Consider the following 56,328-nt stretch of genomic DNA (forward strand, 5'->3'; position numbering starts at 1 on the left):
CGGCGGCCCTCGTGGCTGCGGCGATCCTGGTGCTCGCGGCCCTCCGAAGCCTCACGGCCTGGGTCCTGGCGATGGCGCCGGTCTGCGCCTTCGTGACACTGACGGCCGCCGCCGCCGCGACCCTCGACATTTCCATGAATGCCGCAATGCTGGCCGGGGCAAGTGCCGCGGCGGCCGTGCTGATATCCTCCTCCATGATCATGGCCGAGCATTTCATCCCGGGCCGTGCCGGTGACAGGAGAGACGGCGCATCGGCTTTGCGCAGCGGGCTCTTGCCACCGCTCGCACTCGCCGGTGCAGTGGCGCCTCTTGCCATTTCCTCGCGGCCTGCCGTGCAGGAACTGGGCGCGATCATGGCGCTTCTTTTGTTGATGGCGGCACTGCTCTGCATTCTCCTGGTACCCGCTCTCGCCCGCTGGTTGAACGCCCTCACGGAACGGCGCCGGGGCTGAACCCGAAGTTTACGTACCGCGGGACAAGGGGAAAGTTGGATGCTAGTCTTTGACCCCAGTTGCCGAGACGCACAACCGACGACGAACACGACAGAAAGGACAGGGAGAACATCATGACACTTCAGATCGGTCTCAAATCATGGCTTGTGGGCTGCAGCATGCTGGCGATGACGGCATCGGGCGCCTTCGCCGAAGTTGTTCTCAACCGGGGCAATTCCGCCGACCCGGAATCGCTTGATCCGCACAAGACCTCGACCGTCTATGAAGCGCATATCCTGCGCGATCTCTTCACCGGACTGACCGCACAGGACGCCAAGGCCAATGTGGTGCCGGGCTCGGCCGAAAGCTGGATGGTCTCGGCCGATGGCAAGGTCTATACCTTCAAGCTCCGCGCCGATGGCAAGTGGTCCGATGGATCGCCAGTGACGGCAGATGATTATGTCTTCGCCTGGCGCCGCCTCGTCGATCCGGCGACCGCCGCCGAATACGCCTACATGCTGGCGCCTGTCGTCAATGCCGAGGACATCACCTCCGGCAAGAAGAAGCCAGAGGAACTCGGCATCAAGGCTGTCGATGCGACGACACTCGAGATCTCACTCAATGCGCCAACACCTTACTTCCTCGAGATGCTGACGCACCAAGCGACCTACGCCGTGAGCAAGGCCAATGTTGAGGCAAAGGGCGCCGAGTTCACCAAGCCGGGCAATCTGGTCTCGAACGGCGCCTACACACTCGCCGAATTCGTTCCGAACGATCATATCAAGCTGGTCAAGAACCCCAACTTCTTCGACGCGGCGAACGTGAAGATCGATGCGGTCAACTATATTCCCACCGAGGACCGCTCCACTGCCGTGAAGCGCTTCGAGGCTGGCGAACTCGACATGAACGACGACATGCCGACCGAGCAATTGGCCGATCTCAAGGCCAAGTTCGGCGACCAGATCAAGATCGGCCCCTATCTCGGCACCTACTACTACGTCTTCAAGCTTCCAAAAGCGCCGTGGGACAATGCGAAGCTCCGCCACGCCATCTCTGAAGCCATCGACCGCGACTATCTCGCCGAGAAGGTCTGGCAGAACACCATGATCCCGGCCTATTCCTTCGTGCCGCCCGGAATCAGCGGCTACGAGACCCGCACGACAGACTACGCCGAGAAATCGCAGCTTGACCGCGAGGACGAAGCCAGGAAAGTGCTGGCCGAACTGGGCTATGGCCCCGACAATCCGCTGAAGATGGAGATCCGCTACAACACCTCCGAGAATCACAAGAACACGGCGGTCGCGATCCAGGAACAGCTGAAGCCGCTGGGCGTCGAAGTCACACTCCTCAACACCGACACCAAGACCCACTATGGTAATCTGGAACAGCACGGCGACTTCGACGTCGCACGCGCCGGCTGGATCGCCGACTACAAGGACCCGGAAAACTTCCTGGCACTTTGCAAGTCCGGCACCGGCAACAACTACGCCGAATACTCCAACACGGAGTATGACGGCCTGATGGCCAAGGCGGCGGCCGCCACCGATCCGAACGAGCGCATGAAGACGCTGTCGGATGCCGAAGCGATCGGCGTGGCGCGCGACCTTTGTGTGCTGCCGCTGCTCTACTACAGCTACCACAATCTGGTCTCGAACAAGATCAAGGGCTGGGAGGAGAACGTCATGGACGTCCATCCCACCCGCTTCATGAGCAAGGAATAATCCGCAAACGGACGATCGCCGCTCCCTCATTCTGCATAGGGGGCGGCATCTCCCAAACCTTCCGAGTGCGGACATGTTGCGTTACGTCTTCCGGCGGTTCCTCACCGCGATCCCGACGCTCTTCGTGATCGTCACGATCTCCTTCTTCCTCATGCGGGTGGCGCCCGGCGGGCCCTTCAACCAGGAGAAGGGCCTCAATCCCGTCATCAAGGCCAACCTCGAGCGCGTCTTCCACCTCGACGAGCCCTTGTGGAAGCAATACCTGTTCTATCTCGGCAATCTGCTGCGCGGCGATTTCGGGCCGAGCTACAATCTGCCGGATTTCACCGTTGCCGAGATCTTTGCGAACGGCCTCAAGGTCTCGATTCCGCTAGGGCTGGCGGCCCTGGTCCTTGCGCTGTTCATCGGCGGCGCGCTGGGCATCCTGGCCGCCCTGCGCCAGAACAGCCTCGTTGATTACCTCGTCATCGCCATCGCCACTGCCGGGTCCACCATCCCGACCTTTGTCATAGCGCCGCTCATCCAGCTCGCCTTCGCCCTGACCTTCACCTGGATCTGGGTGGGCGGTTGGCATGATGGCGCGTTGTCCGCGGTGATCGGCCCGGTACTCACGCTCATGCTGCCGCAACTCGCCGTCGTCGCCCGGCTGATGCGCGGGTCGATGATCGAGTCGCTGAGGTCGCATCACATCCGCACCGCGCGCGCATTGGGCCTGTCCGACTATTCCGTCATCATCCGCCACGCGCTGAGAGGAGCCTTGCTCCCCATCGTCTCCTACGCAGGGCCAGCGGCGGCGGCACTTCTCACAGGCTCCATCATCGTCGAGACCATCTTTTCCATTCCCGGCATCGGGCGCTACTTCGTCGAGGCCGCGCTGAACCGCGACTATACGCTGGTCATGGGAACCGTCGTCGTGGTGGCGCTCTTCACCATCGTGTTCAATCTCATCGTCGACATCCTCTACGCCGTGGTCGACCCGCGGGTGCGCTATGACTGACGCCGCACTCCCCACGCCAAAGGCCGGCCGCTCGCTCTGGGCCGACGCCTGGAACCGCCTCAAGGCCAACAAGGCCGCGATGGTGAGCCTTTACTATCTCGTCTTCATGGCGGTCATCTGCATCGTGGGCCCGTGGTTCACGCCGCACCAGTTCACGACCATCTACCAGGACTATACGCGCGTTCCGCCCAGCCTCGAACCCTATCCGCTGCCCGATGCAGTCGACCTCGCTGTCAAGGACGCGGTGAAGCGCTCGCGCCTCGATCTCGCGGGCTGGGAGGAGAAGGACAGCAAGGTCTTCATCACCATCACCTCCGCCAAGCCCATCGACGAGCGTGTGACACGCTACATCGACAGGTCCGACGTGTTCGAACATGCCGCCATCGCGGAGAAATCTGCGGACGGCCTCAAGATGACCATCAGCGCCGACATTGAGCGCAAATATTTCTTTTTCGGCACCGACAACACTGGCCGCGACCTGCTGACGCGAACACTGATTGCGGGCCGCGTGTCGCTGGCGATCGGTCTTCTGGCGGGCCTCGTCGCGGTCGTCATCGGCGTACTCTATGGCGCGACGGCCGGTTTCGCGGGCGGCAAGACTGACGAGGTGATGATGCGCGTGGTCGATATCCTCTATTCGCTGCCCTTCATCTTCTTCGTCATCATGCTGGTGGTGTTCTTCGGGCGGAATTTCGTGCTGATGTTCCTCGCCGTGGGCGCCGTGCTGTGGCTGGACATGGCGCGCATCGTGCGGGGGCAGGCACTCTCCATCAAGCGGCAGGAATATGTGCAGGCGGCGGAGGCGCTGGGCGTGAGCCAGTCCGGAATTCTGCTCCGCCATGTAGTGCCAAACCTGTTGGGGCCCGTCGTCATCTACATGACGCTGCTGGTTCCGCAGGTCATCATCCTCGAAAGCTTTCTCTCCTTCCTGGGGCTGGGCGTGCAGGAGCCGATGTCGAGCTGGGGCGTCCTCATCTCGCAGGGCGCCAAGAACATTCCCGGCGCCAACTGGCTGCTGATCTTTCCATCGATCTTCCTCACCTCCACGCTCTTCGCGCTGAACTTCATTGGCGACGGCTTGCGTGACGCGCTCGACCCCAAGGATCGCTGACATGGCGGACAGGATTCTCGAACTGAAAGATGTGAAGGTCAGTTTCTCCACCATCGACGGCATGGTCGAAGCCGTAAAGGGCGTGAACCTCCATGTGAATGCCGGCGAAACGGTGGCCATCGTCGGCGAGTCGGGTTCCGGCAAGAGCCAGCTGATGATGGCGGCCATGGGACTTCTGGCCTCCAATGGACAGGCCGAAGGCATCGCCGATTATCGCGGCACCAACTTGCTGGCGATCCCCAGGCGCGAGCTCAATACCATCCGTGGGCGGAAGATCACCATGATCTTCCAGGAGCCGATGACGTCGCTTGATCCGCTCTACACTATCGGCGACCAACTGATGGAGCCGATCATGCACCATCGCAAGCTGGGCCACGCGGAGGCCCGGGAGCGCGCCATCGATATGCTGTGGCTGGTGAAGATCCCCGAGCCCGAGCGGCGCATGGGCTCCTATCCGCACGAGATGTCCGGCGGCCAGCGCCAGCGCGTGATGATCGCCATGGCGCTGGCAAACGACCCCGACCTGCTGATCGCCGACGAGCCGACAACGGCGCTCGACGTCACCATTCAGGCCGAAATCCTGGAACTGATGGCAAGCCTCCAGCAGCGCCTCGGTATGGGCATGATCTTCATCACCCACGACCTGAAGATCGTGAAGCGCATCGCGCACAGGGTCTGCGTGATGCGCCATGGCGAGGTGGTGGAGGAGGGGGAAACGCGCGAGATATTCGCGCATCCGAAGCACCCCTATACGCGGGCGCTCCTCGAGGCCGAACCCTCGGGCCGCAAGGCGCCCGTCGCACCAAGCGCGCCGAAGATGATCGACGCCACCGATGTGCGCGTGAACTTCCAGATCGGCGGCGGCTTCCTGTCGGGCGAGCCCATCGTGCTGTGCGCTGTCGACCGCGTGTCGATGACGCTGCGCCAGGGGCAGACGATCGGAATCGTCGGCGAGTCGGGATCAGGAAAGTCGACCTTCGCGCGGGCGCTCCTGCGGCTTCTCCCCAGCGAGGGCGCCATCAGTTTCGAGGGCCGCCCGATTGCCAATTACACGAAAGAGCAGATGCGGCCGCTCCGGCGCGAATTGCAGATCGTTCTGCAGGATCCTTTCGGTTCATTGAGCCCGCGCATGACGGCGGGCCAGATCGTGACCGAGGGCTTGCTGGTGCACGAACCCTCGATGTCGCGCCAGCAGCGCGACCTGCGGGCCGCGCAGGCATTGGAAGAGGTGCAGCTCGATCCCTCGCTCCGCAACCGCTATCCACATGAGTTCTCCGGCGGCCAGCGCCAGCGCATCGCCATCGCGCGCGCCATCATCCTGAAGCCCAAGGTCGTCGTGCTGGACGAGCCGACGTCCGCACTCGACCGGCAGGTCCAGAAGCAGATCGTGGAGTTGCTGCGTGAGCTGCAACTGGCCAACAACCTGTCCTATCTGTTCATCAGCCACGATCTCGCCGTCGTCCGCGCCATGGCCGATCACATCATGGTGATGAAGGACGGCCGCATGGTGGAGCAGGGCACGCCGGACGATGTGATGGATCGCCCGCGCGAGGATTATACGCGCCGTTTGATGGCGGCGGCATTTGCCGACTAGATGTCGAAGGCCTCGATGTTGGCGAAGGCGGTGCGGAGCGCCTTCGACCATTCACTGGACAGCATCTTGAAATAGGGATCGTCGAGCCCGATGCGCTTCGTATGCTCGATCTTCAACGTGCCCGTTTCATAGGTGAGCATGTCGATCGGCAGGCCGACACTCAGGTTCGAGCGCAGCGTCGAATCGAAGGACAGCAGCACCATTTTTGCGGCGTCGCCGAGCTTCATGTCGTTGCGTGCCACGCGGTCGAGGATGGGCTTGCCATACTTGTGCTCGCCGATCTGGAAGAACGGCGTGTCGGGGGTGGCCTCGATGAAATTGCCGGCCGAATAGATCTGAAACAGGCGGGGCTTTTCCTTGCCGATCTGGCCGGCGAAGATGAAGCTCGCCGCGAAGGCATCGCTGCCTGCGGTCAGTGACTCGCCGTCAATCCGCTTGACCTCGCGGACAGCATTGCCGACGATGCGCGCTGCCTGGAACATGGTCTTGGCGGCGAAGAGGTTCTTGCCCGCGCCCTTGAGCTTCTTGTCCCGCGTCCCCTCGGACAGCATGCTGACCACCGCCTGCGTGACGGCAAGATTGCCGGCGGTCAGCAGCACGAACACGCCATGGTTCGGCTTCGCCCAGGCGTGCAGCTTCTTGAACTTGCCGACGTTGTCGACGCCCGCATTGGTGCGGGTGTCGGCGGCCATGACCAGGCCTTCGTCAAGCAGCATTCCTACGCAATAGGTCATTCCGTATCCCCGGCGGAATCGTGATCGGAAACTACTGTTGGGCGATCTCGACGCGGACTTCAACCCTCATCCGCTCGATGTTTCCGCCACGGCGCGAGCCCCTGATGGGGGCCACGCCCGCGGCATCGATGCCTGCCGCCACGCGCACGTAATTGTCGGTGGGGCATTTGGCGTTGGCGGCATCGAAGCCGACCCAGCCGAGGTCTGGAACGAGTGCTTCGGCCCATGCATGGGCAGCGGTGGAAGACGCACCCTGGCCGGTCACGAGATAGCCCGTCACATAACGCGCGGGAATGCCGGCGGAACGCGCGGCTGCGATCAGGATATGCGCGTGGTCCTGGCACACGCCGCGCCCGTCGGCGAAAGCTTCGGCGGCCGTCGTATGGGCCGTGGTGGCGCCGAGTTCATAAGCGACGCGAGCGTGAATGTCCGCCATCAGCCCATGCAATCCATCGAGCACGCGGCCCGGCGCGAAATGCTTCTCGGCCATGCCGCGGATGGCGGCGTTCGGCGTCGTCGCGCGAGTGAGGCGCAGGAAGATCGCATCGGGTGCGGGCGAATGAACGCCACGCACCAGGCCGGCCGCGTCCGTACAGTCGATGACACCTTCCGCGATGATGCTCACCTCGCCCTCGATGTCGCCGAAGGTGAGGAGATGGACGCGATTGCCAAAACCATCCAGGTAGGCAAGAGCGCGTTCGATGCCCGGCGCCTGGATGTCCCAGCTCACGGTCTTCTGCGTGTCGAAGTCCACCGGCCACAGGTGAAGGCGCTGCGCCGAATAGGCCAGCGGCGTGTCGTAGTCGTAATGCGTTTCGTGGCGGATATGGAGGCGCATGGGCGTCAGGGGAAGTTGTAGTTCTTGGCGATCGACGCTGAGAGCGCCGTATTGCCCGCGATGAATTCCTGCAGGAATTCATGCAGGCCCGATTGGAAGATCTGGTCCATGTTTCCGCCTTTCAGCCGGTCATAGGTGTCGCGCGCCTGCACATGGCAGTCGTAGCTCTGGCCATAGAGGTTGGCCAGACCCGCAAGCGCCCGGTTGACCCAGGTATAGGAGAACACCAGTGAGCGCGGCATCTCGTCCTTCAGGATGAGGAATTCCGAGATGAGCCATGGCCGGTAATTCGAGTCGCGGTAGAACCAGCGATACGAACGGTGGCCCGAGACCGACCGCAGGATCTGCGCCCATTGCTGCATGTCGAGGTCGCTGCCGACATCGGTCGGCTTCGGCAACAGGATGAAATACTTGACGTCAAGTATGCGCGCCGTGTTGTCGGCCCGCTCGATGAAGTTGCCGAGTTGGCTGAAGTAATAGGTATCGTTCCGCAGCATGGTGCCGAGGAGCGCACCACGGAACGACATGACCCGCTGCTTGATCCAGTCGAGGAACACCGGCAGCCGGTCCGCCGTCATGCTGGAAGGCTTCACCTGGGCCAGTTCGTTCCATGTGGTGTTGATGCTCTCCCACACGTCGGGGGTGTGTGCGGTGCGCACCGCGCGGCCGTTGTTGCGGGCCGTCTTGATCGAAGCGCGGATCGAGGAGGGATTGTCCTCGTCGAAGATCAGGAACTGGATGACCTTTGCGCCGATGATCTCGGGGTACTTGCTGTCATAGGTAACATCGCAGGCCGCACTTTGCAGCGTGGAGCGCCATTCGTCGCGATGGCCTTCGACGGCGCCCGGCATCAGCGAGATGCGATATCCGACTTCGAGCAGGCGCGCCATGTTCTCGGCGCGCTCCATGTAGCGCGACATCCAGTAAAGCGAAGAGGCGGTGCGTCCGAGCATCAGTCCTCCAGTACCCAGGTGTCCTTGGTGCCGCCGCCCTGGCTGGAATTGACGACCAGCGAGCCTTTCTTCAGCGCCACGCGGGTGAGGCCGCCGGGCGTGATCCGCACCTTGTCACCGGACAGCACGAAGGGCCTCAGATCGACATGGCGCGGCGCCACGCCGGACCTCGTGAAGGTCGGCACCGCCGAGAGTGCCAACGTCGGCTGGGCAATGTAGTTCTTCGGCCGCGCCTTGAGCCGCAGCCTGAACTCCTCGATCTCCTTCTTCGACGAAGTCGGTCCGACCAGCATGCCATAACCGCCCGAACCATGGACTTCCTTCACCACCAGTTCGGAAAGGTGATCGAGCACATACGACAGTTCCTTGGGGTCGCTGCAGCGCCAGGTGGGCACGTTCTTCAGGAGCGGCTTCTCGCCGGTGTAGAACTCGATCACGTCGGGAATGTAGGTGTAGATCGACTTGTCGTCGGCGATGCCGGTGCCCGGCGCGTTGACAAGTGTCACGCGGCCGGCGCGATAGAGATCGAAGATGCCGGGAACGCCGATGGCCGAATCCGGCCAGAAGGTGAGGGGATCGAGGAAGGCATCGTCGATGCGGCGGTACACGACATCGACGCGCTTCGGTTCCTGGGTCGTGCGCATGTAGAGGTAGCCGTCGGAGACGAAGAGATCATTGCCCTCGCAGAGCTCGACCCCCATCTCGTCGGCGAGGAAGGCGTGTTCGAAGAAGGCCGAGTTGTGGATGCCGGGCGTGAGGATCACGACCGTGGGCTCGCCCTTGCAGGCGGGCGGCGCAACGCTCTCAAGCGTCTGCCGCAGCATGGCGGGATAATTGTCGACCGGCGCAATGCGCTGCTGCGCGAAGAGTTCGGGGAAGAGATACATCATCGCCTCCCGGTCCTCGAGCATGTAGGAGACGCCCGATGGCGTGCGGCAATTGTCTTCGAGGACATAGAACTCGTTCTCGGCCACCCGCACGATGTCGATGCCGATGATGTGGGCATAGATGCCGCGCGATGGCATCACGCCGACCATCTCGGGCACGAAGGCCTCGTTCTGTATGATGAACTCATGCGGAATGCGGCCGGCGCGAAGGATTTCCTGGCGGTGGTAGAGATCATGGATGAAGGCGTTGAGCGCACGCACCCGCTGCTCGATCCCCGCGGACAGGCGGCGCCACTCGGCGGCGGCGAAGATGCGGGGAATGATGTCGAAGGGAATGAGACGCTCGGACGCCTGGTTGTCGCCATAGACCGCAAAGGTTATGCCCTGGCGCCGGAAGATCGCCTCGGCTTCCTTCAGCGCCCTGTCGACATCCCGCCGGCTCAGGGTCTTGAGCCACTCCTCTATCCGCGCATAGGGTTCGCGGACCGCGCCACCCTTGCCTTCCATCTCGTTGAAAATCGGAGCCATCCCCAGTCTTATGTTGCAGCGCAGTTTGATGGCAATCGAGGGGGGCTGGCAAGAAAAACATGCCGGACGAAACTATCCTGCGCAAAATTGCGGCAGTCGCCGGAAATCGCAGCGTTGCGGCCATTTCTTGCAGTTTCAGGGGAAAGGTGGCATAAGCACCCCATGTGCTTTCACGCGACCACAGCCGGGGCGATCCTGCCCACCTGGTCAAGAACCGCATATGACGAAGTCATGCTTCGCTGTGCGCGCATCGGATTCAAGCCGTAAGCACCTCTCCGCTTTCTGACCGTTTCGAGCCTCGCCAAGGGGCTGCCTCATCGTATCCAGTCTGGAGACACACATGACCGTCCATGCCAAGAACATCAATATCGCCGAGGTTGTGAAGAACGACATCGCGCATCATTTCCACCCCTTCACCGACCACAAGGAATTCCATGCCGCCGGCGGTCCGCGCGTGATGACGCAGGCCGATGGCATCTGGATCTGGGATGCCAACGGCAACAAGATGCTCGACGGCATGTCCGGCCTGTGGTGCGTGAATGTCGGCTATGGCCGCAAGGAACTGGCCGAGGCTGCCTACAAGCAGATGCTCGATCTTCCCTACTACAACACCTTCTTCAAGACGACGACCGTGCCGACAACCGAACTGGCGGCCAAGATCTCGTCAGTCATGCCGGAGCGCTTCAAGCACATCTTCTTCACCAACTCTGGCTCGGAATCGAACGACACCATCGTCCGCTTCGTGCGCCACTATTGGAAGCTGAAGGGCAAGCCTTACCGCCAGCATTTCATCGCCCGCACGAGGGGCTATCACGGCTCCACCATGGTAGCGGCCAATCTCGGCGGCTTCCAGGGCATGCACGACCAGGTCGGCACCGAGTTCCCCGGGTTCCACCATGTGCAGCAGCCCTACTGGTATGATTTCGGCGGTGACAAGACGCCGGAGGAATTCGGCCTCGACGCCGCAGCAGCTCTTGAGAAGAAGATCCTCGAAGTCGGACCCGACAATGTCGCCGCTTTCATTGGCGAACCGATCCAGGGTGCGGCGGGCGTTCTCATTCCGCCTTCCACCTATTGGCCGGAAGTCCAGAAGATCTGCCGCAAGTACGGCATCCTGATCATCTCCGACGAAGTGATCTGCGGCTTCGGCCGCACCGGCAACTGGTGGGGCTTCCAGAGCCTTGGCTTCGAGCCGGACATCGTGCCGATGGCCAAGGGCCTGTCGTCCGGTTACCTGCCGATCGGTGCCATCGCCTTCGCCGAGCACCTGATCAAGGACTTCTTTGAGCTTGGCGGCGAGTTCTACCATGGGATGACTTACGCGGGCCATCCGGTGGCCTCCGCCGTGGCGCTCCGCAACATCGAGATCATCGAGCAGGAAAACCTCGTCGGGCGCACCCGTGAGATGGGTCCGTACTTCGCCCAGGCGCTGGCCTCGCTGCGTGACCATCCGATCGTGGGCGAGACGCGCTCGATGGGGCTCATCGGCGCCATCGAACTGTCGAACAACAAGGCCAAGCGCGGCCGTTTCGACAAGCCGGGCCGGGTGGGCACCATGTGCCGCGACCACTCCTTCAAGAGCGGCCTCATCATGCGCGCCTGCTGGGATACGATGGTGCTGGCTCCGCCGCTGGTCATCACGAAGAAGGAAATCGACGAACTGGTCCGCCTCGCGCGGCTGGCGCTCGATGCAACTTATGCGGACGTTAAGTCAGAAGTTGCCTGAATTTTCAGCAAGTTACGCAGTTTTCCATTGAAATCCGGAAGGGTGGGGCATTAGTCTCCTCTTCCGGTAACCACAGCCGCTTTCGCACCGGGCGGCACGTGCCAGCGGTGCATCAACCAAGAGAGGGCCTCTTACAATGTCACTGTTTTCTCCGCGTTTCCGCCCCAACAGGCGATCGCTTCTCAAGGGCACCGGCGCGCTCGCCGTCGGCCTCACCTTCCTGCCGCGTTTCTCGATGGCCGAGGAAGAGAAGAAGCTGAACTTCTACAACTGGGACACCTACATCGGCGAGACGACGCTCGAAGACTTCAACGCGGCGACCGGCATCGAGGTGAAGATGGACCTTTACGCCGACAACGACGAGCTCTTCGCCAAGCTGAAGGGCGGCAATCCCGGCTATGACGTGATCGTGCCGACCAACGATGCGCTGGAGCGCATGATCAAGGCCGAGATGGTGATCCCGCTCGATCACTCGAAGATCCCCAACATGTCCAACATCGACGAGCCCTTCAAGGACGCGACCTTCGATCCGGGCCGCAAGTTCTCGGTGCCCTACATGTGGGGCACGCTCGGCATCGGCTATCGGAAGTCCGCCGTCAACGGCACGCCCGACAGCTGGAAGGTGCTGCTGGATTCCGACGAATATGCGGGCTCCATCGCGCTGCTGGGAGACCAGGCCAACGTCATCGGCGCTGCGCTCAAGTATCTCGGCTATTCGTGGAACTCGACCAGCATGGACGAGCTCAAGAAGGTCGAGGAACTGCTCATCAAGCAGAAGAAGAACGTGAAGGTCTTTGCCGATGACAACGGCCAGGATCTTCTTGCCTCTGGCGAAGTGAAGCTGGCCCAGGAATGGAACGGCGACATCAAGCAGATCATAACCGAGGACGAAGACATCAACTACATCGTTCCGAAGGAAGGTTCGCTCCTCTGGCAGGATACGCTGGCCATTCCGAAGGGCGCGCCGCACCCGGAGAACGCCAACGCCTTCATCAATTACGTTCTTGATGGCGAAGCCGGGAAGAAGATCGTCGAGACCATCCTGTACGCGACCGCGAACAAGGCGGCGAAGGATCTGATGCCCGACGACTACAAGAACAATCCGATCATCTTCCCATCGGCGGAGGTCATCGCCAAGTGCGAGTCGGCGCTCTATCTGGGCGAAGAAGCGACCAAGGTCCGCGACGAGATCTGGACCCGCATCCAGGCCGCCTGATGGCCGTAACGACACAAGGGCGGCGCCATGAGGTGCCGCCCTTTCTGCATCTGGCAAGAAAGCTTTTCCTTCATGCTCAACACGCTTGTGCCGCCCAACCTGCCGGAACAGGTGCTCGCTTTATTTGCGCGCGGTACTTACGGACTTGCTGGGAATTGGAGCAGGCTCGAGGGCGAGCGCGACCAGAACTTCCGCGTGACGGCAACCACTGGAGAAAGCTTCGTCTTCAAGGTCTGCCATCCGGCGGAGGGTGAGGACGTGCTGACCTGCCAGGCTCTGGCGCTGGAGCACATCGCGTTGGCCGATCCTGGATTGCCCGTGCCGAGGTTGATCAGGAGCGTGACCGGCGAACCCCTGCCACGCCTCACGCATGAGGGTGTCACATTTCCGGTGATGGTCTTGTCATGGCTCTCCGGTGACGTGCTGGGAGACGCCGTGTTGCCGCCGGACAGCGTTCGCGACCTCGGCAAGTTGCTCGCGCGCTTGGGGCTAGCCATGCGCGGCTTTGTTCATGGGGCACCCGCGGAGCGCAGTCTGGTGTGGGATACGCGGCAGGTTCTCGGTTTGTGGTCGCAGGTTGCGAAGCTTCCGGTGGACGATCGTGCGCTCGCCGAAGAAATTCTCACGCGCCATCGCGATGTGACCGAGTCGCAGATGCGGCGGATGCGGAGCCAGATCATACACGGCGACGTTCATCCCTATAACTGCCTTGCCGGGGCGGATGGTCAGGTCAACGGCATCATCGATTTCGGCGACATCGTGCACGGGCCGCTCATTCTCGATCTCGCCAATGCGGTTGGTGATTTCCTGAGCCGCGCTGCTGATCCCGATGAGACAATCTTCGACTTTGTCCGCGGCTATGCCAGCGTCACGCCGCTGGAAGAGATAGAGGCCGATGCGCTGCTCGATCTGATCGAGGTGCGGCTTCTGATGACGCCGCTGATCGACGCTCTGAAGGCCGCGAACGGGATTGCCTCGCAAGGTTACTTCCAGTCCTTCAACAGCCGCAGCATGCCGATGATCCGTATGCTGAGGACCGAAGGGCGGGCCAGGCTGGTCGATCTGATCCGCCGGGCTGCCTCTTATCCGCCGAAGCAAACGGATCACGCGGCCACGGCGGAAGAGGCCATCGCGCGCCGCCGCAAGGTGATGGGCGAGAAACTCTATGTCTTCTACGATCCGCCCATTCACATGGTGAAGGGCGAGGGCGTCTGGCTTACGTCCTCGGATGGACGACGCTTTCTCGATTGCTACAACAACGTTCCGCACGTTGGCCATTGCCACCCCTATGTAGTCGAGGCCATAGCCCGGCAGGCGCGGACGCTCAACACCAACACGCGCTACATTACCGACCAGTCCATCGAATATGCCGAGCGGTTGAGCGAACTCTCGTCCGAGGGACTCTCTGCCGTAGTCTTCGTCAACTCGGGCAGCGAGGCCAACGATCTGGCGTGGCGCATGGCGAAGGCTTTCACCGGCCATCAGGGCGGCATGGCGATGGAGTTCGCCTATCACGGCGTGAGCGAGGCGATCGACGCCTTCTCGCCATCGAACGCGCCTGAACACTGGTATGCGCCGCACATCCGGCTGCTGCCCGCGCCAGACACCTATCGCGGTGAATTCGGCCCTGATACGCCGGGCCTTGGTGAGCGCTACGCCGCGCTGGCCGAACCGCTGATTGCCGAACTTGATGCAGAAGGCTATGGCATCGCCGCCGCCATGGTTGACTCGGCCTTCATGAGCAACGGCATCCTCGATGCGCCGGAAGGCTATCTGCAGGGCGTGGTGGCACGCGTGCGGCAGGCGGGCGGATTGTTCATTGCGGACGAAGTGCAATCGGGCTTTGGCCGCATGGGAACGCAGTTCTGGGGGCACCGCCACCATGGCGTGACGCCCGACCTCGTCACCATCGGCAAGCCCGCCGGCAACGGGCACCCCGTGGGCGCCGTCATCACGCGGCCGGATATCCTCTCGCATTTTCTGAAAGCCGGGCCGTTTTTCTCGACCTTCGGTGGCAACAACGTCGCCTGTGCCGCGGGGATCGCAGTGCTCGATGTGATCCGTGACGAAGGGCTCTTGGCCAATGCGCTGGACGCTGGCAACTATCTCCGGCAGGGCCTGCGGGCCCTCATGCAGAAGCACGCAATCATCGGTGACGTGCGCGGCGTGGGGTTGGCAACCGGAGTTGAACTGGTGCGGGATCGTGCAACCAAGGAACCCGCAAATACGGAACTGAACCGCCTGCTCGGCCTGCTCCGCGACGAGGGCGTGCTGATCGGCGGTGAAGGAAAGTTCGGCAACATCCTGAAAATCAGGCCGCCGATCGTCTTCACCAAGCCGCACGCGGATACTGCCATCGCCGGAATCGACCGCGCGCTGGAGCGCCTCTAGGCCGGGGTTGCCGTTCGGGGCAAGGCTGGGCTAGGCTGAACCAAAGAAAGATAAACGGGGGAGTTCGGGCATCTTGGAGAACTGGAAAGAAAACCCGCGGGCCTTCTGGATCCTGGGACTGCCGCCGACGGTGTGGCTTCTCGCCTTCTTCATCATTCCACTCGGTTTCCTGTTCGTCATGTCGTTCAGCGACAAGGCATTGATCGACGGACAGATTTCGATCACAGAATATGACTACTTCACCGGCATCTCCAACTATATCCGCGCGTTTGACACGCTCTATCTTTCCATCATGTGGAAGTCGATCTGGGTCAGCGCGCTGGCGACGGCACTGTGCCTGCTCACAGCCTACCCGATCGCCTTCGGCATCTGCTTTGCGCCCAACAAGTGGAAGCCGCTGCTGCTTCTGCTGGTGATCCTGCCGTTCTGGATCAATCTCCTGATCCGCACCTATGCCCTGATCGCGGTGTTCCGTACGCAAGGTTATGTCAACAAGGTGCTGGACCTGGTTGGGATTGGCCCTTTCGAAATGCTCTACAACAATTTCGCGGTCATCTTCGGCCTCGTCTACGTCTACATGCCGTTCATGGTGCTGCCGCTCTATGCCACCATCGAGCGCCTCGACAAGTCGTTCCTCGAGGCGAGCCTCGATCTTGGCGCCTCGCAGTTCACCACATTCCTGAAGGTCACAGTGCCGCTCACCATGCCGGGCATCGTGTCCGGCATCATCCTCGTCTTCATCCCGTGCCTTGGCTCCTTCCTCACGCCCGACCTGCTGGGCGGCGCCAATGCCATCATGATCGGCAACGTCATCGAACGGCAGTTCAAGGCAGCCAATGACTGGCCCTTCGGCGCAGCACTCTCCTTCCTGCTCATGTATGCAACCTTCGGAGCGCTGGCGCTCCGCTCGTTTCTGGCGAGCCGCAGCAAGGGAGTGGACATCTGATGGCCGCGCAACTGAAACCGGGGCAGGGGCCTCTCGACTATGGCAGCCGCACCTGGCTGAAGATTCTCTTCGGCGCGATTTTCTTCCTGCTCTACGCGCCCATCATCACGCTCGTCGCCTTCTCGTTCAACACCGACAAGCGCGGCATCGTGTGGCGCGGCTTCACGCTCGACAATTACGTGAAGGCCTGGAACAACGCGTCGCTCATCGAGGCGTTGACCAATTCGCTGGTGATTGCCGTGCTGGCGACGGTCTTCGCAACGATCCTCGGCGCCCTGATGGCCCTCCTGATGTGGCGTTTCAGGTTTCCCTTCAAGAACACCTACGACGGCTTCATGGCGCTGCCCATCGTCATCCCCGAAATCTGCATGGGCGTGGCGCTGCTCCTGTTCTTCGTGAACTCTGGCATGATGAATTTCTTCGTCGCCATGCCGTGGCCGCTTAACCTGGGCAACATCGTCATCGCGCATGTCTCGTTCTGTTTTCCCTTCGTGGCGGTCGTCGTGCGCTCGCGCCTTGTGGGCTTCAACCGGCAACTGGAAGAAGCATCGAAGGACCTGGGCGCCAGCGAGTGGCAGACCTTCTGGTCGATCATCGTGCCCTACATGAAGCCAGGCCTGATCGCGGGAGCACTACTCGCCTTCACGCTGTCTCTCGACGACTTCGTCATCACCTTCTTCACGAGCGGCCCGGAGACGGTCACCTTCCCCGTGAAGGTCTATTCGCTGGTGCGGCGCGGCGTCTCGCCGGAAATCAATGCAGCCTCGACCGTGCTGATCGTCATCACCGTCGTCGCAACCGTGATCGCAATGAAACTCCAGGCTCCTCAGAAGCCGGACAAGGGTTGAACCATGACCGAATCCATCGTCTCGATCCGCAACGTCTTCAAGAAGTTTCCGGGCGGCGTCACCGCCGTCGACAATGTCTCGATCGATATCGCGCAGAATGAATTCTTTGCCCTGCTAGGCCCTTCGGGCTGCGGCAAGACCACGCTGCTCCGCATGATTTCGGGGCTCGAAACGCCGACCTCCGGCCAGATCATCATCGGCGGCGAGGACATGGCTTATACGCCGCCCAACAAGCGGCCCACCAACATGGTGTTCCAGTCCTATGCGGTGTTCCCGCACATGACGGTGGCCCAGAATGTCGCTTATGGCCTGAAGGTGACGGGCGTCGAGGCATCCGAAATCAAGCGCCGCGTGGCCGAGGGGCTGGAGATGGTCAAGCTCACGCAGCTGGCCGACCGCAAGCCGGACCAGATGTCGGGCGGACAGCGCCAGCGCGTGGCCTTGGCCCGCGCGCTCGTGAAGCGCCCGAAAGTGCTGCTGCTGGACGAGCCGCTCTCGGCACTCGACGCCAAGCTGCGCGACGACATGCGCATGGAACTGACGAGGCTGCAGGAGACTGTGGGCATCACCTTCATCATCGTGACCCACGACCAGGACGAAGCGCTCTCCATGGCCAGCCGCATCGCGGTGATGGAGAAGGGCGCGGTGCAGCAGATTGCAACACCATCTGAACTCTACGAGCATCCGCGCAACCGCTTTGTCGCCGACTTCATCGGCAAGGTGAACCTGATCGACGCCAAGGTGCTCAGCCAGACCGGACAGGCCATCACCTGTGATGCCAAGGGGCTGGGCAGGCTCGACCTCATCACCGACAAGCAGGTGGGAGGCGGCGTGTCAATTGCTGTTCGCCCCGAGAAGCTCCGTATCACAAAGCACAAACCCGAAGGCCACGCCGCCACCAAGCTCGAAGGAACGGTTCGTGACGTCGCCTACTATGGCGACACCAGCCATGTCGTGATCGAGGGCAAGGACGGCCTCGATCTCGCCGTCAACGTTCAGAACGATACGCGCCTCGGCGGCGCTGGCGTCGAGCGCGGACAAAAAGTATGGGTGCACTGGTCACCCGAAGATTCGATCGTCCTCACGGAGTAGGCCATGTCACTCGAGATGAATTCCAAAGGCCCGCTGCCGGGCGACAATGCCTTTCGCCGCGAGAGCCTGAAGGGCACGCAGTGGGAGCCGACCTATGCTGGCGCGCTCTCCTTCATGCGCCGCAAGTATACCCGCGATCTGGCTGGCGTTGACATTGCGGTGACGGGCATCCCGTTCGATCAGGCCGTGTCGCACCGTTCGGGCACCCGCATGGGGCCTGAAGGTATCCGCAAGGCGTCCGCCGAGAATGCCTGGGGGCCGTTCTGGCCGTGGAACTTCGATCCCTTCGATACGCTCGCGGTCACTGATTATGGTGATTGCTTCTTCGACTGGGGCCGCAAGGAGAATTTCCCGCAGCGGCTCGAAGACCATGCAACCGGGATAATTTCATCGGGCGCGGAGATGGTTTCGCTCGGCGGCGATCACTATGTCACCTATCCGCTTCTCAAGGCCCACGCGAAGAAGCACGGGCCCTTGTCGCTTGTTCATTTCGATGCGCACCGCGACGTGGAACCCGATGACGGCGGCCGCATCGACCATGGCACCATGTTCGGCTACGCGGTGCGCGAGAGTTTGATCGATCCGAAGAAGTCGGTGCAGATCGGCCTTCGCACGGTCTTCACGGGTGAACGGACCTATGGCTTCCGGCTCGTCTACGCTGATGAAGTGCATGACAGCTCATCCGCGCAAATCGCGCAGATCGTGAAAGACGTGGTGGGGGCGAACAAGGCCTATCTCACCTTCGACATCGACTGCCTCGATCCGTCAGTTGCACCCGGCACGGGAACACCGATCCCTGGCGGCCTCACCTATCATCAGGCGGCCTCCATCATGCGCAAGCTGACGGACATCAGTTTCGTCGCCATGGACGTGGTGGAGGTTTCGCCACCCTATGACCACGGCGAGATCACGTCGCTCGCCGCGGCCTCGCTTGTCATGGAATACCTTTGCCTCAAGGCCTGGCAGAAGGGCGCTCGCGCCATTCCGATGACGGAGTAGCGTTCCGGCTCCGGTACACAAGATATCAAAGCCGGGGATTGAGTACCCGGTCCTTGTTGCGCACGGCATACCCTGCCTGCTGCGGCCATGCAGAATAGACGTCGCCGCTTTCAAGTTCCCGCAGCGCATGGAGCGGCCAGTTCGGGTCATCAAGCGCCTGCCTTGCGAGAGCGATGATGTCCGCCTGGCCTGAGGCCAGAATTTGCTCTGCTTCATGGGCCTTCGTGATGAGGCCGACAGCGGCGGTTGGAACATCCGCACCCTTGCGCACGGCTTCCGCCAGCGGCACCTGGTAGAGCGGTGCCACCGGGATCTTCGCGCCATCGAAGCCGCTCGATGTGCAATGAATCAAGTCATAGCCCAGCGCCTTCAGTTCGTTGGCATAGACAATGCTGTCTTCGATTGTCACACCACCCTCGATCCAGTCGGTGACTGAAATCCGCGCAAAGGCAGGCTTGTGCTTCGGCCATGCCTCCCGGACCGCGCGAGCGACCTCGAGAGGAAACCGCATGCGATTCTCCAGGCTGCCGCCATAGGCATCGGTGCGCTTGTTGGCAACGGGCGACAGGAACTGGTTCAGCAGGTATCCGTGCGCGGAGTGGAGTTCGATCATGTCGAAGCCCGCGGCATCGCTGCGGTTGGTGGCCGAAACCCAGCCATCGCGTATGCGTTTCATGCCCGCAGTGTCCAGTTCAATGGGCGTCGGCGAGGATGCCGTCTGAGGGACGGCCGATGGCGCGACAGGCGTCCACGACTCGAAGGCCAGCGCCTTCTTCTCTTCATCGGTCTCGCTGAACTTGCCGCGCCATGGCACGGGAGAAGCTGCCTTGCGGCCCGCGTGTGCGAGCTGGATCCCGGCAGCAGCACCATTGGCGCGCAGGAAGTCGGCGATGCGCTTCAATGGTACAATTTGCGTGTCGTCCCACAGCCCGAGATCGGCATAGCTGATACGGCCTTCCGGAGTGACCGCCGTCGCCTCGACGATGACAAGGCTGAAACCGCCGAGCGCAAAGCGGCCGAGATGCACGAAATGCCAGTCTTTGGCCATGCCATGTTGCGCTGAGTACTGGCACATGGGCGCCACCACGGCGCGATTCTTGAGGGTCAGGCCGCGGAGGGTGATGGGCGAGAAAAGCATGGTCAAGACAGGGCGTCCTTCAGTCGGTAATACAGCATCGCGGATGCGAGCATGGGAACGCGAATAGGGCCGCCGGGGAAGGGCAGGTGGCGGATCCGCGACACGAGGTCGAAGCGTTCCGCCGTTCCGCGCACCGCTTCGGCCATGAGCTTGCCATACATGCCGGCAAGCGCAACACCTTGTCCCGAATAGCCGTGTGCATAATATGCAGTAGGGCTCAGCCTGCCGCAGTCCGGAATGCGGTTGTAGGTGATGGCGATGTAGCCGCCCCAGGCATAGTCGATCTTCACATCCTTGAGGTTCGGGAAGATCGCCGTCATGCGGGGCCGCATGTAGGTTCCGAGGTCCGCAGGTTCCATCGTCGTGTAGCTCGCGCGTCCGCCGAAGATCATGCGGGTGTCTTTCGACAAGCGGAAGTAGTCGACGATGAAGTTGGTGTCGGCCACAGCTTCGCCATCGCGTATCAGTGCTTTTGCGCGATTTTCACCGAGCGGCTCCGTGGCGATGATGTAACTGGTGACCGGCATCACGCGGCCATAGAGCTTCGGCACCAGGCGGCCGAGATAGGCGTTGCAGCCGATGATGATGAACTTGGCGCGCACAGTCCCCTTCGCCGTGCGGACGAATGGATTGGAACCCGTATCCACTTCCACCGCGCGTGAATTCTCATGGATCACCGCGCCAGCCGAGACGGCGGCGCGCGCGAGGCCGAGGCAGTAGTTCAGCGGATGCAAATGTCCCGCACCGCTTTCGCGCAGCGCTCCATGATAGGCCCTCGTGCCGATCTTTTCCTCGAGCTGGCGCTTGTCGAGAATCTGGGTATCGGTGTAGCCGAGACCGTCCCATTCCTCTTTCCACTCCTTCAACCCGCCGAATTGCGAGGGTTTGGGGATGGCGTGGAGGTAGCCCCACGTGAGGTCGCAGTCGATCGAATGGTGCGAAATCCGGTCTTTCAGGAGCTGTTTGGAGTCCTCCGCCAGCGCAAAGCAGCGGCGCGCGTCGTCCTTTCCAAGCTGCGCAATGATCTTCTGCTGGCCCGATGAAAACCCGGTGCAGACCTGCCCGCCATTGCGGCCAGATGCCCCGTAACCTACTGTTTCTGCTTCTAGAACGACGACCTTGAAGCCGGCGCCCGCCAGCTCGATGGCCGCCGATAGGCCGGTATAGCCTGCCCCGATGATGCAGACATCGGCTGAAACTTCGCCCTGGAGTGGTGGATGGTCCGGGTGGGGGGTGGCGGTTGCCTGGTAGTACGACAGTGCGCTGATCGATTTTGCCATGATGCACGGGGTTTAGCTGCCCCCCTTTTGTTAGGTCAAGCTTCCGGGTTAGACTGACTGCGTTGAACAACCAACTGGATATCATGACCCAATCTCGATTTGAGGAATGGCTGAACGAACACAAGATCAGCGAGGTGGAGTGCCTCGTTGCCGACATGAACGGAACGGCGCGCGGGAAAATCCTGCCGCCCAAGAAATTCCTGTCCGGCAACCGCTCGCGCGGGCTGCGCATTCCGGAGGAAGTCTTTACACTGACGATCAACGGCCGCTACACGCAGGACACGCGTGCGGTGAGCGACAGCGCCATCGACATCTACATGAAGCCGGACCCCAACACGATCCGCTTCGTGCCATGGTATGCCGAGCCCACAGCGCAAGTGATTTGCGATGCCTTTCACCTGAATGATGCGCCCGTCGATATCTCGCCCCGCCATGTGCTGCGCCGCGTGCTCGAACTCTACAAGGAAAAGGGCTGGCGGCCGGTCATTGCGCCTGAACTCGAGTTCTATCTCGTGAAGAGGAATCTCGACCCCGACTATCCGCTCGATGCCGCCGTGGGCCGCACCGGGCGCAAGGAGCCGGGCGGGCAGGCTTATGGCATCGATGCAGCCAATGATTTCGACCCGATCGTCGAGGATATCTACGATTACTGCGAGGCGCAGGAACTCGATGTCGATACGCTGAGCCATGAGAGCGGCCCGGCGCAGCTTGAAATCAACTTCAATCATGGCGACCCGCTGGAACTGGCCGACCAGGTGTTCCTGTTCAAGCGCACCGTGCGGCAGGCAGCGCTGAAGCACGACATGTATGCGACCTTCATGGCGAAGCCCCATGAGAACGAGCCCGGTTCATCGATGCACATTCACCAGTCGGTGATGGACACGAAGACCGGCAAGAACATCTTCGCCAGCAAGGACGGAGCACCCTCCAAGATTTTCCTCAACCACATCGGCGGTCTGCAGCGCTATCTGGCGGCAGCCCTTTCGCTCTGTGCGCCGAACGTCAACTCCTACCGCCGCCTCGTGCCGGACTCCGATGCGCCGACCAACGTCCATTGGGCCATCGACAATCGCACGGTGTCGCTTCGCGTGCCGTCGTCGGATGCCAGCAACACGCGCGTTGAAAACCGCGTGCCGGGTGCAGACGCCAACCCCTACCTGGCCTTCGCGGCGTCGCTCGCCTGCGGTTATCTCGGCATGACGGAGCGCATCAAACCGTCGGAACCCGTGACCGGCTCGGCCTATCGCTACGCCCACACGCTGCCTATCAGCCTCGATGAGAGCCTCGACAAGTTGAATTACACGAAGGCGCTGAAGCAGGTGCTGGGCGAGAAGTTCTGCGAGGCCTACAATGACGTAAAGTATCAGGAGATGCAGAATTACCGCAGGGTGATCAGCTCCTGGGAACGTGAGTACTTGCTGCTCAACGTGTGAAGACGGCGGGAGCTGGCGGCTGTAGCATGAAGCGAATCGGGATGCGGGAGTGAGATGGTGATGCGAGCGGCCTTGAGACTTGTGTTGTGCCTGGCGGTTTGGGCTGTTCTGGCTCCCGCCGCCATGGCTGGCCGCAACACGCCTGCACCCGATTATGCCGCTGTATCCGCCGCGGTGGCCGAGTTCCTGCAGTCGCCCGACCGCCTGCCGCTTCCGCTGGAACGCATCAGGCCGGCCTTGACAGCCCATTACGTACAGGATCAGGGCACGATCTATTGGGTGGGAACCGGCCGCATGACGCCGTTCCTGCAACGCCTTGCGGATGCCGCAGATGACGGCCTCAATCCGGATGACTATCCGATCGATGCGCTGATCCAGTTGCGTGACGCGATCGAGCCGGACGATCCGGAAGGGGCAGCCGCCGCCGAGCTTTATTATTCGGCCTTTTTCGTTGCCTATGCCACCGACCTGAAGATCGGACGCCTCACGCCGGGGAAAGTCGATTCGAGGCTGTTCCGCAACCGCAAGACCGTCGACGTGCTCCGTATGCTGACGGATTTGAAGAAGCAGCAGGAGCCGGCCCGGTTCCTGTCCGAGTTCGAGTCGAAGAATCCGCACTATCAGTCGCTGAAGAAGATGCTGGCACTCTACCGCGCCATGGCGGAGGACGGAGACTGGCCCCAGGTTTCAACGGGCTCCAATATCGAGCCCGGCGATTCCGATCCGCGCATCCCGCAGATCCGGAACCTGCTTCTGGTCATGGGAGACCACGAGGGCGGGACAAGACCAGGCGATCTTTACGATCCCGATACCGTCGCCGCGATGAAGCGGTTCCAGACGCGCCACGGCCTTGAGGCGAAGGGCAACATCGGCAAGCAGACGGTGATGGCGCTGAATGTTTCGCCCGCCGAGCGCGCGCGCCAGATCATGCTCAACATGGAACGCTGGCGCTGGATGCCGGAGAACCTCGGCAATCATCATTTCATGGTCAACCTTGCGGCCTTTGAATTGCTGGAGGTGGAAGACCTTGGCGTCATCGACCGCATGAATGTCGTTGTGGGGGCGGTTGCCACCCAGACGCCGGAATTCTCTGATGAACTCGAATATGTCGAAATCAACCCGACATGGACCGTGCCTTATTCCATCGCCACGAAGGAGATGCTGCCACGCCTCCGCAAGAACCCCTATGCATATTCCTCGGACTTCGAGGTCTTCATCAATGGCAAGTTGGCCTCATGGGGCGGCATCAACTGGAGCGCCTATGGCCCCGGCAAGTTTCCGTTCACGTTCCGCCAGAAGCCCGGCCCGAAGAACGCGCTCGGCAAGGTCAAATTCATGCTGCCCAACGCGCACAACATCTATCTTCACGACACGCCGTCGAAGGACAAGTTCCTGCAGACGACACGCGCGTTCAGCCATGGCTGCATCAGGCTGTCACGGCCGATGGATCTGGCCTATCGCCTCGTGGGCGAGATCGTCGGATGGTCAAAGGCGAAGATCGACGGCGCATTCGCAGGCGGCAAGACCACGCGGGTGGCGCTGAAGGACCATATTCCAGTGCATCTTGTCTACGCCACGGCCTTCAAGGGCGTGAACGGCATCGAGTTCCGTCCCGATGTCTATGGCCGCGACCGCAAGCTTTATGCTGCACTCTTCGGGAAGCCGTCGAGCTGACCTCAGCGCTTCATCCGTAGCCTGACGATCGCAGCCGCGGCATCGGTGTTGCCGGCAGACGCGGCTCTTTCATACCAGGCGAGTGCGGTCGCGGTGTCGGGTGTGGCTTTGCCGATGCGCAGCGATGCCAGCACGACCGGATCGAAGCTGCGGGCTATCCCCAAGGCGCCCTCCGCCTGTCCGCTCGCCCACGCCCTCTCGAAGGCCTTGCGTGCCGCTGCGACATCGCCAGATTTCAGACGTGTATTGCCCTCCTCAACGAGGGGACTGCCGGCATGCTGGCTTGCCGCAAGTGACACCGTCATGCCGGTTGGCATCGGAATGGCGCCGGGCTTGCCCGCTTGAGGAGAGGTCGGCAGGGCGGTCTTCGCCTCAGCAACCTGTTGCGGCGGAGGTCCTGATGCGGGCTTCACAACCACATCGGACAACGCCACCGTCATGGTCTTGACCGGGGCTGCGAGTTCACCCGTACTTGACTCGAAGGCGGCAACGGCGAGATCGATCTCCGGGATTTGAGAGTGGGGGACAATCAACTTCACGTCCTTGAGGTCCGCGATGTTCAGCGCCCAGAGCTTGTCGGCATCGCGCTGGCCGGAGGTGAGATAGGCCGATTCCGGCAGCCCTGAAATCTTGAGGAAGAGATCGCTCCCCAGGGTGCCCGGTTCGGCGCGAAGCGACAGCGGTATGAGGCTGTTGGTCTGGCCCGAGACATCCGCGACCTGAAGCGTGGCCGTGGACACCTGTTTCTTGGAGATCACTGTGGAGGCCACGGTCAGACTCCTTGGTTCCTTCGCTGCCGGTTTCGCAGGCGGCGGCGCAACATTCAGCAAGGCATAGGTCTTGGCCTTCAAGGCCGGAAACTCCGCGCTCAGGAAGCCCACTGTTCCGCCAAAAACAATGGCCATTGATGCCGCTGCGACAAATGTCTGCATGACAGTCAGTCCCTTTTGCGCTGCCCGGTCCTGCTTCAAGGTCTGTTGCGCATCTTCGCTTGAAGCGAGCTGCGCAATGAAACGTGCAGGCGGGCGCAGCCGTGCCATCAGCAGATCGCGATATGCCGGCGTCATCGCGACATGCTGCCGTGTGGGGTGTGGCGGTGTTTCGGGCAAATTCCTGGACTTGCGGTAACGCGTCAGAAACTCTGAGCGGGACTGCTCATTGGCGGGATCGAGAAACCAGCTCGGCTCATTGCTCCGTGACACGTCCGGGGCAATGTCTGCTTCGGTCTCACGGCGATGATCTTCGGCATGGCGGTAGCGCTGTGTCATGTCCAAGCTCCTGGAATGATGAGGACTGGGCAGCAGCAACCACCTGCACCAACCGCGCAGGGGTCGGGACTGCAGTACGTCATTTCAAAACTGCCGGGTACACACGGCTTTGCCCGCCATCACGGCAAGGCACACAGCAATGGCATGAATCATTCCCCTGCCATCTCCTCTCGTCAGCGGCCGTCCCGCTTCCAGCGCCGCGTGTTGGATCACGCGATCACATGGTTAACGGTTTGTAACGTGCCGTGAGATTGTGGCGAGGAGCGGGCAGGAATGTGGTTTTGACAGTTCCGTCGAATTGCGGAGCCTCGTCAGGAGCGTAAGTGTCCGTATCAGAAAACTGTTCTGCCGTGCTTGACGTTCAGAGCGGGTTGCCGGGGTTCCAGTGACGAAATCCATGGCCTCGCGATTGAATGAGACAGCTCGTTCTGCTGACATGACTTGCAGTTCTCAAGGTGATGCGATGAGCGTGATTGACGAAGCCAAGGTCAGGATCAAGGGCAGAAGACTGAGGCTTGTGATGCCGGAAGGCGAGGACGAGCGGATTCGTGCCGCCGCCGAAATCTTCCGCCGTGACGATCTGGCCGATCCGGTTGTCTTTGGAGCCGACGATGTTCCAGACCCCCTGCCGCATCACATCGCGATCGTGCGGGCGCGGCGCGAAAAGATGAATGACGCCATGGCAGCCCGCCTCCTCAAGAAGCCATTGTATCGTGCAGGGGCCATGGTGGCGGCGGGAGAGGCTTCCGCCATGCTCGCCGGAGCTGCCAATCCAACCGCGCGCGTGATCGAGGCGGCGCTGATGACGATTGGTATCGCCGAGGGGATCGCAACACCGTCGAGCTTCTTCCTGATGCAATGGCCGGACCGGCGCCTGGTGTTCGCCGATTGCGGTGTCAACATCCAGCCCGATGCCGCGCAACTCGCCGACATTGCCATATCCTCGGCGGCAAGTGCAGCAAAGTTCCTCGGTGAGGAACCGCGCGTCGCGCTGCTCTCGTTTTCAACGAAGGGCAGCGGAACGCATGCCGATGCCGACAAGGTCATCGAAGCGCTGCGCATCGCCAAGGAAAAGGCCCCGCTCCTCAAGATCGATGGCGAGCTTCAGGGCGATGCGGCTTTGTCGGAGAAAGTGGCGGCAAAGAAGATGAAGGACACGGGTGACGTCGCGGGCCGTGCCAATGTGCTGGTCTTCCCCGATCTCGATGCCGGCAACATCGCGTACAAGCTCATGCAATGTCTGGCGGGTGCGCAGGCCATGGGCCCCGTGCTGCAGGGCTTTGCGAAACCCGTGTCGGACCTGTCGCGCGGCGCTACGGTCGACGACATCGTGGCGACGGGATCGCTTCTCCTCGCGATGAGCTAAACCAGCGCCTTCACGTTCCGCGCGATGGTGAGTTCCTCGTTGGCAGGAACGACGAAGACCTGTTCCATCGGCACGTTCAGCCATTTCAGGTGGGTGAGGATGCGGGCGCGCACAGGCCCCGCGTTTTCGCCCACACCGCCGGTGAACACGATGGCATCGAGCCCGCCCAATGCCGGCACCAGCGAGGCCGCGTGCCGCGCGGCGGAGTAGCAATAATAGTCCACCGCCTCGATTGCTTCGGTGCGGTCGGATGCAAGCAGGATGCGCATGTCGGGCGAGATTCCGGAAAGCCCAAGCAAGCCGCTCCTGCGATAGAGCAGGTCTTCCAGCTGATCGAGCGAGAGATGCTCGTCGCGCATGAGCGCCACCAGAACACCGGGATCGATGGAGCCTGTGCGCGTGCCCATGACGAGGCCATCGGCGGTCGAGAAGCCCATTGTGGTGGCAACGCTCTTGCCGTCGAAGATCGCGCACATCGATGCGCCAGACCCCAGATGCGCCGCAAGCAATCGGCGGGGCAGGGGCTTGCCTGAAAGTCCGGGCAGCGCCTCGACGACGTGTTCGTAGTTCAGGCCATGGAATCCATAGCGGCGATAGCCCTTGTCGAAGTAGCTGCGCGGAAGCGGCAGCCGCGTGGCGAGTTCGGGCTGCGTTGCGTGAAAGGCCGTGTCGAAGCACGCGATGTTCGGTACTTCCGATGCGACCCGCCGCATCTCGCGCAGCACGCCGAGGCCGAAGGGGAGATGCAGCGGAGCCAGAGCGCGCAACGCTTCAAGATCATGCTGGATGGCATCGTTCACCGCGACCGGCGTCACATACTGCGTGCCGCCATGCACGATGCGGTGCCCGATGCCATTGAACCGCGCGGGCTCGTGCCCATTGTCGGCCAGCCACTCGGCCGCGACCAGCAATCCTTCCGTCGGCGTCGTCACATGCGGCACCTCGCGCGCCGGTTGGCCATCGACTTCAAGCCGTGGCTTCGATCCGATGCCGGAGACCTGGCCCTTGAGGACGAGTTTCAGATCCTTGCCGAACACCGCAAACTTCAGTGACGATGAACCGGCATTGAGGACGAGGAGCTTCATGTGCACACTTTCCCCTCTCCCCTTGCGGGAGAGGGTGTCATGCGAAGCATGACGGGTGAGGGCCGTCAAGCGCGACCCCTCATCCGGCGCTTCGCACCACCTTCTCCCGCAAGGGGAGAAGGAACTACCCTCAAGCCCCCTTCTGGGGCCGCATGTCGTCCTTGCTGATTCCGGCGACAGCGACAGGCTTCTTCATCGCGTCGCGGCGGAAGGGCTCGCCCAGTTCCTGGTTGATCATCGCCTCGATGAGCGTGGTCTTGCCGTGCTTCATCTGGTCCTCGACGGCCTTGGCGAGCGCATCGCGCAACTCGTCCATGGTGCGCGCGACGACGCCCTGCAGGCCGCAGGCCTTGGCGATGCCGGCGTAAGACACCTGCGTGTCGAGTTCGGTGCCGACGAAATTGTCATCGTACCACAGCGTCGAATTGCGCTTCTCAGCACCCCATTGATAGTTGCGGAACACCACCATGGTGATGGGCGGCCATTCCTTGCGGCCGATGGCGGTCAGCTCCGTCACCGCGATTCCGAAAGCGCCATCGCCTGCGAAGCCGACGACCGGAACATCGGGGCAACCGATCTTGGCGCCGACGATGGAGGGAAGCCCATAGCCGCAGGGGCCGAACAGGCCGGGAGCGAGATATTTCCGGCCCTCGTCAAAGCTCGGGTAGGCATTGCCGATGGCGCAGTTGTTGCCGATGTCGGAGGAGATGATCGCATCCTTCGGCAGCGCCGACTGGATGGCGCGCCACGCCATGCGGGGGCTCATCCATTCGGGCTTGTCTTTCCGGGCACGTTCGTTCCAGGTGGTGCCCGGATCGTCCTGCTCGTGGTCCATGCTGGAAAGCTGCTGGGCCCAGCGCGACTTGGTGTTGCCGATCAGCGCCTTGCGGTCAGCGCGGCCCGCGTCACCTGCTGACGGCGACAGCTTCGACAGGATGCCTTCCGCCACCTTCTTCGCGTCGCCCACGATTCCGACCGCCACCTTCTTGGTGAGGCCGATGCGGTTGGGGTTGATGTCGACCTGGATGACCTTTGCGTCCTTCGGCCAGTAGTCGAGGCCATAGCCGGGAAGCGTCGAGAACGGATTAAGCCGCGTGCCGAGAGCCAGAACGACATCCGCCTGCTTGATGAGTTCCATCGCGGCCTTGGAGCCGTTGTAGCCCAGCGGCCCGGCGAACAGCGGATGCGAGCCGGGGAACGCATCATTGTGCTGGTAGCCGACGCAAACCGGCGCATCGAGTTTCTCGGCCAGCTTCTTCGAGGCCGGGATGGCCCCGCCGATGACAACCCCTGCGCCATTGAGGATCACTGGGAACTTCGCCTCAGACAACAGCTTCGCTGCCGCGGCGATGGCCTCGTCACCACCCGTGGGGCGCTCGAAATCGACAATCGCCGGGAGTTCGACGTCGATCACCTGGGTCCAGTAGTCGCGCGGCATGTTGATCTGGGCGGGTGCAGAGAGGCGCTTGGCGTTCATGATGACGCGGTTCAACACTTCCGCCACGCGGTTCGCGTCGCGCACCTCTTCCTGGTAGCAGACCATGTCCTTGTAGAGCGCCATCTGCTCCACTTCCTGGAAGCCGCCCTGGCCGATGGTGCGGTTAGCGGCTTGCGGCGTCACCAGTAGCAGCGGCGTGTGGTTCCAGTAGGCGGTCTTCACCGGCGTCACGAAATTGGTGATGCCCGGCCCGTTCTGGGCGATCATCATCGACATCTTGCCGGAGGCCCGCGTGTAGCCATCCGCCATCATGCCGCCTGAGCCCTCATGCGCGCAGTCCCAGAAGGTGATGCCCGCCTTTGGGAAGAGATCGGAGATCGGCATGAAGGCCGATCCGATGATCCCGAAGGCATGTTCGATGCCATGCATCTGCAGGACTTTCACAAAAGCTTCTTCGGTCGTCATCTTCATGGGGGATATCCTTCCGGCGGTGGGTGCGGTTGCCCTGTCACTAGGCCCGCCACTGGTACCATGGGAGAACCAGTTCCGCCCGAAGATTCCGGCCAGAGAGCCTCAGTAGACCTTGACGGCCTTCCGGCTCATCGAGAAGCCATGGCCGCCGCGCTTGCAGATGAGGCCCGTCCCGGAAGATGTGCAGCGGAAGCCATCGTGCTTCCAGACCTCGCCGTAGCCGAAAACGTTGTTAGAGCCGCAGCAAGAGGCATCGCCCACATCATTGTAGCGCTTGGGAATTCCGGCTGGCCCCATCATGATGCGCACATAGGCGGGTTCCACCCGGTCGCAGGACAATTCCGGCCCGCCGCCCATGGGTTCGTAGACATCGGTCCCGCCCGCGGGCGTATAGATGCAGCCCACATTGCCGGAGGGCATGGTGAATTCGATCTGTCCCTGATCGTTCGCGTCGAAGGTGACAGCGAAGGCAGGCGTTGCAGCCAGAAGCAGGCCGAAAGCGGCGAGGGCGGAGCGGAGCATGGGAGACTCTCTTTACATCAAGCGTTGAACTTGGAGAGAAGCTAGCCCCCGCCGCCTGAACGCGAACTGAATGCCTATTTCAGCTCGATTTCAATGAAGGCATATTCCGTGTCATTGGCATTGATCACGTCATGCTCGACGCCGGCATGGCGGAAATACGGAACGCCCTTCTTCATCTCGGCGTGGGCCGGACCCGTGGGTGTCTCCAGCCGCACCTTGCCATCCATCAGCGGCACGACCACGTAGTCATGGCCATGCTTGTGCCAGCCGGTGTTGGCGCCCGGCGCGAACCGCCACTCGGTGACGATCACCTTGTCGTTGTCGATGAAAACAGTTGGTGTTGCTGTGCCGGTCATTGGTGGAGCTCCTGTCAGCGGAAGAAGGAGAGAATGAGGGGTGCGAGCAATGCGGTCAACACGGCGTTCAGTCCCATTGCAATTCCGGCGAACGTGCCGGCCACCTCATCGACAACGAAAGCCCGCGCTGTGCCGATGCCGTGTGCGGCGAGGCCTGCGGAAAATCCGCGCGCGGCATAGTCCGTCATGCCCATGACGTTCATGAGCGGCGTGACGATGACGGCGCCGATGAGGCCAGTGGTGATGACGAGAACCGCTGTCAGCGCCGGAATGCCGCCCATGCCTTCGGAGATGCCCATCGCGACGCCAGCGGTGACCGACTTCGGCGCGAGCGAGGCCAGTACATCCAGCGGCACGCCGAAAGCTGCCGCGATCGCAAGTGCGGAACCTGCCGCCGTTACGGCGCCTGCGACGAGCGCGGCGAGCATCGGCACCAGATTGGCCTTTACGCGGGCAAGGTTGCGGTAGAGCGGCACGGCGATGGCGACGATTGCGGGACCCAGCAGGAAATGTACGAACTGGGCGCCCTCGAAATAGGTGCTGTAGGCAGTGGAGGTTGCCCACAAGACCGCGACGATGAAGATGACCGAGATCAGCACCGGATTGACCAGCGGGTGCCGGCCAGAACGCTGCGCCAGATGATCGGCGATCACATAGACGACGACGGTGACCGCAAGCCAGAGGAGTGGCGTGGTGGAGAGATAGACCCAGAGATCGGACCTCATGAGGCTTCGCCCCGTTTCATCCACCGTGCAACGAGGACGAAGACCCAGACGGTGACCATGAGGGAGAGGATGGTGGATATGACCAGAGACAGGGAAAGTGCGATCCAGTGTTCGCCAAGAATGCCGAGCTGGTCGACCACGCCTACGGCTGCCGGAACGAACAGGATCGAGAGGTTCTGGAGAAGCGTTTGGGAGACGCGGCCGGTTGGTGTTTCCCCGATGGTGTCGGGAGCCGCTCCCTTGAATCGCGCGGCGATCAGGAACCATGCAAGCAGCAGGAGAAGGCCGATGACAGGCCCAGGCACGGGAAGCCCGGCCCCGCGCGCCAGCGATTCGCCGGCGAGTTGGCAGACGAGGAGGGCGGCGATTCCATGGAGCATGTCAAAACGCCTAGCGTGAGTTCCATTGGAAATCCAGCCGGAGATGTTATATTGTAACAATCATGTCCTTTCCGGAACCGCACCACAACCACGCCAAATGCACCGCCGACCTTCTGTCGAGAGCCGAGCGGACCTGCGAGCGGCGGGGTTCGCGGCTGACCGGGCAGCGCCGCGATGTGCTGAACTGCGTGGCCCAGAGCCACTCGGCCGTGGGCGCCTATGACATCATCGAGCGCATGGCAGGCCACGGGCCGCGCCCCGCGCCCATAACCGTCTATCGCGCTCTGGATTTCCTCGAGGCGCATGGCCTTGTCCACAAGATCGAGAGCCGCAACGCCTTTGTGGCCTGCACCCACGCCCATGAGGGACAGCCTGCGGCGATGCTGATTTGCGAGCAATGTGGGCTGGTCGCAGAACTCGACTCGCCCGAGACATTCGAGACACTCATCAAGGCGGCCTCTGCGCAAGGCTTCCGTCCCAGCCGTACCGTTGTTGAAATGTCGGGCCTTTGTGCGGCCTGTCAGGGGAACGCATGATGCTGAAGGTGACCAATGCCATTCTGAGCGCCCGCGATGCCACGCTGGTGATGGGTGGCCGCAGCATCCTTGACCGTGTGAACATCGACGTGCGCCCCAACGAGATCGTGACCGTGATCGGCCCCAATGGCGCCGGCAAGTCGACGCTGGTCCGCTGCCTCCTGGGCCTTCAGCCGCTCACCTCGGGCGAGATCGTGAAGTCGAAAAATCTTCGCGTGGGATATGTGCCACAGCGCTTTCCGCTGACGCCCAACGTGCCGCTCGACGTGCGGCGTCTCTTGTCGCTTACGCTGAAGCCCAGCGAGGACGAGATCGACGAAGCGCTGGCCGAGACCGGTATCCCTCACCTGAAGGACGCGAGTGTGGCAAGGCTTTCGGGCGGTGAGATGCAACGTGCGCTGCTGGCCCGCGCCCTGCTGCGGAAACCTGAACTCCTTGTGCTGGATGAGCCAGTCCAGGCCGTGGACTTCATGGGCGAGGCGAAGATGTACGAACTGATCGCCAGCGTGCGGAAGCGCCATGGCTGCGGCATTCTCATGGTCAGCCACGACCTTCACATGGTGATGGCGGAGAGTGACCACGTCGTCTGCCTCAACGGCCACGTCTGCTGCGAGGGAGGACCCATCAAGGTCCAGCAGGACCCTGAGTTCGCCAAGCTCTTCGGCCCCTCGGCGGCCCGCATGATCGCGGCCTATACCCATCATCACGACCACGACCATGAAAGCCATAGCCATCATCATCATGATCACGACCACAAGCATTGAGCCGCCTGCCAACCCTCTCCCGCAAGGGGAGATGGGAGGGTGTGTGCTGAATGTTTGACATTCTTGGCGAACCCTTCTTCCAGCGCGCCGTGCTGGCGGGCCTTGGAATCGCGTCGGTGGCTGGACCTGTGGGGTGTTTCATCGTCTGGCGGCGCATGGCCTATTTCGGGGAAACGCTGGCGCATTCGGGCCTCTTCGGCGTGGGGCTGGGCCTGCTCCTCGGGTTCTCGCTCACGCTCGGCGCCGTGGCCACCGCCGTGGCTGTCGCCCTGTTGCTGATGGTGATGAAGCGGCAGCGCGTGCTGGCGACCGATACGCTGCTCGGCATCCTGTCGCATTCCTCCCTTGCTCTCGGCCTCATCACCGTGGGCATGGTCACGGGCTCGGCGGGCGATCACATGGACCTTCTCTTCGGCGACATTCTCACCGTGACCTGGAATGACGTGACCTTGATGTGGCTGGGCGGAGCCGCCGTGCTATTCGTGCTGGCCTTCCTGTGGCGCGACCTGATCGCGATCTCGGTCCATGAAGAACTGGCGCAGGCTGAGGGCGTCAACGTCCAGCGCGTCGAACTTGGCTTCATTCTCCTGATCGCCCTGATGACGGCCATCTCGATGAAAATCGTCGGGCTGCTGCTGATCACCGCCCTTCTGGTCATTCCCGCCGCCGCGGCGCGGAGGCTTTCGTCAACGCCCGAGCGCATGGCGCTGGTCTCGGCGGGGCTCGCTTCGGTGGCGGTCGTCATGGGGCTGATGTTCTCGGCCTTCGCCAATGCCATCACCGGCCCGGCCATCGTTCTGTCGGCGGCCTTCCTCTTCGTCTTGACCTTGTTGCGTCCACAGGCGAATTAGTCAGCCATGGCATATTCAGCGATCAGCAACCGGCGGGCCTCGGTGCCCGTGAAAGTGGGACACGTCACGGTGGGTGGCGGCGCCCCCATCGCCGTCCAGTCCATGACCAACACCGACACGGCGGATGCCGAGGGAACCGCCCTCCAGACGGCGGCACTCGCCCGCGCCGGTTCCGAACTCGTCCGCATCACGGTTGACCGCGAGGAGGCCGCGAGGGCCGTCCCCCATATCCGCGAGAAGCTCGACCGCATGGGGGTCAACGTTCCGCTGGTGGGCGACTTCCACTACAACGGCCATACGCTCCTGAACGATCACCCGGCCTGTGCCGAGGCGCTGGCGAAATACCGCATCAACCCCGGCAACGTCGGCTTCAAGGAGAAGAAGGACCGCAACTTCTCCATGATGATCGAGACGGCCATGAAATTCGACCGGCCCGTCCGCATCGGCGTCAACTGGGGTTCGCTCGACCAGGTCATGCTGACCGACCTCATGGACAGGAACGCGAAAGCGCCTGAACCCCTCGACGTGCGCGAGGTGATGCATGAGGCGATCGTGCAGTCGGGCCTGCTCTCGGCGGAACGCGCCGTGGAACTGGGGCTGGCCAAGGACAAGATCATCATCTCGGCCAAATGCTCCGAAGTGCAGGACCTGATCGCGGTCTACCGTTCCTTGGCATCCCGCTGCGACTACGCGCTCCATCTGGGCCTCACTGAGGCCGGCATGGGCTCGAAAGGCATCGTCGCCTCGACCGCCGCCTTGTCCGTGTTGCTGCAGGAAGGGATCGGCGACACCATCCGCATTTCGCTGACGCCTGAGCCCGGCGGCGACCGCACCCGCGAGGTGATCGTGGCGCAGGAAATCCTGCAGACCATGGGCATCCGCAGCTTCGCGCCCATGGTCATCGCATGCCCCGGCTGCGGCCGCACGACCTCGACCACCTTCCAGGAACTGGCGCAGGATATTCAGTCTTATGTCCGTGAGCGCATGCCCGACTGGCGGGAGAGCTATCCCGGCTTCGAGACGCTGCAACTCGCCGTCATGGGCTGCATCGTCAATGGCCCCGGTGAGTCGAAACACGCCGACATCGGCATTTCGCTCCCCGGCACCGGCGAGCTTCCCGCCGCCCCCATCTTCATCGACGGCAAGAAGGCCATGACGCTGCGGGGTGAGAACATCTCCGCGCAGTTCAAGGACATCGTGGAAGATTACGTCAAGGGCCGTTGGGGCTGACGCCTTCCTCGTGGGAGGAATTGACTAGTTGCGCCGCTGCACGATGAATTTCGCAGCCTCTGCTAGCACCGCACCGCGCTCGCTATAGATTGTGAGTGTTGCAATCGCCTCATCCACCAGTGCCGCGGCCCGCCGCTTGGCCTCCGCGAGCCCGAGCAAGTCCACGAACGTCGCCTTGCCCATGATCCTGTCCTTCTGCGTCGCCTTGCCGAGCGCCTCGGGAGTGGATTCCACATCCAGAATGTCGTCTGCGATCTGGAAGGCGAGGCCGATCTTGTCGGCGTAGTGGCGGAGTGGGGCAGGGTCGGCCTGCCCGAGAATCGCACCTGCCTCGCAAGCATACCGGAACAGCGCGCCGGTCTTGAGAGACTGGATGAGCGAGATATCCGAAAGCACTGAATCGATTCGCGCTTCCGCCTCGATGTCGAGCATCTGGCCGCCGACCATTCCGGCCACTCCTGCGGCTTTGGACAGGCCTGACACGAGCTTGAGGCGCACATGCGGATCGGGGTGGGTCGCCTCGTCCGCCAGGATATCGAAGGCATAGGTGAGCAGCGCGTCGCCCGCGAGGATTGCGGTCGCTTCATCGAATGCCCTGTGCGCGGTGGGCTTGCCGCGCCGGAGATCGTCGTCGTCCATCGCGGGCAGGTCATCATGCACCAGCGAATAGCAATGCACGCATTCGAGCGCCGCGCCCGCCCGCAGCGCCCGCTTGCGGGGCACGCCGAAGAGGGCGGAGGACTCGACCACGAGGAATGGCCTCAGCCGCTTGCCCTGTCCAAGTGCCGCATAGCGCATGGCCTGGGTCACGCGCCGGGCCGGAAAGGCATCGAGCGGCAGCAGGCGGTCGAGCAGGGCGTCGGTTTCAGCCGCACAGCGGCTCAGGGCTTCCTGAAAGGACAAGGCAATATTCCTGTGCTAATGGCCCCTTGTTAGGGACATGAGAGACGAAACTCAACCAGCGCCGATGGCAATGCCGCAGGCTCCGCAGCCAATGGAGCTCCCGCCATCTATCGGTCCCTTGCCCGAACCCGGCGTCTCGAAGCGCCGCCGCTGGGTACGATGGATTTTCTATGCCGTCGCCCTTCTGCTGGCGTGGCCCTTGGTACTGACCCTGGTCTATACCGTCGTGCCGCCGCCGGTTTCCAACCTCATGCTGCTGCGGGCTCTCTCGGGCAATGGCATAGACCGGCAATGGGTGAGCCTCGACCAGATCTCCCCCCATCTGCCGCGCGCCGTGATCAGTTCCGAGGACGCGCGGTTTTGCCAGCACTGGGGTGTCGACTGGACCGAGTTCCAGGGGGTCATCGAGGATGCATTTGATGATGACGAGGGGCCTGTGCGGGGCGCCTCCACGATTTCCATGCAGACCGCCAAGAACATGTTCCTGTGGGATGGCCGCTTCGCTATCCGCAAGGTGATCGAGCTGCCGCTGGCGCTCTACATGGATCTCGTGTGGTCGAAGCGGCGGATGATCGAGATCTATCTCAACATCGTGGAATGGGCGCCGGGCGTCTATGGCGCCGAGGCGGCTGCCCGCCACCATTTCAAGAAATCCGCCAAGAACCTCACACGGCGGGAGGCTGCACTTCTGGCCGCCGTGCTGCCCAATCCCATCAAGCGGCAGGCCGGAAAGCCCTCCAAACGGGTGAAATCCATCGCCAACCGGATTCTGGTCCGCATGGCGGGAATGGGGCCCTATCTCACTTGCCTTGGGGACTGACCTGGGTTACAAGCCCCGCCAACTGAAGGGCGTGGGCCGTTCCCCGCGCTCTTTCCATATGGAGTTTCGACATGGCCGTTCCACGCAAGAAAATGTCCAAGAGCCGCATCGGCATGCGCCGTTCGGGCCACCACGAGCAGACCGTGACGTGGGTCGAGGACAAGAAGTCGGGCGAACTTCGCCGTCCGCACCACATCGACCTGAAGACCGGCCTTTACAAGGGCCGTCAGGTTCTGACCGTCAAGACCGAAGCCTGATCAAGGCTTTAGCATCAGTTCTGAAAGCCAGCCTCCGGGCTGGCTTTTGCATTTCGGGTAGACAGTTAACCGTGCGGACGAAGGCATCCACGGCATAAACGCTTTGGTCCGGGCTTTGCTCTATCGAAGCGATGCTCGTGCCAAACTGGTCTCTCATGGACGTCCACCTCACCTCTCCCGATTCTGGAATCGGTCCCGAGTGGCAGGATCTGGCGCGCCGCGCGCTGGTGCCTTCTGGCCACAACGCGCCCGAAATCCTGCTGCCCGCCCTCCGGAACCACAAGCGGGCGGTGCTGGCGACGGTGCGCGATTCGCAAGGCCTGCAACTGGCGCTTCCGCTGGAATCCCGGTTCTTGCCGCTTCCGCATCATGCCAGTCTTTCCACTCCTGTGAGTTTCTTTGGGCTGCCTCACCTGGGCCGCTACATGGCGGTGCCCGCCGTGATGGCCCTGCTGCGGCGGTTGAACCGCCCGGTCATTCTGCACTCGGTCCCCGTGGACGGAGTACTATGGGAGACGATCGCCGCCGCCTCGGGGCACCACGCGGTGATCGAGACCTGGGACCGCGCCGCGCTCCGGCCACAGGGAACCTACGATAAATGGTTCGAGGAAAATTTCGACCGCAAGCGCCGCAAGGAATATCGCCGCCTTCAGTCGCGGCTGTCGGAGCAAGGCCGGCTCGAAGCGTTGACACTGTGTCCGGAGTCCGATGCCGCGCGCTGGGCCGATGAATTTCTGACCCTCGAGATGCAGGGGTGGAAAGGCAGGCAGGGCACAGCGCTCAAGACTGATCCCGCGGCTTCCGCCGTGCTCCGCGAGGGGCTGGCGGGATTGGCCGCCGCGGGCAAGCTCCGCTTCTGGAAGCTGGCGCTCGACGGCCGCCCCATTGCCATGATGTTTGCGGTCGTCGAGGAACGCCAGGCCTGGCTCGGCAAGATAGCCTATGACGAAGACCTCGCGCGCTTCTCGCCTGGGGTGCAGCTAATCATTCACGCCACCGAAGGCCTCTTCGCGGACGGCGTCACGCTGGCCGATTCCTGCGCCATTCCCGGTCATCCGATGATTGATCACCTGTGGCGCGGCAGGCTGCGCGTGGCGGACGTGATGATCGCGGCCCCTGCCGTGTCCGGCATGATCTTCAACGCGACCCTTCGGGCCGAACGGTTGCGGCGCAAGCTGCGCGTCCCGGCCCGCAACCTCTATTACAAACTGACTGGAAAGCACCGCTCATGAGCCTTGTGACCGTCGATCCGCGCATCGCGCGCGAAAGCTTCCTGAAACACCCCTTCGTGCTGCAGCACGCGCTCAAGGACCATCCGCTATTCACGTTGCCGCGTCTGGTGGAACTGGCAAGGTCGATGCCGCGCGACCGCATCGAATACAATTCCGGCAAGGTGGCCGTCGGTGTCCGCCCGGAAGATGTGCCGAAGATCGACCTGGCGGCGGAGGATGTGATCTCCTCCATCGAGACGGCGAACGCGTGGATGGTCATCAAGATGGTGGAGCATGACCCCGAATACCGGGCCTTGCTCACCTCCTTCGTCGAGGATGCCAATCGTGCGGCGGGCTTGAAGCCTGGCGACTACAGCGATCTGCAGGGTTTTATCTTCGTGTCATCGGCGCGCGCCACCACGCCCTTTCACCTTGATGCCGAGGAAAACATCCTCATCCAGATTCGTGGCGACAAGTTCGTCCGCACCTTTGACAATGCGGACAGGGCGCTGATCTCGGAAGAGAACATGGAGATTTCGCCATCGAAGCACCGCAACCAGAAATACGAAAGCTGGTACGAAGACCGCGCCACGCTGCATGCCCTGAAGCCCGGCGACGCGCTGCACATGCCCTACATGGTGCCGCATTGGGTGAGTACCGGCGACAGCTACTCGATCTCGATGGCCATGACCTGGAAGACGCCTGAGGTGAACCGCCTCAACAAGATCAGGCTGATGAACGGCACGCTTCGCCGTTTCGGGCTTCCCCAGAAACCGCCGGGCATCTCGCCCGCCATGGATGCGGCTAAGGTGATGGCGCATGACCTGATGCGCGCGGTGATCGATCCGCTGCGAAAGTCGGAAACCGCGCGCAAGATCCTCCGTGGGCTGATCTATGGCCGCAAGGCCAACTATTACTACGAGACGAAGACCGAAAAGGCGGGGATGTAGCTCTCACGGCTTTCAGGCCATCGTCCACCCCACAAGAAAATGCCCGGGACATAGCCCGGGCATTTGAAGTCAGGAGGGCTGGATTGCCGATCAGGCAGCCAGTGCCTTCGTGGCGTCCACGTAGGAATAGCCGAGGTCGTCGGCGACAGCCTTGTAGGTGACCTTGCCATTGGCAACGTTGAGGCCGTTGCGCAGGTGCGCATCGTCTGCCAGCGCTTGCGTCCAGCCCTTGTTGGCGATGGCGAGCGCGAAGGGCAGCGTCACGTTGTTCAAGGCATAGGTCGAGGTGCGGGCCACGCCGCCCGGCATGTTGGCCACGCAATAATGGATCACGCCGTCGACCACATAGGTCGGGTCGGCATGAGTCGTGGCCTTCGACGTTTCGGCGCAGCCGCCCTGGTCGATGGCGACGTCAACCAGAACCGAGCCCGGCTTCCAGTCCTTCAGCATGGCGCGCGTGACGAGCTTCGGCGCCGCCGCACCGGGGATCAGCACGCCGCCGATGACGAGATCAGCCGTGGCGCATTCGTCTTCGACCGCACCCTGGGTCGAGTATATGGTCTTGAGCTGCGTGCCGAAGCGGGCGATCAGCTCTTCCATGCGGTCGGTGCTTTTTTCGAGAATGGTCACATCAGCGCCCATGCCAAGCGCGATCTGCGCTGCGTTGGTGCCAACCACGCCGCCGCCGAGGATGACGACCTTGCCCGGCGCAACGCCCGGAACGCCGCCAAGAAGCACGCCGCGGCCGCCCTGTGCCTTCTCGAGCGAGTGAGCGCCCGACTGCACCGACATGCGGCCCGCAACCTGGCTCATGGGAGCGAGCAGCGGCAGGCCGCCACGCGCCGACGTCACGGTCTCATAGGCGATGCAGATGGCGCCCGAGGCGACGAGATCCTTCGTCTGCTCCGGATCGGGAGCGAGATGGAGATAAGTGTAGAGGATCTGGCCGGGGCGCAGCATCTTGCGCTCGACGGCCTGCGGTTCCTTCACCTTCACGATCATGTCGGCCTTGGCGAAGATCTCTTCAGCCGAGGCAATGATGGTGGCACCGGCCTGGCTGTAGTCGGCGTCGGTGGCGCCGATGCCGGCACCGGCATGCGCCTCAACCCACACCTTGTGGCCGTTGCGCACGGCTTCCTTGACCGAGGTGGGCGTCATGCCCACGCGGTACTCGTGGTTCTTGATCTCTTTCGGAACGCCGATCAGCATTTGGTTTCTCTCCCTGGATGATGGGCAGGAACCTACCCCAGATCGCCTCGAATGAATTTCCGAAGAGGGATCGGGAGCACTGCAGCATTGAAACGACATTCTAGGATATGATATGAAGTTCGAATGAAATCCCGTGAATTCGACAAACAGGACAAGATCATTCTGGCCGAGCTCCAGAAAAATGCACAGCGGCCCATTGCCGATCTTGCGGCGAAGGCCGGGCTATCGCCATCGTCGTGCCACCGCCGCGTGAAGCTGCTGGAGGCGGCGGGCGTCATCACATCCTACACCGCCAATCTCGACCGCGCCGCGCTGGGGCTCGCCAACGAATTCTTCGTGGAGGTTTCACTCTCCGCCCAAACCGAGGAGGCTTTCGAAAAATTCGAGAAGGCCGTGCAGCGCGTTCCGGAAATTCTTGAATGCCACCTGATGAGCGGTCAGTTCGATTATCTGCTCCGCGTGACCGCCACCGACGCCACCGACTACGAGCGCATCCACCGGTCGCGCATCTCGCGGCTTCCCGGCGTGCAGCGCATCCAGTCATCACTCGCCTTGCGCACGGTCAAGGGCTGGGCCGGTTATCCGATTTAAGGTCATCACATGCTGAAACATCTTCCCGTCCACATGCTCTGGGTCTCGGGCGAACTGTCGCGCCTCGCGCGCCTCAGCCTCGCGAGCTTCCTTTTGCAAGGCTACCGCGTCACCTTGTGGAGCTACACGCCGGACAGCCTGCGGGGCTATGATGCCGCTGTCCGCGATGCCGCCGATGTGCTCCCCATGGAAGAGGGCGCGGACCGCAACATGGCCTGGCTCACCAGCCTCTTTCGCTACCGGCTTCTGGCGGAACATGGCGGAGTGTGGTCCGACATGGACGTGGTGGCGCTGGGCGATGCCGTGGACTTTCCGTCATCAGCCTTCATCGCGACCGAGAAGCGCCGGCCCTTTCGCCACACCGAACCAACGGCCACAGGCGAAAGCCTGACGCAGGTGACCAACTGTTTCATAGCGAATCCGGAACCGCGCCCGGGTGACCTCTGGCACCGTGCCGTCGATGCCGTGTCCGCTCTCAATCCCGAAGACCGGAACTGGGAGAAGGCGGGCCCGCACATGCTGTCCCGCCTCATGCTGGACCATCCCGATCATGGCGTCGCCATCCTGCCCCCCGAAGCCGTCGATCCGGTGGCGTGGTGGAACGTGCCGGGCTATTTCCTCGAAGACCGTGAACCGCCGCCATCGCCCTTCATGCACATGTACGCGACGATCTGGGCAAGGCGCGGCGTCGATGCGGAGGCTTCATTTCCGGAAAAGTCCGTGGCCGGCCGCCTGTGGCGGCGTTTCGGACTCTAGGTAACGGAACGATCGAGCTGCCGGTCGCGGTAGATCATCAGGATGCCGGCGGTGACGACGATGCCAGCGCCGAACCAAGTTGGCAGGTCGGGGAAATCGCCAAACAGCAGCAGGCCGAAAAGCACGGCCCAGATCATCGCCGAATATTCGAACGGAGCGACGAAGTTCGTCTCGGCATTCTTGTAGGCATTGACGAAGAGCAGCATCGCAAGGGCTGCAAGCACGCCATGGCCGAACAGGAATACAGAATCGAACAGCGTGGGAATGGCGAAAGGCCGCGACAGGAACACGAGGCTGGGGTGCTCAAAGGGGCCGAAGTCAAAGACATTGAAAATGACGGCGAGCGCCAGGCCAAGCGCCATGTAAATGAAGTTCTGCCAGATGGCGATGACGATGGGCGGCACCTCCTGCGAAATCGGCCTTCCGATCATCTGGCCTACCGCATAGCCCACGGCTGAGACCAGCGCGAGCAGGGCCGCGGGCTCGAACACGCCGATGCCCGGCCTTACGATGATCAGCACACCGATGAATCCGGCGATGATGGCGAGCCAGCGATGAAGCCGCACGCGCTCGCCCAGCAGCGGGCCTGCAAGCCCAGCGACGAAGAAGGGCATGGTAAAGTAGATCGCCACAGCATTCGCGATCGGCATCGCGGCAATCGCCAGCACGAAGCCCATGTAGGCGATGCCGAGAATGACGCCGCGCAGCAGGATTCGCTTCCACAACGATGTCGCAATGCTCCAGCCATTGCCAGCGCGCCACATGATGAAGGCCAGCACCGGCAGGGATGCAAAGCACCGGAACAGCAGCGTTTCATAGGCAGGATAGCCCGAGGACATGGACTTCACGACCGCATCCTGAATGGAAGCAAAGCCAACGCCGGAAAGGACGCAGACGATTGCAAGCAGTCGGTTGTCAGTGGACTTCACCATGGCCGGGGCTTAGCGGTCGGCGGTTGCTTCGACTAGGGGCCTCTCCGGCATGGCTGGTCTACGGCTTCGGTGAAATGAGGCCGGCCAGAAGCTTTACGCCGGGTTCGATCTTCTTTTCGTCGATGGACGAGAAGGCAAGCCGATAATAATTGCGCGGCGCATCGGGCACGCCAAAGGTGATGCGGCCGGGCTCGATGAGGATGCCCTTGGCTGTGGCCGCCCGCCCAAGTTCCTCGCTATCGAGATGTGCAGGACCCTTCACCCAGAAACTGGTGCCGCCGAAGCTCGGCACGCGGCTGGCATCGGGCATGTATTGCCTCAGTGCCTCGCCCATGATTTCCCAGCGCGTGCGGTAAGTGCGGTGAAGCCGCCGGATCAGCGTGTCGTGATGGCCGAGCGACAGGAAGAGGGCGGCGGTGCGCTGGTTGTTGTTGGGCGCGTGCCGCACCATCAGGCGGCGGAGCGCGCGGGCTTCCGCAACGATCTCTTTCGGCGCGACCAGAAATCCCAGCCGCAGGCCGGGAAACAGCGTCTTCGACAGGGAGCCTACATAGATCACGCGGCCTTCGTCATCGAGAGACTTCAAGGCCGGGCAGGGCTCGTTCACATAGTTCGTCTCGAACTCGTAATCGTCTTCGATGATGATGAAGTCGTGTTTCGCCGCCCGCTTCAGCAACTCCATGCGGCGCTCGAGCGGCATCGTAACCGTGGTGGGGAACTGGTGGCTGGGCGTGGTGAACACCACGTCCGCCGCGTTGAGCTCCTCGGTCAGCGTCAGGCCCTGGCTATCGACGGGGATCAGCGACACATGTTCCGTCTGAAGCCGGAAGATGTTGCGCACGTCAGGATAACCCGGCTCCTCCATGGCAACCCGCGTCTTCGGTCCCACGAGCAGGCTGGTCAGCAGATAGAGCGCGTTCTGGGCGCCCAGTGTGACGAGGATCTCGTCGTCCGCCGCCATGATGCCGCGCCGGGGCAGGATGCGGCGGCGGATCTGTTCCACCAGCAGCGGATCGTCGTGAGCCCATGTGTCGTTGGTCCACGAGCCCAACCATTTCTTGCCCAGTGCCTGCCGTGAGCAGTCGCGCCACTCGGCGAGCGGAAACAGCGTGTGATCGACCTGGCCATAGATGAACGGATAGGCATAGGTCTGCCAGTCCAGCGGCTTCGAGAAGTTGGCCTGTGTCGATGGCCCCATGGTGAGACGGGCCGCCCAGTCAACGCTTCCCGCAGCCTCGGACCTCGGCTTGGCGATGGGCTTCGGCGTCACAACCGCATCGAGTGCTTTTTCCGCAACGTAATAGCCCGACCGCTCGCGCGCCATCAGGTAGCCGTCGTCGAGCAGGCCCTGGTAGGCCAGCACCACCGTGTTGCGGGATACGCCAAGGCTCTTCGCCATCTTGCGGGTGGATGGAATAGGCTCCTCGCGGGCAAGCTGTCCGTCGAGTATGGCCGATACGAGCGCCTCGCGGATCTGGGTCTGGAGGCTTGCGTGTTCGTTCCGGCGGATATGGACGAGCCAGTCGCGCAATTTGGTTCCCTGGATGAGGTTCTCTGGACCTATCATAGTGCCAAGGGAGCCGATAGAGTAAACCGGATTCGACGTTTCGCAGGCAGAACATGACCGAACCCGCCGTCAACACCTCGCCCAAGACCTGGGACGAGACAAAGACCACCACGTGCTACATGTGCGCGTGCCGCTGCGGCATCCGCGTCCACCTGAAGGACGGCACGGTCAAGTACATCGACGGCAACCCCGATCATCCCGTCAACAAGGGGATTATCTGCGGCAAGGGTGCAGCAGGGATCATGCAGCACTATTCACCCGCACGGCTTTCAAAGCCCTTGATCCGGGTGGGCGAGAGGGGCTCCGGCGAATTCCGCGAGATCGAATGGGAGGAAGCGCTCCGCACCGCCACCATGTGGCTTTCGGAGGTGCGGAACATCGACCCGAAGAAGCTCGCCTTCTTCACGGGCCGCGACCAGAGCCAGGGCCTCACGGGCTGGTGGGCGGCGCAGTTCGGCACGCCCAACTATGCAGCCCATGGCGGCTTCTGCTCCGTCAACATGGCGGCGGCCGGACTCTACACGTTTGGCGGCTCGTTCTGGGAGTTCGGCGAGCCGGACTGGAAGCACACCAAATACTTCATGCTCTTCGGCGTCGCCGAGGACCATGCATCGAACCCGATCAAGAAGGCATTGGGCCAGTTGAAGGCCAAGGGTGCAAAGATCATTTCGATCAACCCAATCCGCACCGGCTATTCGGCGATTGCCGATGAGTGGATCGGCATCCGTCCGGGTACGGATGGATTGTTCGTGGGCGCGCTGATCCATGAGCTGCTCTCGGCCCAGAAGATCGATGGCGAATACCTGCTCCGCTATACCAATTCGCCCTGGCTGGTGATCGAGAATCCGGGCGGCGCCGATGACGGGCTCTTTGTGCGAAATGCTCAAGGTTCGGGTCTTGTCTGGGACAGCCATTCGGGAACGCCGATGCCCGCCTTGTCTCCCGATGCGGAGCCGAAGCTCATGGGCCGCTTTAAGCTGCCAGATGGCCGCCGCGTGGTGACGAGCTTCCAGCTGATCGCCGAGCGCTTCTTGACGCCGGAGTGGACGCCCGAGGCGGTATCGGAGCGCTGCGGCGTGCCGGTGGAAACCATCAAGCGGATTGCCGCAGAACTCGCCCGCACGGCCTTCGAGGAACAGATCGAACTCGACGTTCCGTGGACGGATCATCTGGGCCGCTATCACGAGAAGATGCTGGGCCGCCCTGTCTCGATGCATGCGATGCGCGGGATATCGGCCCATGCCAACGGCTTCCAGACCTGCCGCACGATTCACCTGCTGCAGATCCTGCTTGGCACCATCGATGTCCCCGGTGGCTTCCGCTACAAGCCGCCATTCCCCAAGCCGCCGCCGCCTGGCGTGAAACCAGCTGGAAAGCCGGGACAGGTGAAACCCAACACGCCGCTGCCCGGCCCGCCATTGGGCTTCGTCACGTCGCCGGAAGACCTGCTGGTCGATGCCGAGGGAACGCCGCAGCGGATCGACAAGGCCTATAGCTGGGACGCGCCCTTGGCCGCCCACGGCATGATGCACATGGTCATCACCAATGCCGCGAAGAAAGACCCTTACGGCATCGACGTGCTCTTCATGTACATGGCCAACATGAGCTGGAACTCGGCCATGAACGTGCCGGATACGCTGAAATATCTCACACAGAAGGAAGCTGACGGGTCCTACACGATCCCGAAGATCATCTACTCCGATGCCTATGCCTCCGAGATGGTGCAATACGCCGATCTTATCCTGCCCGACACGACATACCTGGAGCGCTGGGATTGCATTTCGATGCTCGACCGGCCGATCTCGGAAGCCGATGGACCCGCTGACTCGATCCGCCAGCCCGTGGTCGAGCCCGATCGCGATGTGAGGCCGTTCCAGACCGTGCTGCTGGACTTAGGCAACAGGCTGGGGCTTCCCGGCATGACCCGCACCGATGGCTCGCCGCGCTATCCCGGCGGTTACCAGGATTATATCGTGAACCATGAGCGAGCACCGGGCATTGGCCCGCTCGCCGGCTTCCGTGGCCCGAACGGACGCGCGCAGGGCCGCGGCACGCCGAACCCGGAGCAGTTGCAGCACTATATCGACAACGGCTGCCACTGGTACTACGAGCTTCCCGATCAAATGAAGTATTATCGCCATGTGAACTGGGCCTATCTCGACTGGGCCACGTTCTTCGGCTTCATCGGAAAGCCCGAGCCCGTCATTCACCAGCTCTATTGCGAACCGTTGCAGAAGTTCAGGCTTGCGGCGCGCGGCTTCGGCAAGATCGTTCCGCCGCAACAGCACCGGAAGCGCATCGAGGACTATTTCGATCCGATCCCCTTCTGGTACGCGCCGTTCGAAGGCGAGATGGTGTCGGGCGAAGACTTCCCCATGCACGCCGTCACCCAGCGCCCCATGGCGATGTATCACTCATGGGGATCGCAGAACTCCTGGCTCCGCCAGATCCTCGGCCGCAACTGGCTCTATATGGCGCGCGAGATGGCGGCAAAACTCAGGATTGCCGATGGCGACTGGGTGACCGTCACCTCGCACCATGGAAAGATCAAGGCACAGGCAAAGCTGATGGACGGCGTGAATCCCGAGACCGTTTGGACATGGAACGCCATCGGCAAACGCAAGGGGGCATGGAACCTCGCCAAGGACGCGGAGGAGGGAACAAAGGGCTTCCTGCTCAATCACCTGATCTCCGAACTCCTGCCCGAGCGTGAGGGCGGCTATCGTTATTCCAACAGCGATCCCGTCACGGGCCAGGCGGCGTGGTACGATCTTCGCGTCCGCGTCGAGAAAGCTTCAGAGCAGGACGATGTCAGCCAGCCGCAGTTTGCGACGCTGAAGAAGATCAGGAGGGTGAAATGACCTCTCTCCCGCCTCCCTCTAAGAAGAAGCTCGGCCTCGTCATCGACCTCGATACTTGCGTCGGCTGCCAGGCCTGCGCCACGTCCTGCAAGGAATGGAATACGCAGGGCTATTCGGCACCGCTCACCGATGAAACGCCTTATGGCGCTGCGGCCACGGGCGTGTGGCTCAATCGTGTTCACGGCTACGAGGTGAAGGAGGAGGGGCAGGCGCAATCGCGCATTGTTCACTTCCCGCGCTCCTGCCTGCATTGCGAGGAACCGGCCTGCGTCACCGTCTGCCCGACGGGTGCGAGTTACAAGCGGGCCGAGGACGGCATCGTGCTGGTCAATCCCGAAACCTGCATCGGATGCAAGCTGTGCTCGTGGGCCTGCCCCTATGGTGCCCGCGAATATGACCAGACCGATGGCGTGATGAAGAAATGCACGCTCTGCGTCGACCGTATCTACAACGAGAATTTTGAGCCGGAGGACCGCCAGCCTGCCTGCGTGAAGGCCTGCCCCACGGGTGCCCGCCATTTCGGTGACCTCGGCGACGAAAGTTCCCAAGTCTCGCAGCTGGTGGCGGATCGCGGCGGCTACGATCTCTTCCCCGAGATGGGCTACAAGCCGGTAAACAAATACCTGCCGCCGCGCGCCCGGCGCGATTCCGTGACCGCGAAAGCCGAGGCCCTGCCGAAGCCCGATGGCTCCGCCTTCGACCGGCTTTTCACCTGGGCCGACAAGCTGCTCTCCACCGGAAGGGCAGTCGCCCGCCCCTCCGACATCGACCATTCCGGCAAACTCGAAGGCTGACATGCATCCCGCCTATTCGGTCATTCTCTTCACCACGGCCTCGGGCGCCGGCTACGGGTTGCTGGCGCTGCTGGGCCTGGTCGGTTTCAATCACGGTCAGGCGTCGAGCCTTGGCTTCGGTCTTGTCGCCATGGTGGTGGCACTTGGATTGATCACAGTCGGTCTGCTGTCGTCCACCTTCCATCTTGGCCACCCTGAACGGGCGTGGCGAGCCTTCTCGCAATGGCGCTCGTCATGGCTGTCGCGCGAAGGCGTGGCCGCGGTCGTGACTTATGTTCCCGCTCTGCTCTTCGGCCTTTTGTGGACGGGCCTTGTCGAGGCACCGCAATGGATCGCTCCCTTGGGGATCATCACGGCGGTGATGGCGATGGTGACGGTGTTCTGCACGGCCAAGATCTATTCCACCCTTACCACCATCCGGGCATGGAACACACCGCTCACCGCGCCTGTCTATCTTGCCTTCAGCCTGGCGACAGGGTCTTCCCTGCTTGGCGCCATCGCTTCGCTGTTCGGACGCTTCCAGGTGTTTCAGGTCGTGCTCACGGTGGTGCTGCTGGTGGCCTTGATCGCGCTGAAGCTGGCCTACTGGCGCCATATCGACAAGGCGCCGCGCAGCCACACGATGGGTATTGCAACAGGGCTTGGCCGCATCGGGCAGGTGGGCCAGTGGGAAGTGCCGCACACCTCCGAAAACTACATCCAGAAGGAAATGGGCTATGCCGTCGCCCGCAAGCACGCGACGAAGCTCAGGCGGCTGGTCATCCTGCTGCTGGTCTTCTCGCTGATGTTCATGGTTGCCGCATTGCTCTTGCCCTACATCGCCATCGTCGCGGCGGCACTCGCACTTGCTGCCGCCGTCTTCGAACGCTGGTTGTTCTTCGCGGAAGCCCAGCATGTGGTCACACTTTTCTATGGAGCAAAGTCCGCCTGATGCTGTGTGAAGGAGTTCGCTGGTTTGACGACTGGTTCGCGATAGAGGACGTGGCGCCGGGGGTGATCGCCATCGGTGAGCCGCGCTTTCACCAGAACAACTGGAACTATCTGATTTGCGGAACCCGCCGCGCCCTCCTGTTCGATACGGGTCCGGGTGTCAGGGATATTTCCAATGCCGTCCGTGCGCTGACGAACTTGCCGGTGACGGCACTTCCCTCGCACATGCATTTCGACCACACCGGATGCCTGTCGCGCTTCACCAACATTGCCGTGCCGGATCTCCCCATCCTGCGGGAGGGCGAGAAGGATGGCTGGTTCACGCCACGCGACGACCTTTATGTAGGGTATTGGGAAGGCATGAGCTGGACGCCGGTGAGGGTGAATTCCTGGCTTCCCATCGGCAGCAAGATTGACCTCGGCGGCCGCGTGCTGGAGCTTCTCCACACGCCGGGCCATTCCCCCGACTCGGTGTCCCTGCTGGATCGCGAGGCGAACATCATGTTCGCGGCGGACTTCGTCTATCCGGGCAAGCTCTACGCCCAGATCCGCAATTCCGACCTCAAGGCCTATCTGGAAAGTGCGGAGGCGTTGCTCCCGCTGATCGGCGAAGATACGGCGATCCTGTGCGCCCATGGCAAGCCCGACGCCAACCGCCTCAACCGCGCGCCGCGTCTGGCACGGAAGGATGTGGCCGACCTGGCCAGCAGCCTCACCCGCCTCAAGGCCAGCGGTGAGAAGCCGGCGGCCTGGCCGGTGAATGAGCGGATGTCGCTTCTGGTCTCCGAGGAGGCGTTTGCCTCTTGGCAAGCAACCCCCTGATCATATAAAGACTTCTTTATATCGTTATCCGAAAGAGGCTCCCATGACCCGCCCGTCCTTCACCGAAGCCCTCGCGACGCGCCCCTGGCTGCTGGCCGACGGCGCCACGGGCACCAATTATTTCCAGATGGGCCTCGTCTCGGGCGATGCCCCTGAAATGTGGAACTTCGAGCATCCGGACCGCGTGCGTTCGTTGCACCGCCGCTTCATCGAGGCAGGCGCTGATATCGTGCTGACCAACACCTTCGGCGGCAACCGCCATCGCCTCAAGCTGCATGACGCACAGGGCAAGGTGCGCGAGATCAATATCGCTGCGGCGAAGAACGCCCGCGCGGAAGCTGATGCGGTTGATCGCCCCGTCTATGTCGGAGGTTCCATCGGGCCGACGGGCGAAATCATGCAGCCTGTGGGCGCGCTCAGCCATGACGAGGCTGTGGATTCCTTTGCCGAGCAGGCGATGGCCCTCAAGGAGGGCGGCGTCGATGTCCTCTGGATCGAGACCATGTCATCGGAAGAAGAGCTCCGCGCCGCCGTCGAGGGCGCCGCCAAGGCAGGCCTGCCGATCGTGACGACCATGAGCTTCGATACCAACGGCCGCACCATGATGGGCATCACGCCGAAGGCCTTCGGCGCCATCACGGCGGCACTGCCCACGCAGCCTGTCGCCATCGGTGCCAATTGCGGCGTCGGCGCGTCAGAACTCGTTGCGACCGTGCTGGGCATATCGGCAGCACGTCCCGATGCGGCGGTGGTCGCCAAGGGCAACTGCGGCATTCCGCAATATGTCGATGGTCACATCCACTACACCGGCACGCCTGAACTGATGGCGGACTACGCCCGGATCGCGCTCGACGCGGGAGCCAAGATCATCGGTGGGTGCTGCGGAACCAGTCCTGAACATCTCGCTTCCATGCGCAAGTCGCTCGAGACCTACACCAGGGGCGAGCGACCCACCGTGGAACTGATCGAGGAACGGCTGGGCCCGGTATCGCCGCTCGCGAAGGGTGTGGATACCGCCGCAGCAGGAGCCGCCGCGCGAGGCGTTCGCCGCCGGGGGTAATTGACGCTGGTCAATGCCGCATGCTGCGTGAAGGCGCAGCATGCACTTCATGTTCGATGCATCATATCTGAAGGGTGAGACTTGGGGGTTTCCCGGCCAGTCCGTGGAACAGGTGGAAACCCATGCGGCCCATGTGTTTCTTGTTGGCAACCGCGCCTTCAAGATCAAGAAGCCGATCAAGCTTCCCTATCTTGATTTCTCCAGCCGCGAGAAGCGGCTGGCGGTTCTCAACGACGAGTTTGCCATCAATCGCGTCTTCGCCCCCGACATCTATCTGTTTGTGACGGACGTGCTGGGCGAGCCTGTTCTGGTGATGCGGCGGTTTCCGGCCTATGCGCTGCTCTCGTGGAAGATGGCGCATGACGGGATTTCAGAAGGTGTCGCGCGACGCCTTGCCGACATGGTAGTGGAAGCCCATGCCGCCGCTCCACAGCGAAACACGGCAGCCGCCGGCATCATGATGGGCCTGGGCGCGCAACTGTCGAAGGCCTTCATCGACTCGCCCGATATCTTTCAACCCGCCGCCACGCTCGAATTCCATGCGCTCTACGAAGACGCGTTGAGCCGTTCGAAGATGCTCCTAAACAGGCGGGGCGAAGACGGCCTCGTGCGCCGCTGCCATGGCGACATGCATGCCGGAAACATCATCGTGGAGGACGGTACGCCGAAGCTCTTCGATGCCATCGAGTTCAGCGAGAAGATCGCGACCATCGACGTGCTCTACGATCTTGCCTTCCTGTTGATGGATCTGTGGACCCATGACGAGAAGCGCGCGGCAAACATCATCCTTAACCGCTATCTCCATCTCAGGCGCAGGGAGGAAGATCTTTCCGGGCTGGCGCTGCTCCCGTTGTTCCTGTCAACGAGGGCGGGGGTGCGCGCACTTGTATCGGCCGATCTGGCGCATGAGCTTCCGCTCAGCAGTTCTATGAAGCCGCGCGGGCAAGCCTTGGATTGGTTCCGCGCGTCGATTGCCTTTCTGAAACCGGCACGGCCCTGCCTCGTCTGCATCGGCGGATTGTCGGGCACCGGAAAATCGACCCTTGCCGCTGGCCTCGCGTCTGAAATCGGCGGGGCGCCCGGGGCACTTCACGTGCGCAGCGATGTGGAGCGCAAGGTTCTGGCGGGCGTGGCCGATACTCACCGCCTGCCGACGGCGTCATATTCGAGAGAGGCGTCGGCGGCCGTCTACAACGCTTGCCTCGCCCGCACCGAGAAGGCCCTTGCAGCAGGACACTCCGTTGTACTCGATGCCGTCTTCGCTCACGCAATCGAGCGCAGTTCCGCAGCGGCCGCAGCGGCCCTGGCATCGAAGACAGGCGCTGACTTCCATGGCTTCTGGCTCGAGGCTACCGAGGAACTACTGAAATCGCGCGTAACGGCTCGTAAAGCCGATGCTTCCGATGCCACCGCCGATGTGGTCGAGAAGCAACTCACCTATCGTCTCGGCCCCATGGACTGGCACCGCGTGGACGCATCGCATACGCCAGCCGAAACGCTTGCAGCCGTCAGAGAAAGGCTTCGGTGTCCTTCCGCCGGCCCAGCATGAAGCAATCGGAGACAAGCTGAAGCGGAGCCCCGTCGATGTGGCTCTTGCCAGACTTCAGCAACGCCGCGAAGTGCTCATAGATGCGTTCATACTCTTCAGATGGCGCTGCAACGCTCAGATTGCCGCCCACATAGAGTTCCGTGCCGCCCTTGCGCAGTTGAAGCTTCAGGCCGTCCGTGGTTTCGACGTCGATGTTCCAACTCTGCTCGCCGGTCTGCCGCCAGTCGAGGTCGGCGGAAAGGTCTGCCTGACCATCCCATGACGGCTTGAACTGGATCTGTGCCGCAATCGGCGTTGACTTGTTGCTTGGCGTTTCGAGCACGCAGGCCTCGACGAACAGCGGCTGCGGCATGATCTTCGTAACGATCGAGAAGGCATTGATGCCGGGATCGAACACGCCGAAGCCGCCGGGCTCCCAGATCCACTCCTGCCCCGGGTGCCAGTGGCGCACGTCCTCTTTCCAGTTCACGTGAAGCATGGAAACCGTCTTGCCTGACAGCAGCCGTTTCGCCTCGTCCACGGCTGCGTTGTATTGCGAGTGCCATGTGGTGAACAGGATGCGCCTCTTGTCAGCCGCGTGGCGGGTCAGTGCGAGGAGTTCGCCGACTGTCGGGTGGGGCGGCTTTTCCATCAGCACGTGAAGTCCCGCATCGAGCGCAGCGCGGGCGATGGCGAAACGCGGCTCGGGCGGCATGCAGAGGGACACGGCATCGAGCTTGATACCGCTGGCGAAGAGTTCGCCCGGCGTCTTGAAGGACGGAACATTCTTGTAGCCGCCGCGCGAGGAAACGACAGCGGCGAGTTCAAAGTCATTGTTCTTGGCGACCACAGGAAGATGCTGGTCCTGCGCAATCTTGCCGAGACCGATGATACCGAGCTTGTAAGCCATTTTATGCGTTCCTGATCTGGCGGGTGAGGGAGGACAGCAACGCATCCACCTCGGCTTCCGTGTTGTAGTGGGCAAGTCCGATGCGCAGCACGCCGCCCGTGTCCATCAGCCCCATGCGGCTCACGGGCTCGATGGCATAGTTGTGCCCCGACCACACGAAGATGTTGTCCTTCGCGAAGTCCTTGGCGAGGTTCGTCGGGTGATGGCCGTCCAGCGTGAAGGACACGGTGGGAACACGGCGGTGCATGGCATTGGCGGAGGTGACGCCCCTCACCGTGAGGCCCTTGAATGTCTTCAATCCCTCGATGAGCCTGAGCGTCAGCTTCTGCTCGTATTCCGCCATTGCGGCCCACGCCGACGAGATGCGGGCGGCCCGTGTTTCGCCCACACCGAACTGCTCCAGATACTCGATGGCGCCGAGCGTCCCGGCCATGCCCTCGTGGCTCAGCGTGCCGGTCTCGAACTTGTGCGGAAGGTCTTCGCCCGCGGGCCTCACCTTGTAGCCGAAGGTCTCCTTCAGCAATTGCTCGCGCCCCCACAGAACGCCCTGGTGCGGGCCGAACCACTTGTAGGCGGAGGAGACCACGATATCGGCGCCGAGGTCCTGCACGTCGATTGCATAGTGGGGAGCGAACTGCACCGAATCGAGATAGACGATGGCGCCAGCGGCCTTGGCCTGCGCGGTAAAGCGCCTGGCGTCGTTCACGGTGCCGGTCAAGTTGGATGCCATGCCAAACGCGACGAGCTTCGTCTTGTCCGAGAGCACCTTGCTCAGGGCGTCGTCGGGGAACTCGTAAGTGCCGGTGTCGAAATCCATCCAGCGCACGACGAGGCCCAGGTCTTCCGCCAGCAGCAGCCACGGCGCCACGTTGGCGTCATGGTCCATGCGCGACAGCACGATCTCGTCGCCCGTCTTGAATTTCCGTCCAAGGCAGCGCGACATGTGAAGCGTCAGCGTCGTCATGTTCTGGCCGAACACGATCTCCGAGACGGATGTCGCATTGTAGAAATCCGCACAGGCCTGATGCGCAAGATCGACCAGCGCGCCGGCTTCCTCCGTCGTCTTGAAGTAGCCGCCGAGATTGGCGTTCTTGAACGTCAGGCATTCGACGGTTCGGTCGATGACCTGGCGGGGCACCTGGGTTCCGGCGGGGTTGTCGAAATAGACGCGCGGAGCCCCATCGTCGGTGAGGGCGAGGGCGGGAAACTGGCCGCGGGAGGAGGCGGCGTCGAAGGCGAGGGGCATGATGAAAAATCCGGCGCAAGCTAGTGGGGAGCTACCCTTAGCCCCCCTTTCCGCTTGCCTCAACCGTCGCTTTCCGGCAAGTGAACGTCGCCCGCTGGCGGAGGCATTCACGCTGTCGCGGCTATTCTGACATTTCATGATTTTCCGGTCCGGAGACAGCTGATGAGCGACGATGGTGAACTTGACCTGAACTCCCTCAATGATGAGGAGCTGGTGCAGCAGGTCCATGACGACCTGTATGACGGCCTGAAGGAAGAGGTCGAGGCGGCCGTTCACATTCTTCTGGGCCGTGGCTGGACGCCATACAAGGTGCTGACCGAAGCCCTTGTCGAAGGCATGCGCATCGTCGGCGTCGATTTCCGTGATGGCATCCTGTTCGTTCCGGAAGTGCTGCTCGCCGCCAACTCGATGAAGGCCGGCATGTTCATCCTCCGTCCGCTCCTCATTGCCACGGGTGCTCCGCGCCAGGGCAAGATGGTGATCGGCACGGTCAAGGGCGACATTCATGACATCGGCAAGAACCTCGTCGGCATGATGATGGAAGGCGCTGGCTTTGAAGTCATCGACCTCGGCATCAACAACCCGGTCGAGAAATATCTGGCTGCGATGGACGAGCACAAGCCGGACATTCTCGGCATGTCTGCGCTTCTCACCACAACCATGCCCTACATGAAGGTCGTGATCGACACGATGAAGGAAAAGGGCATGCGCGACGACTATGTCGTGCTGGTGGGCGGTGCTCCGCTCAACGAGGATTTCGCCAAGGCCATTGGTGCCGATGCCTATTGCCGTGACGCCGCCGTGGCGGTCGAGACGGCCAAGTCCTACATGGCGAGAAAGCACAACCAGCTCGCCAACGGCTGAGGCGGCGGGCTCTCCGGCTCACGGCGTCTTGCAACCGGACTGACACCTTCAGCGCAAGCGAATGGTGAAGGGTTCCTGACTATGACTGTCGTCAACCTCACGCCATCGGATGAATTCGAGTTCAAGCCGGGTCAGGGGCAGGTTCTGCTTCTGGCCTGCGGAGCATTGGCCCGCGAGATCGTGGACCTGATCGAACGCAACCGCTGGAGCGGTTTCGACCTGCAGTGCCTGCCTGCGAAGTGGCACAACACGCCCGACAAGATCGTTCCCGCGCTGCGCGAAAAGATAACTGCGGCCAAGGGGAGCTACGCGTCGATCTATGTGCTCTATGGCGACTGCGGAACCGGCGGCCAGCTCGATGCCCTGTTGCAGGAGGAGGGGATCGAGCGGATTGATGGCCCCCATTGTTATGCTTTCTTCTCCGGCAATGCCGAGTTCGACCGTCATGCCGAGGACGATGTCACGTCCTTCTTCCTCACCGACTATCTCGCCAGGCATTTCGACAAGCTGATCTGGTCAGGCCTTGGCCTCGACCGCCACCCCGAATTGCTGCCGCTGTATTTTGGCAATTACCGGAAGATCGTCTTC

At 62.2% G+C, this 56,328-nt stretch carries 52 protein-coding genes (1 of these 52 only partly in view); 33 read left to right on the forward strand and 19 right to left on the reverse strand.

The window, feature by feature from the left end:
• The 5 genes from ACEW8Q_RS19950 to ACEW8Q_RS19970 form a co-directional block, all read left to right on the forward strand.
• Positions 1–452 (forward strand): hypothetical protein (locus tag ACEW8Q_RS19950; RefSeq protein WP_373505816.1); only part of this gene is annotated, 452 nt, incomplete at its 5' end.
• Between the two features lie 158 nt (positions 453–610).
• Entirely contained in the window at positions 611–2,152 is a 1,542-nt protein-coding gene (locus ACEW8Q_RS19955) for a peptide ABC transporter substrate-binding protein (protein ID WP_373505869.1), read from the forward strand.
• A gap of 73 nt (positions 2,153–2,225) precedes the next feature.
• Positions 2,226–3,149, forward strand: a complete 924-nt coding sequence (locus ACEW8Q_RS19960) for an ABC transporter permease subunit (RefSeq protein ID WP_373505817.1) — start codon at positions 2,226–2,228, stop codon at positions 3,147–3,149.
• Positions 3,142–4,260 (forward strand): ABC transporter permease, encoded by a 1,119-nt coding sequence (locus ACEW8Q_RS19965; protein ID WP_373505818.1) that lies wholly within the window; start codon positions 3,142–3,144, stop codon positions 4,258–4,260. The genes ACEW8Q_RS19960 and ACEW8Q_RS19965 overlap by 8 nt, the downstream gene beginning before the upstream one ends.
• A gap of 1 nt (position 4,261) precedes the next feature.
• On the forward strand, positions 4,262–5,854 hold the full coding sequence (locus ACEW8Q_RS19970) for an ABC transporter ATP-binding protein (protein ID WP_373505819.1): 1,593 nt from the start codon (positions 4,262–4,264) through the stop codon (positions 5,852–5,854).
• Here the strand turns inward: ACEW8Q_RS19970 and ACEW8Q_RS19975 are convergent.
• The 4 genes from ACEW8Q_RS19975 to ACEW8Q_RS19990 are packed head-to-tail and all read right to left on the reverse strand — an operon-like array spanning position 5,851 to position 9,794.
• Positions 5,851–6,588: a peptidase gene (locus tag ACEW8Q_RS19975; protein ID WP_373505820.1), complete on the reverse strand. Its 738-nt coding sequence runs from the start codon at positions 6,586–6,588 to the stop codon at positions 5,851–5,853. The genes ACEW8Q_RS19970 and ACEW8Q_RS19975 overlap by 4 nt on opposite strands.
• A gap of 31 nt (positions 6,589–6,619) precedes the next feature.
• Positions 6,620–7,426, reverse strand: coding sequence for a transglutaminase domain-containing protein (locus ACEW8Q_RS19980; protein WP_373505821.1), 807 nt, complete (start codon positions 7,424–7,426; stop codon positions 6,620–6,622).
• 5 nt (positions 7,427–7,431) lie between these two features.
• Entirely contained in the window at positions 7,432–8,379 is a 948-nt protein-coding gene (locus ACEW8Q_RS19985; RefSeq protein ID WP_373505822.1) for an alpha-E domain-containing protein, read from the reverse strand.
• The gene (locus tag ACEW8Q_RS19990) at positions 8,379–9,794 is read right to left on the reverse strand and encodes a circularly permuted type 2 ATP-grasp protein (protein WP_373505823.1); all 1,416 of its coding nucleotides are present in this window, start codon (positions 9,792–9,794) and stop codon (positions 8,379–8,381) included. The genes ACEW8Q_RS19985 and ACEW8Q_RS19990 overlap by 1 nt, the downstream gene beginning before the upstream one ends.
• Before the next feature lie 340 nt (positions 9,795–10,134).
• On the opposite strand from ACEW8Q_RS19990, the gene ACEW8Q_RS19995 reads away from it, so the two are divergent.
• The 7 genes from ACEW8Q_RS19995 to speB all read left to right on the forward strand — a co-directional run bounded on the left by ACEW8Q_RS19995 (position 10,135) and on the right by speB (position 19,012).
• On the forward strand, positions 10,135–11,520 hold the full coding sequence (locus ACEW8Q_RS19995) for an aspartate aminotransferase family protein (protein WP_373505824.1): 1,386 nt from the start codon (positions 10,135–10,137) through the stop codon (positions 11,518–11,520).
• A 136-nt stretch (positions 11,521–11,656) separates the two neighbouring features.
• The gene (locus tag ACEW8Q_RS20000) at positions 11,657–12,736 is read left to right on the forward strand and encodes a PotD/PotF family extracellular solute-binding protein (RefSeq protein WP_373505825.1); all 1,080 of its coding nucleotides are present in this window, start codon (positions 11,657–11,659) and stop codon (positions 12,734–12,736) included.
• Positions 12,737–12,808: 72 nt separating this feature from the next.
• Complete coding sequence (locus tag ACEW8Q_RS20005) at positions 12,809–15,127, forward strand: aminotransferase class III-fold pyridoxal phosphate-dependent enzyme (protein WP_373505826.1); 2,319 nt, start codon at positions 12,809–12,811, stop codon at positions 15,125–15,127.
• Between the two features lie 73 nt (positions 15,128–15,200).
• Complete coding sequence (locus tag ACEW8Q_RS20010) at positions 15,201–16,073, forward strand: ABC transporter permease (protein WP_373505827.1); 873 nt, start codon at positions 15,201–15,203, stop codon at positions 16,071–16,073.
• Positions 16,073–16,921 (forward strand): ABC transporter permease, encoded by an 849-nt coding sequence (locus ACEW8Q_RS20015; protein WP_373505828.1) that lies wholly within the window; start codon positions 16,073–16,075, stop codon positions 16,919–16,921. Before ACEW8Q_RS20010 ends, ACEW8Q_RS20015 begins: the two co-directional genes overlap by 1 nt.
• Positions 16,922–16,924: 3 nt before the next feature.
• Positions 16,925–18,013, forward strand: a complete 1,089-nt coding sequence (locus tag ACEW8Q_RS20020) for an ABC transporter ATP-binding protein (protein WP_373505829.1) — start codon at positions 16,925–16,927, stop codon at positions 18,011–18,013.
• Between the two features lie 3 nt (positions 18,014–18,016).
• Entirely contained in the window at positions 18,017–19,012 is a 996-nt protein-coding gene (gene speB / locus ACEW8Q_RS20025) for an agmatinase (protein WP_373505830.1), read from the forward strand.
• A gap of 25 nt (positions 19,013–19,037) precedes the next feature.
• On the opposite strand, the gene ACEW8Q_RS20030 is transcribed toward speB, so the two are convergent.
• The gene (locus ACEW8Q_RS20030) at positions 19,038–20,150 is read right to left on the reverse strand and encodes an NADH:flavin oxidoreductase/NADH oxidase (protein ID WP_373505870.1); all 1,113 of its coding nucleotides are present in this window, start codon (positions 20,148–20,150) and stop codon (positions 19,038–19,040) included.
• A 2-nt stretch (positions 20,151–20,152) separates the two neighbouring features.
• The gene (locus ACEW8Q_RS20035; protein ID WP_373505831.1) at positions 20,153–21,430 is read right to left on the reverse strand and encodes an NAD(P)/FAD-dependent oxidoreductase; all 1,278 of its coding nucleotides are present in this window, start codon (positions 21,428–21,430) and stop codon (positions 20,153–20,155) included.
• A gap of 83 nt (positions 21,431–21,513) precedes the next feature.
• On the opposite strand from ACEW8Q_RS20035, the gene ACEW8Q_RS20040 reads away from it, so the two are divergent.
• On the forward strand, positions 21,514–22,863 hold the full coding sequence (locus ACEW8Q_RS20040) for a glutamine synthetase family protein (protein WP_373505832.1): 1,350 nt from the start codon (positions 21,514–21,516) through the stop codon (positions 22,861–22,863).
• 123 nt (positions 22,864–22,986) lie between these two features.
• Positions 22,987–24,537: a murein L,D-transpeptidase gene (locus ACEW8Q_RS20045; RefSeq protein WP_373505833.1), complete on the forward strand. Its 1,551-nt coding sequence runs from the start codon at positions 22,987–22,989 to the stop codon at positions 24,535–24,537.
• A 2-nt stretch (positions 24,538–24,539) separates the two neighbouring features.
• Here the strand turns inward: ACEW8Q_RS20045 and ACEW8Q_RS20050 are convergent, their stop codons facing one another.
• On the reverse strand, positions 24,540–25,805 hold the full coding sequence (locus tag ACEW8Q_RS20050) for a hypothetical protein (RefSeq protein WP_373505834.1): 1,266 nt from the start codon (positions 25,803–25,805) through the stop codon (positions 24,540–24,542).
• Positions 25,806–26,268: 463 nt separating this feature from the next.
• On the opposite strand from ACEW8Q_RS20050, the gene ACEW8Q_RS20055 reads away from it, so the two are divergent.
• Positions 26,269–27,171, forward strand: coding sequence for a phosphate acyltransferase (locus tag ACEW8Q_RS20055; RefSeq protein WP_373505835.1), 903 nt, complete (start codon positions 26,269–26,271; stop codon positions 27,169–27,171).
• Here ACEW8Q_RS20055 and ACEW8Q_RS20060 read toward each other — a convergent pair.
• From ACEW8Q_RS20060 to ACEW8Q_RS20085, 6 genes are all read right to left on the reverse strand, one after another.
• Positions 27,168–28,256, reverse strand: coding sequence for an acetate/propionate family kinase (locus ACEW8Q_RS20060; RefSeq protein WP_373505836.1), 1,089 nt, complete (start codon positions 28,254–28,256; stop codon positions 27,168–27,170). The two genes, ACEW8Q_RS20055 and ACEW8Q_RS20060, sit on opposite strands and share 4 nt — an antisense overlap.
• 130 nt (positions 28,257–28,386) lie before the next feature.
• Positions 28,387–30,165, reverse strand: coding sequence for a sulfoacetaldehyde acetyltransferase (gene xsc, locus ACEW8Q_RS20065; RefSeq protein WP_373505837.1), 1,779 nt, complete (start codon positions 30,163–30,165; stop codon positions 28,387–28,389).
• 102 nt (positions 30,166–30,267) lie between these two features.
• Positions 30,268–30,687, reverse strand: a complete 420-nt coding sequence (locus ACEW8Q_RS20070; protein ID WP_373505838.1) for a hypothetical protein — start codon at positions 30,685–30,687, stop codon at positions 30,268–30,270.
• Positions 30,688–30,761: 74 nt separating this feature from the next.
• The gene (locus ACEW8Q_RS20075) at positions 30,762–31,043 is read right to left on the reverse strand and encodes a cupin domain-containing protein (protein ID WP_373505839.1); all 282 of its coding nucleotides are present in this window, start codon (positions 31,041–31,043) and stop codon (positions 30,762–30,764) included.
• 14 nt (positions 31,044–31,057) lie between these two features.
• Positions 31,058–31,768 carry an LrgB family protein gene (locus ACEW8Q_RS20080; protein ID WP_373505840.1) on the reverse strand — a complete coding sequence of 237 codons (711 nt, stop codon included), beginning with the start codon at positions 31,766–31,768 and terminating at the stop codon, positions 31,058–31,060.
• A complete protein-coding gene (locus ACEW8Q_RS20085) occupies positions 31,765–32,148 on the reverse strand; it encodes a CidA/LrgA family protein (protein ID WP_373505841.1) in 384 nt (127 codons plus the stop codon). Before ACEW8Q_RS20085 ends, ACEW8Q_RS20080 begins: the two co-directional genes overlap by 4 nt.
• A gap of 62 nt (positions 32,149–32,210) precedes the next feature.
• Between ACEW8Q_RS20085 and ACEW8Q_RS20090 the strand changes: the two genes are divergently transcribed.
• From ACEW8Q_RS20090 to ispG, 4 genes are read left to right on the forward strand one after another with little or no spacing between them, the layout of a single operon-like run.
• Entirely contained in the window at positions 32,211–32,684 is a 474-nt protein-coding gene (locus ACEW8Q_RS20090; RefSeq protein WP_373505842.1) for a Fur family transcriptional regulator, read from the forward strand.
• On the forward strand, positions 32,681–33,448 hold the full coding sequence (locus ACEW8Q_RS20095; protein WP_373505843.1) for an ATP-binding cassette domain-containing protein: 768 nt from the start codon (positions 32,681–32,683) through the stop codon (positions 33,446–33,448). Before ACEW8Q_RS20090 ends, ACEW8Q_RS20095 begins: the two co-directional genes overlap by 4 nt.
• Positions 33,449–33,498: 50 nt before the next feature.
• Positions 33,499–34,299, forward strand: a complete 801-nt coding sequence (locus ACEW8Q_RS20100) for an iron chelate uptake ABC transporter family permease subunit (RefSeq protein ID WP_373505844.1) — start codon at positions 33,499–33,501, stop codon at positions 34,297–34,299.
• 6 nt (positions 34,300–34,305) lie between these two features.
• Positions 34,306–35,529, forward strand: a complete 1,224-nt coding sequence (gene ispG, locus ACEW8Q_RS20105; protein ID WP_373505845.1) for a flavodoxin-dependent (E)-4-hydroxy-3-methylbut-2-enyl-diphosphate synthase — start codon at positions 34,306–34,308, stop codon at positions 35,527–35,529.
• A gap of 24 nt (positions 35,530–35,553) precedes the next feature.
• Here ispG and ACEW8Q_RS20110 read toward each other — a convergent pair whose 3' ends face one another.
• Entirely contained in the window at positions 35,554–36,438 is an 885-nt protein-coding gene (locus ACEW8Q_RS20110) for a polyprenyl synthetase family protein (RefSeq protein ID WP_373505871.1), read from the reverse strand.
• Between the two features lie 85 nt (positions 36,439–36,523).
• Between ACEW8Q_RS20110 and mtgA the strand changes: the two genes are divergently transcribed.
• The 4 genes from mtgA to ACEW8Q_RS20130 all read left to right on the forward strand — a co-directional run bounded on the left by mtgA (position 36,524) and on the right by ACEW8Q_RS20130 (position 39,670).
• On the forward strand, positions 36,524–37,252 hold the full coding sequence (mtgA, locus tag ACEW8Q_RS20115; RefSeq protein WP_373505846.1) for a monofunctional biosynthetic peptidoglycan transglycosylase: 729 nt from the start codon (positions 36,524–36,526) through the stop codon (positions 37,250–37,252).
• Between the two features lie 71 nt (positions 37,253–37,323).
• On the forward strand, positions 37,324–37,509 hold the full coding sequence (rpmF, locus tag ACEW8Q_RS20120; RefSeq protein WP_373505847.1) for a 50S ribosomal protein L32: 186 nt from the start codon (positions 37,324–37,326) through the stop codon (positions 37,507–37,509).
• A 137-nt stretch (positions 37,510–37,646) separates the two neighbouring features.
• The gene (locus ACEW8Q_RS20125) at positions 37,647–38,741 is read left to right on the forward strand and encodes a GNAT family N-acetyltransferase (protein ID WP_373505848.1); all 1,095 of its coding nucleotides are present in this window, start codon (positions 37,647–37,649) and stop codon (positions 38,739–38,741) included.
• A complete protein-coding gene (locus ACEW8Q_RS20130; protein WP_373505849.1) occupies positions 38,738–39,670 on the forward strand; it encodes a cupin-like domain-containing protein in 933 nt (310 codons plus the stop codon). The genes ACEW8Q_RS20125 and ACEW8Q_RS20130 overlap by 4 nt, the downstream gene beginning before the upstream one ends.
• Positions 39,671–39,760: 90 nt before the next feature.
• Here the strand turns inward: ACEW8Q_RS20130 and ald are convergent, their stop codons facing one another.
• Positions 39,761–40,879, reverse strand: coding sequence for an alanine dehydrogenase (gene ald / locus ACEW8Q_RS20135; protein ID WP_373505850.1), 1,119 nt, complete (start codon positions 40,877–40,879; stop codon positions 39,761–39,763).
• A gap of 123 nt (positions 40,880–41,002) precedes the next feature.
• On the opposite strand from ald, the gene ACEW8Q_RS20140 reads away from it, so the two are divergent.
• Together ACEW8Q_RS20140 and ACEW8Q_RS20145 are read left to right on the forward strand one after the other, a co-directional pair.
• The gene (locus ACEW8Q_RS20140) at positions 41,003–41,470 is read left to right on the forward strand and encodes an Lrp/AsnC family transcriptional regulator (RefSeq protein ID WP_373505851.1); all 468 of its coding nucleotides are present in this window, start codon (positions 41,003–41,005) and stop codon (positions 41,468–41,470) included.
• 9 nt (positions 41,471–41,479) lie between these two features.
• Positions 41,480–42,226 carry a hypothetical protein gene (locus tag ACEW8Q_RS20145; protein WP_373505852.1) on the forward strand — a complete coding sequence of 249 codons (747 nt, stop codon included), beginning with the start codon at positions 41,480–41,482 and terminating at the stop codon, positions 42,224–42,226.
• Here ACEW8Q_RS20145 and ACEW8Q_RS20150 read toward each other — a convergent pair.
• Both ACEW8Q_RS20150 and ACEW8Q_RS20155 read right to left on the reverse strand, forming a co-directional pair.
• A complete protein-coding gene (locus ACEW8Q_RS20150) occupies positions 42,223–43,158 on the reverse strand; it encodes a DMT family transporter (RefSeq protein WP_373505853.1) in 936 nt (311 codons plus the stop codon). The genes ACEW8Q_RS20145 and ACEW8Q_RS20150 overlap by 4 nt on opposite strands.
• Positions 43,159–43,216: 58 nt before the next feature.
• Complete coding sequence (locus ACEW8Q_RS20155; RefSeq protein WP_373505854.1) at positions 43,217–44,689, reverse strand: PLP-dependent aminotransferase family protein; 1,473 nt, start codon at positions 44,687–44,689, stop codon at positions 43,217–43,219.
• An 89-nt stretch (positions 44,690–44,778) separates the two neighbouring features.
• On the opposite strand from ACEW8Q_RS20155, the gene ACEW8Q_RS20160 reads away from it, so the two are divergent.
• The 6 genes from ACEW8Q_RS20160 to ACEW8Q_RS20185 are packed head-to-tail and all read left to right on the forward strand — an operon-like array spanning position 44,779 to position 52,741.
• Entirely contained in the window at positions 44,779–47,586 is a 2,808-nt protein-coding gene (locus tag ACEW8Q_RS20160; RefSeq protein ID WP_373505855.1) for a molybdopterin oxidoreductase family protein, read from the forward strand.
• Entirely contained in the window at positions 47,583–48,380 is a 798-nt protein-coding gene (locus ACEW8Q_RS20165) for a 4Fe-4S dicluster domain-containing protein (RefSeq protein WP_373505856.1), read from the forward strand. The genes ACEW8Q_RS20160 and ACEW8Q_RS20165 overlap by 4 nt, the downstream gene beginning before the upstream one ends.
• 1 nt (position 48,381) lies before the next feature.
• Positions 48,382–49,311, forward strand: a complete 930-nt coding sequence (locus tag ACEW8Q_RS20170) for a dimethyl sulfoxide reductase anchor subunit family protein (RefSeq protein WP_373505857.1) — start codon at positions 48,382–48,384, stop codon at positions 49,309–49,311.
• On the forward strand, positions 49,311–50,132 hold the full coding sequence (locus ACEW8Q_RS20175) for an MBL fold metallo-hydrolase (RefSeq protein WP_373505858.1): 822 nt from the start codon (positions 49,311–49,313) through the stop codon (positions 50,130–50,132). Before ACEW8Q_RS20170 ends, ACEW8Q_RS20175 begins: the two co-directional genes overlap by 1 nt.
• 43 nt (positions 50,133–50,175) lie before the next feature.
• The gene (gene bmt / locus ACEW8Q_RS20180; RefSeq protein WP_373505859.1) at positions 50,176–51,192 is read left to right on the forward strand and encodes a betaine--homocysteine S-methyltransferase; all 1,017 of its coding nucleotides are present in this window, start codon (positions 50,176–50,178) and stop codon (positions 51,190–51,192) included.
• Positions 51,193–51,241: 49 nt separating this feature from the next.
• Complete coding sequence (locus tag ACEW8Q_RS20185; protein WP_373505860.1) at positions 51,242–52,741, forward strand: AAA family ATPase; 1,500 nt, start codon at positions 51,242–51,244, stop codon at positions 52,739–52,741.
• Here the strand turns inward: ACEW8Q_RS20185 and ACEW8Q_RS20190 are convergent.
• Both ACEW8Q_RS20190 and ACEW8Q_RS20195 read right to left on the reverse strand, forming a co-directional pair.
• Complete coding sequence (locus tag ACEW8Q_RS20190; protein WP_373505861.1) at positions 52,701–53,630, reverse strand: Gfo/Idh/MocA family protein; 930 nt, start codon at positions 53,628–53,630, stop codon at positions 52,701–52,703. The genes ACEW8Q_RS20185 and ACEW8Q_RS20190 overlap by 41 nt on opposite strands.
• 1 nt (position 53,631) lies before the next feature.
• Positions 53,632–54,876: a cysteine desulfurase-like protein gene (locus ACEW8Q_RS20195; RefSeq protein ID WP_373505862.1), complete on the reverse strand. Its 1,245-nt coding sequence runs from the start codon at positions 54,874–54,876 to the stop codon at positions 53,632–53,634.
• Positions 54,877–55,038: 162 nt separating this feature from the next.
• Between ACEW8Q_RS20195 and ACEW8Q_RS20200 the strand changes: the two genes are divergently transcribed.
• A complete protein-coding gene (locus ACEW8Q_RS20200; RefSeq protein WP_373505863.1) occupies positions 55,039–55,740 on the forward strand; it encodes a corrinoid protein in 702 nt (233 codons plus the stop codon).
• Positions 55,741–55,821: 81 nt separating this feature from the next.
• Positions 55,822–56,328 carry the 5' portion of a DUF1638 domain-containing protein gene (locus ACEW8Q_RS20205; protein ID WP_373505864.1) on the forward strand. 132 nt of this gene lie beyond the right edge of the window, so only the first 507 of its 639 coding nucleotides appear in the window; its start codon is at positions 55,822–55,824; the stop codon falls past the right edge of the window.

The sequence above is a fragment of the Aestuariivirga sp. genome (assembly GCF_041738905.1).
Classification (GTDB): Bacteria; Pseudomonadota; Alphaproteobacteria; order Rhizobiales; family Aestuariivirgaceae; genus Aestuariivirga.

What these genes read in the sequence shown, in the direction of transcription:
- ACEW8Q_RS20085 (WP_373505841.1), bottom strand. Translation starts at nt 32,148, where the DNA reads ATGCTCCATGGAATCGCCGCCCTCCTCGTCTGCCAACTCGCCGGCGAA.
- ACEW8Q_RS20095 (WP_373505843.1), top strand. Translation starts at nt 32,681, where the DNA reads ATGATGCTGAAGGTGACCAATGCCATTCTGAGCGCCCGCGATGCCACG.
- ACEW8Q_RS20035 (WP_373505831.1), bottom strand. Translation starts at nt 21,430, where the DNA reads ATGGCAAAATCGATCAGCGCACTGTCGTACTACCAGGCAACCGCCACC.
- ACEW8Q_RS19980 (WP_373505821.1), bottom strand. Translation starts at nt 7,426, where the DNA reads ATGCGCCTCCATATCCGCCACGAAACGCATTACGACTACGACACGCCG.
- ACEW8Q_RS20045 (WP_373505833.1), top strand. Translation starts at nt 22,987, where the DNA reads ATGGCTGGCCGCAACACGCCTGCACCCGATTATGCCGCTGTATCCGCC.
- ACEW8Q_RS20175 (WP_373505858.1), top strand. Translation starts at nt 49,311, where the DNA reads ATGCTGTGTGAAGGAGTTCGCTGGTTTGACGACTGGTTCGCGATAGAG.
- ACEW8Q_RS19985 (WP_373505822.1), bottom strand. Translation starts at nt 8,379, where the DNA reads ATGCTCGGACGCACCGCCTCTTCGCTTTACTGGATGTCGCGCTACATG.
- ACEW8Q_RS20005 (WP_373505826.1), top strand. Translation starts at nt 12,809, where the DNA reads ATGCTCAACACGCTTGTGCCGCCCAACCTGCCGGAACAGGTGCTCGCT.
- ACEW8Q_RS20160 (WP_373505855.1), top strand. Translation starts at nt 44,779, where the DNA reads ATGACCGAACCCGCCGTCAACACCTCGCCCAAGACCTGGGACGAGACA.
- ACEW8Q_RS20200 (WP_373505863.1), top strand. Translation starts at nt 55,039, where the DNA reads ATGAGCGACGATGGTGAACTTGACCTGAACTCCCTCAATGATGAGGAG.
- ald (WP_373505850.1), bottom strand. Translation starts at nt 40,879, where the DNA reads ATGCTGATCGGCGTTCCGAAAGAGATCAAGAACCACGAGTACCGCGTG.
- ACEW8Q_RS20030 (WP_373505870.1), bottom strand. Translation starts at nt 20,150, where the DNA reads ATGCTTTTCTCGCCCATCACCCTCCGCGGCCTGACCCTCAAGAATCGC.
- ACEW8Q_RS20195 (WP_373505862.1), bottom strand. Translation starts at nt 54,876, where the DNA reads ATGCCCCTCGCCTTCGACGCCGCCTCCTCCCGCGGCCAGTTTCCCGCC.
- ACEW8Q_RS20055 (WP_373505835.1), top strand. Translation starts at nt 26,269, where the DNA reads ATGAGCGTGATTGACGAAGCCAAGGTCAGGATCAAGGGCAGAAGACTG.
- ACEW8Q_RS20100 (WP_373505844.1), top strand. Translation starts at nt 33,499, where the DNA reads ATGTTTGACATTCTTGGCGAACCCTTCTTCCAGCGCGCCGTGCTGGCG.
- ACEW8Q_RS19955 (WP_373505869.1), top strand. Translation starts at nt 611, where the DNA reads ATGCTGGCGATGACGGCATCGGGCGCCTTCGCCGAAGTTGTTCTCAAC.
- xsc (WP_373505837.1), bottom strand. Translation starts at nt 30,165, where the DNA reads ATGAAGATGACGACCGAAGAAGCTTTTGTGAAAGTCCTGCAGATGCAT.
- ACEW8Q_RS20145 (WP_373505852.1), top strand. Translation starts at nt 41,480, where the DNA reads ATGCTGAAACATCTTCCCGTCCACATGCTCTGGGTCTCGGGCGAACTG.
- ACEW8Q_RS20000 (WP_373505825.1), top strand. Translation starts at nt 11,657, where the DNA reads ATGTCACTGTTTTCTCCGCGTTTCCGCCCCAACAGGCGATCGCTTCTC.
- ACEW8Q_RS20170 (WP_373505857.1), top strand. Translation starts at nt 48,382, where the DNA reads ATGCATCCCGCCTATTCGGTCATTCTCTTCACCACGGCCTCGGGCGCC.
- ACEW8Q_RS20080 (WP_373505840.1), bottom strand. Translation starts at nt 31,768, where the DNA reads ATGAGGTCCGATCTCTGGGTCTATCTCTCCACCACGCCACTCCTCTGG.
- ispG (WP_373505845.1), top strand. Translation starts at nt 34,306, where the DNA reads ATGGCATATTCAGCGATCAGCAACCGGCGGGCCTCGGTGCCCGTGAAA.
- ACEW8Q_RS20070 (WP_373505838.1), bottom strand. Translation starts at nt 30,687, where the DNA reads ATGCTCCGCTCCGCCCTCGCCGCTTTCGGCCTGCTTCTGGCTGCAACG.
- ACEW8Q_RS19960 (WP_373505817.1), top strand. Translation starts at nt 2,226, where the DNA reads ATGTTGCGTTACGTCTTCCGGCGGTTCCTCACCGCGATCCCGACGCTC.
- ACEW8Q_RS19990 (WP_373505823.1), bottom strand. Translation starts at nt 9,794, where the DNA reads ATGGCTCCGATTTTCAACGAGATGGAAGGCAAGGGTGGCGCGGTCCGC.
- ACEW8Q_RS20050 (WP_373505834.1), bottom strand. Translation starts at nt 25,805, where the DNA reads ATGACACAGCGCTACCGCCATGCCGAAGATCATCGCCGTGAGACCGAA.
- ACEW8Q_RS20075 (WP_373505839.1), bottom strand. Translation starts at nt 31,043, where the DNA reads ATGACCGGCACAGCAACACCAACTGTTTTCATCGACAACGACAAGGTG.
- ACEW8Q_RS20015 (WP_373505828.1), top strand. Translation starts at nt 16,073, where the DNA reads ATGGCCGCGCAACTGAAACCGGGGCAGGGGCCTCTCGACTATGGCAGC.
- ACEW8Q_RS20090 (WP_373505842.1), top strand. Translation starts at nt 32,211, where the DNA reads ATGTCCTTTCCGGAACCGCACCACAACCACGCCAAATGCACCGCCGAC.
- mtgA (WP_373505846.1), top strand. Translation starts at nt 36,524, where the DNA reads ATGGAGCTCCCGCCATCTATCGGTCCCTTGCCCGAACCCGGCGTCTCG.
- ACEW8Q_RS20140 (WP_373505851.1), top strand. Translation starts at nt 41,003, where the DNA reads ATGAAATCCCGTGAATTCGACAAACAGGACAAGATCATTCTGGCCGAG.
- ACEW8Q_RS19970 (WP_373505819.1), top strand. Translation starts at nt 4,262, where the DNA reads ATGGCGGACAGGATTCTCGAACTGAAAGATGTGAAGGTCAGTTTCTCC.
- ACEW8Q_RS20130 (WP_373505849.1), top strand. Translation starts at nt 38,738, where the DNA reads ATGAGCCTTGTGACCGTCGATCCGCGCATCGCGCGCGAAAGCTTCCTG.
- ACEW8Q_RS19995 (WP_373505824.1), top strand. Translation starts at nt 10,135, where the DNA reads ATGACCGTCCATGCCAAGAACATCAATATCGCCGAGGTTGTGAAGAAC.
- ACEW8Q_RS20060 (WP_373505836.1), bottom strand. Translation starts at nt 28,256, where the DNA reads ATGAAGCTCCTCGTCCTCAATGCCGGTTCATCGTCACTGAAGTTTGCG.
- ACEW8Q_RS19965 (WP_373505818.1), top strand. Translation starts at nt 3,142, where the DNA reads ATGACTGACGCCGCACTCCCCACGCCAAAGGCCGGCCGCTCGCTCTGG.
- ACEW8Q_RS20190 (WP_373505861.1), bottom strand. Translation starts at nt 53,630, where the DNA reads ATGGCTTACAAGCTCGGTATCATCGGTCTCGGCAAGATTGCGCAGGAC.
- rpmF (WP_373505847.1), top strand. Translation starts at nt 37,324, where the DNA reads ATGGCCGTTCCACGCAAGAAAATGTCCAAGAGCCGCATCGGCATGCGC.
- ACEW8Q_RS20185 (WP_373505860.1), top strand. Translation starts at nt 51,242, where the DNA reads ATGTTCGATGCATCATATCTGAAGGGTGAGACTTGGGGGTTTCCCGGC.
- speB (WP_373505830.1), top strand. Translation starts at nt 18,017, where the DNA reads ATGTCACTCGAGATGAATTCCAAAGGCCCGCTGCCGGGCGACAATGCC.
- ACEW8Q_RS20150 (WP_373505853.1), bottom strand. Translation starts at nt 43,158, where the DNA reads ATGGTGAAGTCCACTGACAACCGACTGCTTGCAATCGTCTGCGTCCTT.
- bmt (WP_373505859.1), top strand. Translation starts at nt 50,176, where the DNA reads ATGACCCGCCCGTCCTTCACCGAAGCCCTCGCGACGCGCCCCTGGCTG.
- ACEW8Q_RS20040 (WP_373505832.1), top strand. Translation starts at nt 21,514, where the DNA reads ATGACCCAATCTCGATTTGAGGAATGGCTGAACGAACACAAGATCAGC.
- ACEW8Q_RS20020 (WP_373505829.1), top strand. Translation starts at nt 16,925, where the DNA reads ATGACCGAATCCATCGTCTCGATCCGCAACGTCTTCAAGAAGTTTCCG.
- ACEW8Q_RS19975 (WP_373505820.1), bottom strand. Translation starts at nt 6,588, where the DNA reads ATGACCTATTGCGTAGGAATGCTGCTTGACGAAGGCCTGGTCATGGCC.
- ACEW8Q_RS20165 (WP_373505856.1), top strand. Translation starts at nt 47,583, where the DNA reads ATGACCTCTCTCCCGCCTCCCTCTAAGAAGAAGCTCGGCCTCGTCATC.